The organism is Inquilinus sp. YAF38 (genome assembly GCF_052113205.1).
Taxonomy (GTDB): domain Bacteria; phylum Pseudomonadota; class Alphaproteobacteria; order DSM-16000; family Inquilinaceae; genus Inquilinus.
Window position 1 is genome coordinate 1 of the sequence record NZ_JBFRCU010000065.1, and the last position, 43,295, is coordinate 43,295.

At 69.6% G+C, this 43,295-nt stretch carries 47 protein-coding genes and 2 riboswitches; of the genes, 20 read left to right on the top strand and 27 right to left on the bottom strand.

Annotated features, from left to right (window positions below; genetic code table 11):
- Positions 1 to 322 (bottom strand): hypothetical protein (locus AB4Z01_RS24715; protein ID WP_441698512.1); only part of this gene is annotated, 322 nt, incomplete at its 3' end.
- 111 nt (positions 323 to 433) lie between these two features.
- Between AB4Z01_RS24715 and AB4Z01_RS24720 the strand changes: the two genes are divergently transcribed.
- The 3 genes from AB4Z01_RS24720 (at position 434) to AB4Z01_RS24730 (ending at position 1,761) form a co-directional block, all read left to right on the top strand.
- Complete coding sequence (locus AB4Z01_RS24720; RefSeq protein WP_441698513.1) at positions 434 to 886, top strand: SRPBCC family protein; 453 nt, start codon at positions 434 to 436, stop codon at positions 884 to 886.
- A 33-nt stretch (positions 887 to 919) separates the two neighbouring features.
- Positions 920 to 1,369: an SRPBCC family protein gene (locus AB4Z01_RS24725; RefSeq protein ID WP_441698514.1), complete on the top strand. Its 450-nt coding sequence runs from the start codon at positions 920 to 922 to the stop codon at positions 1,367 to 1,369.
- 65 nt (positions 1,370 to 1,434) lie between these two features.
- The gene (locus AB4Z01_RS24730; RefSeq protein WP_441698515.1) at positions 1,435 to 1,761 is read left to right on the top strand and encodes a hypothetical protein; all 327 of its coding nucleotides are present in this window, start codon (positions 1,435 to 1,437) and stop codon (positions 1,759 to 1,761) included.
- 28 nt (positions 1,762 to 1,789) lie between these two features.
- On the opposite strand, the gene AB4Z01_RS24735 is transcribed toward AB4Z01_RS24730, so the two are convergent.
- Both AB4Z01_RS24735 and AB4Z01_RS24740 read right to left on the bottom strand, forming a co-directional pair.
- Positions 1,790 to 2,527, bottom strand: coding sequence for a class I SAM-dependent methyltransferase (locus tag AB4Z01_RS24735; RefSeq protein WP_441698555.1), 738 nt, complete (start codon positions 2,525 to 2,527; stop codon positions 1,790 to 1,792).
- Positions 2,528 to 2,636: 109 nt separating this feature from the next.
- Positions 2,637 to 3,017, bottom strand: coding sequence for a DUF983 domain-containing protein (locus tag AB4Z01_RS24740; RefSeq protein ID WP_441698516.1), 381 nt, complete (start codon positions 3,015 to 3,017; stop codon positions 2,637 to 2,639).
- Positions 3,018 to 3,138: 121 nt separating this feature from the next.
- On the opposite strand from AB4Z01_RS24740, the gene AB4Z01_RS24745 reads away from it, so the two are divergent.
- Positions 3,139 to 4,479 carry an aminotransferase-like domain-containing protein gene (locus AB4Z01_RS24745; RefSeq protein ID WP_441698517.1) on the top strand — a complete coding sequence of 447 codons (1,341 nt, stop codon included), beginning with the start codon at positions 3,139 to 3,141 and terminating at the stop codon, positions 4,477 to 4,479.
- A gap of 1 nt (position 4,480) precedes the next feature.
- Here the strand turns inward: AB4Z01_RS24745 and AB4Z01_RS24750 are convergent, their stop codons facing one another.
- The 3 genes from AB4Z01_RS24750 to AB4Z01_RS24760 are packed head-to-tail and all read right to left on the bottom strand — an operon-like array spanning position 4,481 to position 6,676.
- The gene (locus AB4Z01_RS24750; protein WP_441698518.1) at positions 4,481 to 5,308 is read right to left on the bottom strand and encodes a metallophosphoesterase family protein; all 828 of its coding nucleotides are present in this window, start codon (positions 5,306 to 5,308) and stop codon (positions 4,481 to 4,483) included.
- Positions 5,305 to 6,246 (bottom strand): diacylglycerol/lipid kinase family protein, encoded by a 942-nt coding sequence (locus AB4Z01_RS24755; protein ID WP_441698519.1) that lies wholly within the window; start codon positions 6,244 to 6,246, stop codon positions 5,305 to 5,307. Before AB4Z01_RS24755 ends, AB4Z01_RS24750 begins: the two co-directional genes overlap by 4 nt.
- 10 nt (positions 6,247 to 6,256) lie before the next feature.
- On the bottom strand, positions 6,257 to 6,676 hold the full coding sequence (locus AB4Z01_RS24760; RefSeq protein ID WP_441698520.1) for a hypothetical protein: 420 nt from the start codon (positions 6,674 to 6,676) through the stop codon (positions 6,257 to 6,259).
- Between the two features lie 239 nt (positions 6,677 to 6,915).
- Here AB4Z01_RS24760 and AB4Z01_RS24765 point away from each other — a divergent pair, with 239 nt between their 5' ends.
- From AB4Z01_RS24765 to AB4Z01_RS24775, 3 genes are all read left to right on the top strand, one after another.
- Entirely contained in the window at positions 6,916 to 7,368 is a 453-nt protein-coding gene (locus AB4Z01_RS24765) for a (2Fe-2S)-binding protein (RefSeq protein WP_441698521.1), read from the top strand.
- Between the two features lie 14 nt (positions 7,369 to 7,382).
- A complete protein-coding gene (locus tag AB4Z01_RS24770) occupies positions 7,383 to 9,548 on the top strand; it encodes a molybdopterin cofactor-binding domain-containing protein (protein WP_441698522.1) in 2,166 nt (721 codons plus the stop codon).
- Between the two features lie 64 nt (positions 9,549 to 9,612).
- Positions 9,613 to 9,987, top strand: coding sequence for a c-type cytochrome (locus AB4Z01_RS24775; protein WP_441698523.1), 375 nt, complete (start codon positions 9,613 to 9,615; stop codon positions 9,985 to 9,987).
- Positions 9,988 to 10,236: 249 nt separating this feature from the next.
- Here the strand turns inward: AB4Z01_RS24775 and AB4Z01_RS24780 are convergent, their stop codons facing one another.
- From AB4Z01_RS24780 to AB4Z01_RS24795, 4 genes are all read right to left on the bottom strand, one after another.
- Entirely contained in the window at positions 10,237 to 10,596 is a 360-nt protein-coding gene (locus AB4Z01_RS24780; RefSeq protein WP_441698524.1) for a VOC family protein, read from the bottom strand.
- Positions 10,597 to 10,624: 28 nt separating this feature from the next.
- Complete coding sequence (locus tag AB4Z01_RS24785; protein ID WP_441698525.1) at positions 10,625 to 11,476, bottom strand: helix-turn-helix domain-containing protein; 852 nt, start codon at positions 11,474 to 11,476, stop codon at positions 10,625 to 10,627.
- A 70-nt stretch (positions 11,477 to 11,546) separates the two neighbouring features.
- Entirely contained in the window at positions 11,547 to 12,089 is a 543-nt protein-coding gene (locus AB4Z01_RS24790; RefSeq protein ID WP_441698526.1) for a methylated-DNA--[protein]-cysteine S-methyltransferase, read from the bottom strand.
- Between the two features lie 56 nt (positions 12,090 to 12,145).
- Complete coding sequence (locus AB4Z01_RS24795; protein ID WP_441698527.1) at positions 12,146 to 13,663, bottom strand: MDR family MFS transporter; 1,518 nt, start codon at positions 13,661 to 13,663, stop codon at positions 12,146 to 12,148.
- 189 nt (positions 13,664 to 13,852) lie between these two features.
- Here AB4Z01_RS24795 and AB4Z01_RS24800 point away from each other — a divergent pair, with 189 nt between their 5' ends.
- Positions 13,853 to 14,200, top strand: a complete 348-nt coding sequence (locus tag AB4Z01_RS24800) for a GFA family protein (protein WP_441698528.1) — start codon at positions 13,853 to 13,855, stop codon at positions 14,198 to 14,200.
- A gap of 27 nt (positions 14,201 to 14,227) precedes the next feature.
- Here the strand turns inward: AB4Z01_RS24800 and AB4Z01_RS24805 are convergent, their stop codons facing one another.
- The gene (locus AB4Z01_RS24805; RefSeq protein ID WP_441698529.1) at positions 14,228 to 15,148 is read right to left on the bottom strand and encodes a DUF4436 family protein; all 921 of its coding nucleotides are present in this window, start codon (positions 15,146 to 15,148) and stop codon (positions 14,228 to 14,230) included.
- An 82-nt stretch (positions 15,149 to 15,230) separates the two neighbouring features.
- On the bottom strand, positions 15,231 to 16,136 hold the full coding sequence (locus tag AB4Z01_RS24810) for a LysR family transcriptional regulator (RefSeq protein ID WP_441698530.1): 906 nt from the start codon (positions 16,134 to 16,136) through the stop codon (positions 15,231 to 15,233).
- 114 nt (positions 16,137 to 16,250) lie between these two features.
- On the opposite strand from AB4Z01_RS24810, the gene AB4Z01_RS24815 reads away from it, so the two are divergent.
- Positions 16,251 to 17,297, top strand: a complete 1,047-nt coding sequence (locus AB4Z01_RS24815) for an SDR family oxidoreductase (protein ID WP_441698531.1) — start codon at positions 16,251 to 16,253, stop codon at positions 17,295 to 17,297.
- 13 nt (positions 17,298 to 17,310) lie between these two features.
- On the opposite strand, the gene AB4Z01_RS24820 is transcribed toward AB4Z01_RS24815, so the two are convergent.
- Together AB4Z01_RS24820 and AB4Z01_RS24825 are read right to left on the bottom strand one after the other, a co-directional pair.
- Entirely contained in the window at positions 17,311 to 18,069 is a 759-nt protein-coding gene (locus AB4Z01_RS24820) for an SDR family NAD(P)-dependent oxidoreductase (RefSeq protein WP_441698532.1), read from the bottom strand.
- Positions 18,070 to 18,092: 23 nt separating this feature from the next.
- On the bottom strand, positions 18,093 to 19,124 hold the full coding sequence (locus AB4Z01_RS24825) for an aldo/keto reductase (RefSeq protein ID WP_441698533.1): 1,032 nt from the start codon (positions 19,122 to 19,124) through the stop codon (positions 18,093 to 18,095).
- A gap of 132 nt (positions 19,125 to 19,256) precedes the next feature.
- On the opposite strand from AB4Z01_RS24825, the gene AB4Z01_RS24830 reads away from it, so the two are divergent.
- Both AB4Z01_RS24830 and AB4Z01_RS24835 read left to right on the top strand, forming a co-directional pair.
- The gene (locus AB4Z01_RS24830) at positions 19,257 to 19,880 is read left to right on the top strand and encodes a TetR/AcrR family transcriptional regulator (protein ID WP_441698534.1); all 624 of its coding nucleotides are present in this window, start codon (positions 19,257 to 19,259) and stop codon (positions 19,878 to 19,880) included.
- Between the two features lie 530 nt (positions 19,881 to 20,410).
- Positions 20,411 to 22,603: a hypothetical protein gene (locus AB4Z01_RS24835; protein WP_441698535.1), complete on the top strand. Its 2,193-nt coding sequence runs from the start codon at positions 20,411 to 20,413 to the stop codon at positions 22,601 to 22,603.
- A gap of 53 nt (positions 22,604 to 22,656) precedes the next feature.
- Here the strand turns inward: AB4Z01_RS24835 and AB4Z01_RS24840 are convergent, their stop codons facing one another.
- Entirely contained in the window at positions 22,657 to 23,295 is a 639-nt protein-coding gene (locus AB4Z01_RS24840) for a TetR/AcrR family transcriptional regulator C-terminal domain-containing protein (RefSeq protein ID WP_441698536.1), read from the bottom strand.
- A gap of 205 nt (positions 23,296 to 23,500) precedes the next feature.
- Between AB4Z01_RS24840 and AB4Z01_RS24845 the strand changes: the two genes are divergently transcribed.
- The 3 genes from AB4Z01_RS24845 (at position 23,501) to AB4Z01_RS24855 (ending at position 25,982) form a co-directional block, all read left to right on the top strand.
- Positions 23,501 to 24,925, top strand: coding sequence for a DHA2 family efflux MFS transporter permease subunit (locus tag AB4Z01_RS24845; RefSeq protein ID WP_441698537.1), 1,425 nt, complete (start codon positions 23,501 to 23,503; stop codon positions 24,923 to 24,925).
- Between the two features lie 506 nt (positions 24,926 to 25,431).
- Positions 25,432 to 25,512, top strand: coding sequence for an HNH endonuclease (locus tag AB4Z01_RS24850; RefSeq protein WP_441698556.1), 81 nt, complete (start codon positions 25,432 to 25,434; stop codon positions 25,510 to 25,512).
- Positions 25,509 to 25,982 carry an SMI1/KNR4 family protein gene (locus AB4Z01_RS24855; protein ID WP_441698538.1) on the top strand — a complete coding sequence of 158 codons (474 nt, stop codon included), beginning with the start codon at positions 25,509 to 25,511 and terminating at the stop codon, positions 25,980 to 25,982. The genes AB4Z01_RS24850 and AB4Z01_RS24855 overlap by 4 nt, the downstream gene beginning before the upstream one ends.
- Before the next feature lie 94 nt (positions 25,983 to 26,076).
- On the opposite strand, the gene AB4Z01_RS24860 is transcribed toward AB4Z01_RS24855, so the two are convergent.
- The 3 genes from AB4Z01_RS24860 to corA all read right to left on the bottom strand — a co-directional run bounded on the left by AB4Z01_RS24860 (position 26,077) and on the right by corA (position 28,236).
- A complete protein-coding gene (locus AB4Z01_RS24860; RefSeq protein WP_441698539.1) occupies positions 26,077 to 26,313 on the bottom strand; it encodes a hypothetical protein in 237 nt (78 codons plus the stop codon).
- A gap of 174 nt (positions 26,314 to 26,487) precedes the next feature.
- On the bottom strand, positions 26,488 to 27,216 hold the full coding sequence (locus AB4Z01_RS24865; protein WP_441698540.1) for a tRNA-uridine aminocarboxypropyltransferase: 729 nt from the start codon (positions 27,214 to 27,216) through the stop codon (positions 26,488 to 26,490).
- 60 nt (positions 27,217 to 27,276) lie between these two features.
- Positions 27,277 to 28,236 carry a magnesium/cobalt transporter CorA gene (gene corA / locus AB4Z01_RS24870; RefSeq protein ID WP_441698557.1) on the bottom strand — a complete coding sequence of 320 codons (960 nt, stop codon included), beginning with the start codon at positions 28,234 to 28,236 and terminating at the stop codon, positions 27,277 to 27,279.
- A 204-nt stretch (positions 28,237 to 28,440) separates the two neighbouring features.
- Between corA and AB4Z01_RS24875 the strand changes: the two genes are divergently transcribed.
- Positions 28,441 to 28,956, top strand: a complete 516-nt coding sequence (locus tag AB4Z01_RS24875; protein ID WP_441698541.1) for a hypothetical protein — start codon at positions 28,441 to 28,443, stop codon at positions 28,954 to 28,956.
- Entirely contained in the window at positions 28,953 to 29,474 is a 522-nt protein-coding gene (locus tag AB4Z01_RS24880) for a hypothetical protein (protein ID WP_441698542.1), read from the top strand. Before AB4Z01_RS24875 ends, AB4Z01_RS24880 begins: the two co-directional genes overlap by 4 nt.
- 118 nt (positions 29,475 to 29,592) lie before the next feature.
- Here AB4Z01_RS24880 and AB4Z01_RS24885 read toward each other — a convergent pair whose 3' ends face one another.
- The 6 genes from AB4Z01_RS24885 to AB4Z01_RS24910 form a co-directional block, all read right to left on the bottom strand.
- Positions 29,593 to 29,982, bottom strand: coding sequence for a Rid family detoxifying hydrolase (locus tag AB4Z01_RS24885; protein ID WP_441698543.1), 390 nt, complete (start codon positions 29,980 to 29,982; stop codon positions 29,593 to 29,595).
- Positions 29,983 to 30,171: 189 nt separating this feature from the next.
- Positions 30,172 to 31,698 (bottom strand): aminomethyl-transferring glycine dehydrogenase subunit GcvPB, encoded by a 1,527-nt coding sequence (gene gcvPB, locus AB4Z01_RS24890; protein WP_441698544.1) that lies wholly within the window; start codon positions 31,696 to 31,698, stop codon positions 30,172 to 30,174.
- Positions 31,698 to 33,044 (bottom strand): aminomethyl-transferring glycine dehydrogenase subunit GcvPA, encoded by a 1,347-nt coding sequence (gcvPA, locus tag AB4Z01_RS24895; protein ID WP_441698558.1) that lies wholly within the window; start codon positions 33,042 to 33,044, stop codon positions 31,698 to 31,700. The genes gcvPB and gcvPA overlap by 1 nt, the downstream gene beginning before the upstream one ends.
- Complete coding sequence (gene gcvH / locus AB4Z01_RS24900) at positions 33,044 to 33,421, bottom strand: glycine cleavage system protein GcvH (protein WP_441698545.1); 378 nt, start codon at positions 33,419 to 33,421, stop codon at positions 33,044 to 33,046. The genes gcvPA and gcvH overlap by 1 nt, the downstream gene beginning before the upstream one ends.
- Before the next feature lie 21 nt (positions 33,422 to 33,442).
- Complete coding sequence (gene gcvT, locus AB4Z01_RS24905; protein WP_441698546.1) at positions 33,443 to 34,561, bottom strand: glycine cleavage system aminomethyltransferase GcvT; 1,119 nt, start codon at positions 34,559 to 34,561, stop codon at positions 33,443 to 33,445.
- A 58-nt stretch (positions 34,562 to 34,619) separates the two neighbouring features.
- Positions 34,620 to 34,715: riboswitch (glycine riboswitch) on the bottom strand.
- A 1-nt stretch (position 34,716) separates the two neighbouring features.
- Positions 34,717 to 34,816: riboswitch (glycine riboswitch) on the bottom strand.
- A 92-nt stretch (positions 34,817 to 34,908) separates the two neighbouring features.
- The gene (locus AB4Z01_RS24910) at positions 34,909 to 35,511 is read right to left on the bottom strand and encodes a hypothetical protein (protein WP_441698547.1); all 603 of its coding nucleotides are present in this window, start codon (positions 35,509 to 35,511) and stop codon (positions 34,909 to 34,911) included.
- A gap of 152 nt (positions 35,512 to 35,663) precedes the next feature.
- Between AB4Z01_RS24910 and ispH the strand changes: the two genes are divergently transcribed.
- From ispH to AB4Z01_RS24930, 4 genes are all read left to right on the top strand, one after another.
- Positions 35,664 to 36,650: a 4-hydroxy-3-methylbut-2-enyl diphosphate reductase gene (gene ispH / locus AB4Z01_RS24915; protein WP_441698548.1), complete on the top strand. Its 987-nt coding sequence runs from the start codon at positions 35,664 to 35,666 to the stop codon at positions 36,648 to 36,650.
- A gap of 2 nt (positions 36,651 to 36,652) precedes the next feature.
- Positions 36,653 to 37,717 carry a lysine-2,3-aminomutase-like protein gene (locus AB4Z01_RS24920; RefSeq protein WP_441698549.1) on the top strand — a complete coding sequence of 355 codons (1,065 nt, stop codon included), beginning with the start codon at positions 36,653 to 36,655 and terminating at the stop codon, positions 37,715 to 37,717.
- A 79-nt stretch (positions 37,718 to 37,796) separates the two neighbouring features.
- Entirely contained in the window at positions 37,797 to 38,057 is a 261-nt protein-coding gene (locus AB4Z01_RS24925; protein WP_441698550.1) for an AbrB/MazE/SpoVT family DNA-binding domain-containing protein, read from the top strand.
- Positions 38,054 to 38,467: a type II toxin-antitoxin system VapC family toxin gene (locus AB4Z01_RS24930; RefSeq protein WP_441698551.1), complete on the top strand. Its 414-nt coding sequence runs from the start codon at positions 38,054 to 38,056 to the stop codon at positions 38,465 to 38,467. Before AB4Z01_RS24925 ends, AB4Z01_RS24930 begins: the two co-directional genes overlap by 4 nt.
- Positions 38,468 to 38,483: 16 nt before the next feature.
- Here AB4Z01_RS24930 and AB4Z01_RS24935 read toward each other — a convergent pair whose 3' ends face one another.
- From AB4Z01_RS24935 to AB4Z01_RS24945, 3 genes are all read right to left on the bottom strand, one after another.
- Positions 38,484 to 39,029 carry a hypothetical protein gene (locus AB4Z01_RS24935; RefSeq protein WP_441698552.1) on the bottom strand — a complete coding sequence of 182 codons (546 nt, stop codon included), beginning with the start codon at positions 39,027 to 39,029 and terminating at the stop codon, positions 38,484 to 38,486.
- A gap of 71 nt (positions 39,030 to 39,100) precedes the next feature.
- Positions 39,101 to 42,235 carry a multidrug efflux RND transporter permease subunit gene (locus AB4Z01_RS24940; RefSeq protein WP_441698553.1) on the bottom strand — a complete coding sequence of 1,045 codons (3,135 nt, stop codon included), beginning with the start codon at positions 42,233 to 42,235 and terminating at the stop codon, positions 39,101 to 39,103.
- 2 nt (positions 42,236 to 42,237) lie between these two features.
- The coding region (locus AB4Z01_RS24945) for an efflux RND transporter periplasmic adaptor subunit (RefSeq protein ID WP_441698554.1) at positions 42,238 to 43,295 on the bottom strand (1,058 nt) is incomplete at its 5' end.

The following is a 43,295-nucleotide window of genomic DNA, read 5'->3' on the forward strand; positions in this document are numbered from 1 at the left end:
CGGCAGGCCCGGCGGTGTGCTCCTGCACCGGGCCCGGCCCCAGCCCCGACAGCCAGTCGCGGCCGCCCCGGCCGGGCGGGCCGGCGGCCGCCAGCGGCATGCCGGCGAAGCCCAGCGCCTCGATCACCGCGCCGGTGCCGGCCCGCCACAGCCAGGTGCGGCGCGCGACGATCGGGTGCGGCACCGCCAGGGTCAGGGCGGCGCCGGCCAGCGGCAGCCCGTCGGCCAGCAGGCGGCCGCCGAGCTCGGCCAGGAAACGGTCGGGTCCGGGCGAGGCGCCGGCTTCGTCCAGCAGCCAGGCGAGGGGCGCGGGCAGATCCATGCCGCGATCATGCCGCCGCGGCCCCGGGCCTGTCACCCGTCGTGGGTGGCGAACTCCGTCCCGGCCGTGTTATTTTGCCGGCCTTGTAGGATTGGATGGCAGGGCAAGCCCATGGACGACCCAACCGTCTTCCGGCGCGAGATGCGGATTCCGGCGCCGCCCGCCACCATCTTCGCCTTCCTGACCGACCCGCAGAAGCTGCTGCGCTGGATGGGCATCTCAGCGACGCTGGAGCCGCAGCCGGGCGGCCTCTACCTGCTCGACGTCAACGGCAAGGACAAGGTGCGCGGCGCCTTCCGCGAGGTGGTGCCGGTGCACCGCCTGGTCTACAGCTTCGGCTGGGAGGGCAATGAAGAGGTCCCGCCGGAGTCGAGCCAGATCGAGATCGACCTGATCGAGCAGCCGGACGGCACCCTGATGCGGATGACCCATAGCGGCCTGCCGCCTTCGGCCGTGCCGGCCCATGCCAAGGGCTGGGCGCATTATCTCGACCGGCTGGCGGCCGTGGTTGCGGACCTCGACCCCGGCCCCGACATGCAGGCCTGCGACGCGCCGAAAGGCTGATCGCCGCGGCCAGCGGCAACCGTGGAGAGACCGATGCCAGACGCCCTCGTCGTCCACCGCGAAACCCATGTTCCGGCGCCGCCCGCCGCGGTGTTCGCACTGCTGACCGATCCGGAGCAGATCCTGCGCTGGATGGGCACCGAGGCGCAGCTCGACCCGCAGCCCGGCGGCCTGTACCTGGTCAACGTCACCGGCGCCCGCTTCGCCCGCGGCGCCTTCCGCGAGGTGGTGCCGGTGCATCGCCTGTCCTACAGCTTCGGCTGGGACGGCAGCGAGGTGGTGCCGCCGGGGTCGAGCCTGGTCGAGATCGACCTGGTCGAGCAGCCGGACGGCACGCTGCTGAAGATGACCCACACCGGCCTGCCCAATGCCGAGCAATGCGCCGGCCATGCCGAGGGCTGGGGCCACTACCTCGACCGTCTGGCCGTTGCCGGCGGCGGACGCGATCCAGGGCCGGATCCCTGGCTCGGCCGGACCGGCTGATCCTCGCCTGTCGGAGTCCGGCTCCCCCGTTCGTCCTTCGGAGAGACCCGTTCCGGAGGTGAGCCATGGATGAGAGACCGGTCATCAAGTCGCGCCGCAAGGGCCGAAACCAGACGCAGAGCATGCTGATCCCGAGCGAGGGCATGGTCGCCGACGCGCTGCGGGCGGCCCCACCCGGCCGGCTGTCGGATCTCACTGAACTGCGGCGGACGCTGGCGGCGCAGCATGGGGCCGATGCCTGCTGCCCGGTCACCACCCAGCGCCACTTGGTGCGGATCAGCCAGGATGGCAGCGCGCCGTTCTGGCGCGTCATCGACCCCGACCGGCCCTTCGCCCGGCGCATGGCCGGCGGGCCGGACGGCATCCGGGAGAAGCTGGCCGCAGAACGCTGACGGCGCGGCTGGGTTCCCGGCCCGGATCCTACCCTTTGGGCACCGCGCGGATGAAGGCTGCGCCCAGGCTGCCCTGATGCGCGGCCTGCAGCAGCCCGCGATACAGCGACAGGACATGGTCGTAGCCCGCCGCACCCGCCAGGGCGAGGATGTCGGATCGCTTCGCCTCGATCTTCGCCACCAGGACGGAGTACCACCTGACGTAGGAGTCATGCGCCTCCTCCACGTCGGTGACCCGCCATCCGGCGGAGTCCAGCACATCGGGAATCCGGGACAGCAGCGGAGGGCTCGGCAGAAACGGTCTTCCCGCGTCCATTAAGGCATGCGGGTCGTAGCTGCCGCGATTGACGTGATCGAAGATCACCATCCGGGTGCCATCCGTTGAGATATTTCTCAGTGTTCGGAGCGCCCGGACCTGGTCCGGAAAGCAGTAATAGGCGTTGAACATGCACAGGATGCCGGCGGTGACGCCGACCGTCCGGTCGGCATCGCAAACATCGCAGACGTGGAATTCCACGCCGGGATAATTCGTCCGGGCGGCGGCGATCGAGGCGGGCTCGATGTCGAAGCCGACCACCTTCCCCCAGCCCCTCGCCTGCAGATAATTCGCCGTGCCGCCCCGTCCGCATCCGGCGTCGACGATGATCTGGCCGGGCTGCTTCTCGAACGGCCGCATGGCGAGCTCGATGGCCTCTTCCTCGCCGGCATGGGCGTAGTCGCCGTCCCGCACCAAGGACAGCACCCGCATCCCCTCGAACGAGTTCATCGAAAACACGTCGCGTCTCCTCCTGCCGAGCGGCGCGCCTGACGTCAGGCCGGAGCCACGGTACAGGAGACGGCCGGGCACGTGCGAGCGCCGGCGGCACCGTCGACCGTCAGTCCTCGTCCTTGCCGGCCAGCCGGGCCTCCCGCGCATCATTGATGTACTGGGCGGCGACCAGCCAGCCCTTCAGTGGCCGCAGCAGGGCAAGACAGCCGCCGATCAGGAGCGGCACCGAGGTCAGGAGGTGCACCCAGATCGGCGGCTCATAGGCCAGTTCCAGCCAGGCGGCGAAGGCGATCACCGGGAAGCTGACGATCGAGATGACGAAGAAGGCCGGTCCGTCCGCCGGATCGGCGAAGCCGTAATCCAGGCCGCAGACATCGCAGCGCGGCGCCAGGGTCAGGAAGCCCTGGAACAGGTGGCCCTGGCCACAGCGCGGGCAGCGCGCCCGGATGCCGACTTGGAAGGGCTTCAGCGTCGGGTAGGTGGCCATGGTGAGTCCCCTGTGGCAGGCCGCGGGGTGGCTGCGGTCGATTGTACGCGCATCATCTAGTATTGCCATACATCTTGTTCAAGTGTATGGATATGCGATGAACCGCCGCAGCCGCTGACCAATGTCGAAATACCGCTCGATCGTCGCCCAATTGGCCGACCGAATCCGCTCCGGCGCGATGCTTCCGGGATCTCGCCTGCCGGCGCAGCGGCAGCTGGCGGCACAGCTCGGCGTCGACCTGACCACGGTGACCCGTGCCTACACCGAGCTGAAGCGTATGGGGCTGGTCGAAGGACGCACCGGCAGCGGCAGCTTCGTCCGTGGCGTTCCTGCCGCCGCGGCGCCGGCGACGACTGCGGATGGCTTCGACCTCAGCATGAACGTGCCGCCGCGGCCACCGGGGCTGGGCGACCGGGTGGCACAGGGCCTAGCGGCGCTGCTGGCGGGGCCGGATGGCGCCGCCAGCCTCGGCTACCAGCCCAGCGGCGGTACGGCCGGCGACCGCGCCGCGGCCGCCGGTTGGCTCGGCCGCCGCCTCGGCGCGGTGGCGGAGGACCGGGTGGTGGTCGCGGCGGGGGCGCAGAGCGCGCTGTTCGGCCTGCTTGACCTGCTGCTCGACCGCGGCGACACCTTGGCCTGCGCCGGCCTGACCTATCCCGGCATGCGGGCGATCGCCGCCCATCTCGGGCTGCGCCTGGCCGGCCTGGTGCAAGATCGCGATGGCCTCGATCCCGGGGCGTTCGAGCATCTGTGCCGGACCGGCCCGCCCAAAGCGCTCTACCTCGTGCCGACCATCGCCAGCCCGACCACGGCGACGCTGCCGCTGGAGCGGCGGCAGGCGATCGCCGCCACCGCCCGTCGGTACGGCGTCGCAGTCATCGAGGACGACGCCTATGGCGCGCTGCCGGAGACGGCGCCGCCGCCGCTGACCGCCCTGGCGCCGGAGATCGCCTGGCACGTCGCCTCGCTGTCGAAATGCGCCACGCCGGCGCTGCGCGTCGCCTATGTCGCGGCGCCCGACGCCCGGGCGGCGCTGCCGCTGACCGCGGGGCTGCGCGCGATCAGCCTGATGGCCTCGCCGCTGACCGCCGGCCTGGCCACGCGCTGGATCGGCGACGGCACGCTCGACGAATTGACGACAGCGATCCGGACGGAGAACCGGGCCCGGCAGCGCCTGGCGGCCGCGATGCTGCCGGCCGGTGCCGTCGCCGCCCATCCGGACGGCAATCATCTCTGGCTGGCTTTGCCGGAAGGCTGGACGGCGGTGGCCTTCACCGCGGCCGCGCGGGAATCGGGTCTGCTGGTGGTGCCAGCCGATGCTTTCGATGTGGCCGGTGCGCCGCCCCCGGCGGTGCGGCTGTCGCTCGGCGGCGTGGCCGACCGGGTGGGGCTGGAGCGGGCTCTGCTGCGCCTGTCCGGACTGCTCGCCTGGCCCAGCGCGCCGGGCCAGGCAATCGTGTGAGTCACTCCGTCGCCGGCAGCGGCGTCCAGCGACCCTTGACCTTTTGAAAGCTGTGAACCGGCATCGGCACGAAGCCGGCTCCGTCCCAGCGCCGCGGCTCCAGCGTCAGCCGGTCGCCATCGACCAGGATGCGGTTATAGGCGTTCGGCTCGTTGCGCCGGCGGCTCGAGGTCGCGGTCGCCGCCTGCGCCACCAGGATCGGCCGCCGCACCCGGCCATGATGGGTGGTGACCTCGCCGTAGAAGCCCCGGTGCAGATGCCCGGTCAGGATCAGGTCGACCCCGGCGGTGGCGAAGAAGCGCAGCGCCGTCTCGGCTCGCCCGATCAGCTTGGTCTCCGGCGCATCGGGCGGCGGCAGGAAAGGGTGGTGCGCCACCACGATCTTCAGCATGCCGCGCGGCAGGGCGCGCAGCGTCTCGCGCACCCGCTCGATCTGCTCCAGGCTGATCGAGCCATGCGACCAGTTCCAATGCGCCACCAGCCGCCGGGCGGTGTTGACCCCGATCAGCACGATCCCGTCCTGGACCAGCAGCGGCGCCGTGTCCGGGGTGATGAAGCGGCGGTAGCGCGAGAACGGCTTGGTGAAGCGCGACAGCAGGTTGTGCCGCGGGATGTCGTGATTGCCCGGCACCACGATGTAGGGCGCCGGCAGCCGGTCCAGGAAATCCCGCGCCGCCGCGAATTCACCGCTGTGGGCATCCTGGGTGAGGTCGCCGGAGACGGCGATCACCGAGGGCTTGAGCGCCTTCAGCTCGGCCAGCAGGGCCTCGACCAGCGCCGGCTCGGTGCGGCCGAAATGCAGGTCGGAGATGTGGGCGACGCTCTTCATAACTCCGGCATGTCGGGCGTATCGGGATCGGTGCGCGGCACCAGCACGGTCAGCGCACGCGGCAGGATGCGATAGCGCAACGGCGTCGCCAAGAAATGGTTCTCCCCATCATTGGCGACCCATAGCCGCGGGCGGCGCGAGATCACGTTGACCCGGCGCGCCGCCAGCGCCGCCGCGGCGGGGTCGTGCTGCCAGGTGCCGGCGACGATGCGGGCGATCAGGCGCCACAGATCGAGCCGGCGGTCGATCCGCGCGGCGTAGATGCCCAGCGTGCCGCCGTCGAGCGCGGTGCGGGTGTGGATCGCGGCGAAACCCTCGGCCAGCGGGTTGTTGGTGACGGCGAGCGTGCGGGTGACCAGCCGCACCGGCCGGCCGTCGGCCTGCAGCACGACATGCAGCCGTGGCCCGCGGTCGAAGCCGCGGAAGAAGGCGCGCAGCAGCCGCAGCCATTTCAGCGGCCCGGGATCGTGCCGCATCCGCTCGCGCTGCTGCACCATGCGCGGGGCGATGCCCGGCAGCGAGCTGTTCAGGAAGATCCGGTCATTGACCAGGGCGACGTCGATCCGCCGGGGGATGCCGGCCAGGAGAGCCGGCAGCGCCGCCTCGGGCGACAGCGGGATGCCGAGATCGCGGGCCAGCAGGTTGGCGGTGCCCATCGGCAGGATGCCGAGCGGCCGGCCGGTTCCGGCCCGGTTCTCGGGCAGCAGGCGCTCGGCCGCGGCGATGATGGTGCCGTCGCCGCCGCCGATCAGGATCGCCTCGGCGTCCGAAGCGATGGCGGCGTCCAAGGCCCGGCACAGCTCCGGGCCCTGACCCACCATCACGCGCGGCTCGTGCCCGGCCTCGGCCAGGATCTGCTGCAGCCGGGCCGCGATGGCCTCGCGCGGCCGGCCCAGCAGGGCGCCGGCGGCGCCGTTCAGCACCAGCGCCACGCGCATCCGGCACTCCTCATCGGGCGGTGCCGGTGGTGCCGCCCTCGCAGGTGCAGGCGGTGCTCGGGATGGTGCCGCCCGGGATCGGGCAACTGCCATACATCGTGACGCAGCGATAGGCTGCGCCGGCCGAGGGCAGCGGCAGCAGCGGGTTGCTTGGCGCCTTGCGGCTCAGGCTCTCCGCCTGCCGCGGCGCTGGCACCGGCTGGGCCCGGAACGGCGCCAGCTGCGGTGCTCTGGTCTGCCCGGGCGGCGTGATTTCCAGGGGGGCCGGTCGCTGGCCGCGGGTGATCGCCGGCGACCCGATGCCGCCGGCGCAGGGACTGCCGATCTGGCCGGGGTCGACGATGCATTGCGCCATGGTGGGCGCCGTGGCGGCGGAGGCCGCCGCGACGACGAGGCCGGCGGCAAGGGCCAGGCGGATCAGCGGGCTCATGCTGATGAGATGTGCGGCGGGCCGGCTACTTCAATGGTCGCAGAGCGCGATGTTTCGCTGCGTTTCCGCCTCGTTTCGTTCTAAGGTGAGGGCGAAACTGGAGTCGGGCGCGGTGCCGGGCCATGCATGGCCGGCCGATCGCGCAGCCGAGCTTCGAAAAACTCACCCTCCCAATCTGGAACGCCAGCCGACCGGCGTGGTCGGCCGCGGCGTCAGCCCCAGCCACCCGAGAGGCAGCCATGGCTTTCACGTTGAAGATCAACGGCACACCCCAAGAGGTCGATGTCGACGGCGACACCCCGCTTCTCTGGGTGTTGCGTGACGTGCTCGGCATGACCGGCACCAAATTCGGCTGCGGCCAGGCCCTGTGCGGCGCCTGCACCGTGCATGTCGACGGTGCGGCGACGCGGTCCTGCGTCACCACGGTCGACAGCATCGGCGACAGCGCCATCACCACCATCGAGGCAGTCGGCGGGACGCCGCAGGGCAAGGCCCTGCAGCAGGCTTGGCTGGAGCTGGAGGTGGTGCAGTGCGGCTACTGCCAGTCCGGCCAGATCATGTCGGCGGCGGCGCTGCTGAAGGACACGCCGAAGCCGACGGATGACGACATCGACGCCGCCATGTCCGGCAATGTCTGCCGCTGCGGCACCTATCAGCGGATCCGCGCCGCGATCCACAAAGCCGCGGCGTGAGGGAGGATCAGACCATGCCTGATGGTTCGTACACCCTCGATCGCCGCGGGTTCCTCAAGGTCGGCGCCGCCGTCGGCGGCGGTCTGGCCCTCACCGTCGCCCTGCCGTCCGCGCTGCGGCCCGCTTTGGCGGCGGCCGAGGCAGCCGGCTTCGTGCCCAACGCCTTCATCCGCATCGACCGCCAAGGGCTGGTGACCCTGGTGATTCCCTCGGCCGAGATGGGGCAGGGCATCTACACCGCCGAGGCCATGCTGCTGGCCGAGGAGCTCGAGGTCGGGCTGGACCAGGTCCGGCTCGAGCATTCGCCGCCCAGCGATGCGCTCTACGCCAATCCGCTGATCGGCGCGCAGCTCACCGGCGGCTCGACCTCGGTCCGCGGCTTCTGGACGCCGCTGCGCCAGGCCGGCGCCACGGCGCGCATCCTGCTGGTCGCCGCCGCGGCCAAGCAATGGGGCGTCGATCCGGCCGGGCTGAAGGCGCAACTCGGCAAGGTCTCGGACGGCAAGCGGTCGCTCGGCTATGGCGAGCTGGCCGACCTGGCCGCGACCCTGCCGGCGCCGGACCCGAAATCGGTGACGCTGAAGGACCCGAAGGACTTCACCATCATCGGCAAGCCGGCCAAGCGCCTGGACACGCCGGACAAGGTGAACGGCAAGGCCGAGTTCGGCATCGACGTGAAGCTGCCGGGCATGAAGGTCGCCGCGATCGCGATCTCGCCGGTCAGCGGCGGCAAGCCGAAATCGGTGGACGAGGCCGCGGCCATGGCGGTCAAGGGTGTCCGCCAGGTGGTGAAGACCGACGAATCGGTGGCCGTGGTCGCCGACCATATGGGGGCGGCCAAGAAAGGGCTCGAGGCCGCGGCGATCCAGTGGGATGACGGCCCGAATGCCGGCGTCAACAGCGCCGACCTGATCCGCCAGCTGGAGGAGGAGTCGAAGAAGCCGGGCGCCGTGGCCCGCAACGAGGGGGATGCCGAGAAGGCCCTGGCCGGCGCGGCGCAGCGGGTCGAGGCGATCTACCAGGTGCCCTTCCTGGCCCATGCGGCGATGGAGCCGATGAACTGCACCGTGCATGTGCGGAAGGACAGCTGCGAGATCTGGGTCGGCACCCAGGTCCCGACCATGGCCCAGGCGGTGGCCGCGCAGGTCGCCGGCCTGCCGAAGGAGAAGGTGCAGGTCCACAACCACCTGATCGGCGGCGGCTTCGGCCGGCGGCTCGAGGTCGACGGCATCGCCCGCGCGGTCGCGGTGGCGAAGCAGGTGGACGGCCCGGTGAAGGTGGTCTACAGCCGCGAGGAGGACATCCAGCACGACATGTACCGGCCGTATTACTACGACCGGTTCTCGGCCGGGCTGGACGTGGAAGGTCGGCCGGTGGCCTGGACCCACCGCATCGCCGGCTCCTCGATCATGGCGCGCTACTTCCCGGCCGGCTTCAAGGACGGGGTCGACGCCGACGCGGTCGAGGCCGCGGCCGAGCCGCCCTATGCCTTCCCGGCGATCCGGGTCGAATATGTCCGGGTCGAGCCTCAGGGCGTGCCGACCTCCTGGTGGCGCGGCGTCGGCCCGACCCACAACGTCTTCGTGGTCGAAGGCTTCGTCGACGAGCTGGCGGCGGCGGCCAAGCAGGACCCGGTCGCCTACCGCAAGTCGCTGCTGGGCCACAATCCGCGGGCCCTCGCGGCGCTGACGCTGGCGGCGGAGAAGGCCGGCTGGGGCACGCCGCTGCCGAAGGGCCATGGCCGCGGCGTGATGGTGCAGTTCGCCTTCGGCAGCTATGTCGCGATGGTGGCGGAGGTCGAGGTGGCGGGCGACGGGTCGATCAAGGTTCACCGCCTGGTCTGCGCCGTGGATTGCGGCCTGGCGGTCAACCCGGACACGATCGAGGCCCAGGTCCAGGGCGGTTCGCTGTTCGGCCTGACCGCGGCGCTGCACGGCAACATCACCTTCGCCAACGGACGGGTGGAGCAGTCGAACTTCGACACCTACCTGCCGATGCGGATCGACGAGGTGCCGGTGGTCGAGACCCATCTGATCAAGAGCGCCGAGGCCCCCGGCGGCATCGGCGAGACCGCGACCGCCGCCGTCTCCCCGGCGGTGGCGAACGCGATCTTCGCCGCCACCGGCAAGCGCCTGCGCAGCCTGCCGTTCGACGCGGATCTGCTGAAATCATCGTCCTGATCGACCGAACCCGGCGGGGGCCAAGGGCTCCCGCCGGCACCATCCCGAAGGGAAGAGGAAGAAGATGAAGCTGACGCAATGGGCCCTCGCGGCCCTGCTGGTGGCCGGCGCGGGCACGCCGGCTTTGGCCGATGGCGATGCGGCGCGGGGCCAGACCCTGTTCTCGCGCTGTAGTGCCTGCCACACGGTGACCGAGCAGAACAAGATGGGCCCGCATCTGTCCGGCGTGTTCGGCCGCACCGCCGGCACGGTGGCCGGCTACACCTACTCCAAGGCCATGGCCGCCTACGGCAAGGCCTGGGACGAGACGACGCTCGACACTTTCCTGACGGCGCCGAACAAGGCCGTGCCGGGTACCAAGATGGCGGCCGGCGCCATCGCCAACCCGCAGGACCGCGCCGACATCATCGCCTATCTGAAGACGCTGGGCGCGTCGTAAGGCTGCGAACCGAATCGTACGACTCCACCCTTCTACTCTCCCCCTCCCCTCGCGGGAGGGGGGTGGAGGGAGGGGGTGTCGATGACAGGATCGGGCATCGGGGGCGGCGATACTCTCGTTGCGACCGTCGACCTCTGCGCTGACGGCGCCAAACCCTCCCCCTGGCCCCCTCCCGCAAGGGGAAGGGGAGGATAAATGGGCGAGGCGGATTCCGATGACCGCCGCCTTCCACCCCGGCCCCTTCGTCCGTCACCCTATCCACACCGCCTCGACATTGTTGCCGTCCGGGTCGATCAGGAAGGCGGCGTAGTAGGTCGGGCTGTAGTCGGCCCGCAGCCCCGGCGCGCCGTTGTCGCGGCCGCCGGCGGCCAAACCCTCAGCATGGAAGCGGTCTACCGCCGCGCGGTCCGGCGCACGGAAGGCGACATGCGTGCCCGTGCCCGCCGTTCCGGATCGGTACAGCCACAGCGCCGGCGCCCCGGTCGGGCCGAGGCCGGCATCGGCATCGCCGCGGGAATAGACCCCGTAGCCGAGCGGGGCCAGCACCGCCTCGTAGAAGCGCAGGCTGGCGTCGAGGTCGCGGACCTTCAGGCCGACATGATCGTACATGGCAGAAACCTCCGTTTTGAGCCGGAGGTCATGCTGCGGCGATCGGGGCCAGCCTTTCTTGGAAGATCTTGCGGTCGCCCCGGGCCGCCTTGCGGAAGCGCTGGGGCGAGACGCCGGCGGCGCGATGGAAGCTGCGCACGAAGTTCGAGAGGTCGCCGAAGCCGACATCATAGGCGATGTCGGTCACTGGCCGGGCGTCCTCCGCCAGCAGCCGGGCGGCGCGGCGCAGCCGCGCGCGGACCAGATACTGGTGCGGGGTGACGCCCAGGCTGCGGGCGAAGATCCGCAGGAAATGGAACGGGCTCAGGCCGACGGTGCGGGCCGCGCCGTCCAGGTCGACCGGCTGGTCGGCATTGGCGTCGATCCACAGCGCCACCTCCACCGCCCGGCGGCGGTCGCGCGCCGCGGGCTCGGCCGGCCGCACCTCGCGCCCGGTCACCAGGGCGACGAAGCGGGCGGCGAAGGCGATGCCGACCTCGTCGAGCCCCAGATCGCTGCGGCCTGTTGCGGCGGCCTGGGCCAGCTCGCCCAGCACCATCAGCCCGGGCAGCGGTGGCATCGCCCCGGCGCGCCAGGCGGCGCGGTCGTCGCCGATCGCCTCGACCAGGGCCGGGGCCAGCTCGAAGGACAGGCACTCGTCGCCGCCATGGTGGTGGTCGTGCATGCAGGTGAACTCGTCGCCCGGATGGCCGACCAACACCGACCCCGCCACCAGCTCGTCCGCCCGGCCCAGCTGGCAGCAACCGAAGCTGCCGCGCCGGACATAGGAGAGGGAATGGCCGGCGTGCAGCTCGGTGAAGGGACGGTCGCCCGGCCCGGCGCTGCACCGGTAGTCATAGACCACCATCGACGGGCGCTGCAGGATCTGTTCGGCGGGCATGCGCCGAGTCTGCGCGCGCCCGCCGCGCCGGGCAAGCCCGGTCGGGCTGCGCCCAGTCGGCCGCACCTGGTCAGTCGAACAGCGAGGCCTGGGCGGCGGCCGCGGCGCCTTCGATCCGCAGCATGCGCAGCTTGGTGTCGACGCCGCCGGGGGCGGAGAAGCCGCCGGGCTTGCCGCCCGCCGCCAGCACCCGGTGGCACGGCACCACGATCGGGAACGGATTGTGCCCCATCGCCTGGCCGACGTCGCGGGCCAAGAGCGGGTCGCCCAGCCGTTTGGCGATCTCGCCATAGGTCATGGTCGACCCAGGCGGGATGGCGCGGGCGATGGCGTAGACCCGGCTTTCGAACTCCGAGACACGGCCGAGGTCGACCGGCACGTCCGACAGGTCATCGCGCTCGCCATGCAGCAGGGCGCCGATGCGCTCGATCACCCGGGCGATCTCGGGCGGGGGCGCGCCTTCCTCGGCGCCGGGGCAGCGCCGGAGCAGGCGCATCCGCGTCCTCTCCGGGCTGGACCCCGGCAGTTGCACGCCGGTGATGCCGCGCGGTCCCCAGGCGATGCCGCAGGGGCCGATGGCGGTCTCGAACAGGGTATAGAGATGCTCGCTCATGGGCCGGATCATACTGCCCATCCTTCGGGCAGTCGGCCCGGTTCTTGCGGTCAAACTCAGTGGCCCGCCGTAACCGGGCCGGGCTCCGCCGCCGTCTCGATCTCTGCTTCCTGCGGCCTGGCGCTTGCCGGGCGCGGGGCGATCGGGATCAGCCAGATGGTGACGAAGGTCAGCACCGCCATCGCCACCACGCCCAGGAAGGTCCAGTGCAACGCCTGGTCGAAGACGCCGCGGACGGACGGGTTGGCGGCCAGCTCGGCCAGGCCCGCCGGCTGGTTCAGCACGTCGTGCACGCTCGCTGCCAGCGCGCCGCTGCCGAAATGGGCGATGCCGATGTTCAGGATGGCGCCCAGCGCGGTGGCGCCGATGGTGCTGCCCAGGTTGCGGGCGAAGATGATCGACGCCGTGGCGCTGCCGCGCATCGACCATTCGACGCTGTCCTGCACCACGGCGATGGTGGTCAGGCTGATCAGCCCCATGCCGAAGCCCATGATGAAGGCGCCGGCGCCGGCCACCACCGGGTGGGTCTGCGGCGTCAGGAACAGCAGGAAGCTGGCGCCGATCGGGAACAGCAGGCTGCCGACCCGCAGGGTGCGGCGGACGCCGAAGGCTCGGTACAGCCGCTGCGACAGCATCACCGCCAGCGGCCAGCCGAACACCAGCATGCTCAGGGTGAAGCCGGCGGTGATCGGCGACCGGCCCAGCACGCCCTGGACATAGACCGGCAGGATGGTGGTCAGGCCGATCAGCGCCATGCCGGCCAGGAGGGTGGCGATGTTGCTGGTCGCGACCAGCCGGCGGCCCCACAGCTCGAGCGAGATGATCGGCTCCGGCGCCCGCCGCTCCTGCCACAGGAATAGCCAGCCCGCGACCAGGAACAGCAGCGCCAGGCCGCCCAGCACCCAGCCATCGGCGTCGGTCTCGGTCAGGATCACCAGCAGCGACACGATGGCGGCCGAGAACAGCGCGGCGCCGGTGTAGTCGATCCGGACCTGGCGCGGCTGGATCGATTCCCGCAGGAACAGCAGGAAGCCCAGGATGGTCAGCACGCCGAAGGGCAGGTTGAGCCAGAAGATCCAGGCCCAGGACAGGTGGTCGACGATGACGCCGCCGGCCAGCGGCCCGATGACGGCGGAGGTGGCCCAGACGCTGGCCATCATGCCCTGTGCCCGGCCGCGCTCCTCCAGCTTGTACAGGTCGCCGATCACCGTCATCGTCACCGGCGTGATCGCGCCGGCGCCCAGGCCCTGCAGCAGCCGGAACAGGATCAGCGATCCCATCGACCAGGCGAAGCCGCACAGCACCGACCCGGCCAGGAACAGCGCCGTGCCGCCGACCAGGACCGGCTTGCGGCCGAACACATCCGACATCTTGCCGTAGATGACCGTGGTGGTGGACTGCGCCAGCAGGAAGGCCGAGAACACCCAGCTGTAATAGGTGAAGCCGCCGAGCTCGCCGACGATGCGGGGCATGGCGGTGGCGACGATCGTCGCCTCGATGGCGACCATGAAGGTCGCCAGCATGATCGAGGCGATGATGAACGGTCGCTTCGACCGGTCGACAGCGGTGGACATCGGCGTTCCTCGGGGACATTTCTCCAGGCCCTGGGTGGGCCTGGTGCGGCGGACAGGGCAGGGGATCTGTTCTACATTTGTCACCATGCCTGGCCGGGCAAGCTTGGCCGGGTGCCGGCTGCCATGCCGTTTTACCGCTTCGGGGCTTCGACTCGGAACCGGCGTCGGCCCGATCAATGGGGAGGGATCATGCTGTACAAGGGAAGCTGCCATTGCGGCCGCGTCGCCTTCGAGGTCGAGGGCGAGCTGGACGGCGCCGTGGCCTGCAACTGCTCGATCTGCGCCCGCAAGGGCGCGCTGCTCTGGGCGGTGCCGCATCTCGGCCTGCATGTGCAGGCGGCGCCCGTGGATCTCGGCACCTACCTGTTCAACCGCCACGCGATCCAGCACCGCTTCTGCCGGAACTGCGGCATCCACGTCTTCGCCGAGGATTCCGCGCCGGGGACGGAGCGGTCGGCCTACATCAACATCCGCTGCCTCGAGGGTATCGACCTGGCGGCGGTGCCGGTGCATCAGTTCGACGGCCGGTCGATGTAGCGACCCTGCGTCGCCGAGATCGACGGTTCAGGGCCGGGCGCCGCGGCGCGCCCAGGCCGCGACGAACAGGCAAAGCGCGATGACGGCGCCGAGCTCGGCCCAGAAGAAGACGAGGACGTCGAGCCGGACACCCAGCGGTGGCGCGCCCGGCAACGCCATGCGCAGCGCGGGCAGGGCAAAGATCACGGCGCCGAGCGCGCCGACGAGCGTGACCTCGATCCTCCGCACACCGATGAACACCAGGCTGCCGATGACCAGGGCGCAGAGCGCCATGACGATGATGGCGCCATAGATCGCGATGCCGAAGAACGCGACCGCCCCCGTGCGGCGGACCGCGAATTGGAGCTGCAGTTCATCGGCGGTCTGCGCCGCCGCCTGCTGCGCCTTCACGGTGTAGCCAAGGAGACCCTCCCAGACCGTGACACGGATCGGCAGCGGCGCCTCGGTGCCGTCCGGGCTTCGTTCGCTCGCCGCCAGCGTCATGGCCGATACATACCGGTCGAGGGGATAATCGCGAACGGTTCCATCATCGAGATCGAATTCGAAGGTGACTTCGGGGAGAGGCTGACCAGCCCCGATATGCACATGCTCGATCTGCTTGCCACGCGTGATCCGGATCAGGAAATCGCGATCAGCGGTCGTCGACGCCGTATCCGCCAGGGACGAATCAGGTGTCATGCTGATCCGCATCTGGAGAGAATCATTGACCGGATCGACCTGAACCGGCTGCAGGTAGAGCCTGACCCTGGCGTCGCCGGCCGAGGCGCCGAATTCGGTTTCGACCGGCGCGGTCGACACATCGATCCAGGCAAGCGTGAGAGCGTAGACGATCACACACCCGGCCAGCAGCGCGGCCAGCACCATCGCCCGGCGCGGCAGCGAGGCGGGCCGTCCCGGTGAGGCTTGTTCTCCGGCTGCATCGGCTGCCGATTTGTCAGGGACGTCCATGGCCTCGCGCCGCGGTTTTCCGGATCATTTCAAAGCCGAGGCAGGGGCGGCAAGGCCAGATCGGCCGGCTACCCCCTAAGCCTTAGTCCCGGTCCAGCCCCGGAATGCCCGGCAGCGCGGTGGCGAGGTGGTCGACGAAGGCGCGGACCCGGCGCGGCACGAAGCGCCCGGAGGGGTAGACCGCATGTACCTCCAATGGAGCGTAGGCATAGTCCGGCATCACCCGCACCAGCACGCTCTGGTCGAGCAGCGGCTGCACCAGCGGCAGCTGGGCGCCGCCGATGCCGATGCCGGCGCGGATCGCCTCGATCAGCACGAAGGCATTGTTGGCCAGGAAGCGCGACCGCACCCGCACCTCCAGCGGCCCGTCCGGGCCGACCAGCGGCACCGCCTCGCCGGACGTGGCCCAGCTGAAGCGCACATGCGGATGGCCGGCCAGCTCCTCCGGCGTTTCCGGGCCGCCGTGGGCGGCGACGTAGGCGGGCGAGGCCACCAGGATCCGGCGCAACGTCGCCAGGCGCCGCGCCACCAGGCCGGGCGAGGCCAGGGCGCCGAGGCGAATGGCGAGATCGACGCCCTCGCCGATCAGGTCGGCATAGCGGTCATCGGCGATCAGCTCGACCGCCAGTTCCGGGTGGTGCTGCTGGAAGCCGATCAGGATCGGCGCCAGATGCGCCTGACCCAGCCCGGCCGGCGCATGCACCCGCAGGCTTCCCGTCAGAGCGTCCGACGCCTCGGCCAGCCCGTCCTCGGCATCGGCCACCGCCTCGAGGATGCGGCGGGCCTGGGCGAGGTAGCGCTCGCCCGCCTCGGTCGGGGCCAGGCGGCGGGTGCTGCGGTTGAGCAGGCGCACGCCCAGCCGCCGCTCCAGTGCCGTCACCTGCTGGCTGACTGCCGGCTGGGTCAGGCCGAGATCCCGCGCCGCCGCCGAGAGGCTGCCGAGCTGCGCCACCCGCACGAAGGTGGCCATGGTTGTGAAGCGGTCCATCGCCGATCTCAAAGTGTTGCTTATGGATGATAGTCGATCCGATCATCTACTCAATCCATGATGAATGAATGATCTCTAGGCCGGAGCCTGCGGGCGATCGGAATGGAGAGAGAGATGGACCGGAAGACGGCGCTGGTGGTCGGGGCCCAGGGGGTGATCGGCCGCAACCTGGTGGAGCATCTGGCGACGCTGGAGGATTGGCAGGTGATCGGCCTGTCGCGCCGCGGCGGCGAGGCGGCGGGCCGGGTCCGGCACATCGCGGTCGACCTGCTCGACCCCGCCGATGCGCGGGACAAGCTGGGGGACCTGCGCGAGGTCACCCACATCTTCTACGCCGCCTTCCAGGACCGGCCGAGCTGGGCCGAGCTGGTGGCGCCGAACCTGGCCATGCTGGTCAATGCGGTGGAGGCGGCGGAGGCGCCGGGGCTGCGCCATGTCAGCCTGATGCAGGGCTACAAGGTCTATGGCGGCCATCTCGGCCCGTTCAAGACTCCGGCGCGGGAGGACGACCCCGGCCCGATGCCGCCGGAATTCATGATCGACCAGCTGGCTTGGCTGCGGGAGCGGGCAGAGACCCGTGGCTGGGGCTGGTCGGCGATCCGCCCGGCGGTGGTCGGCGGCACCGCGCTCGGCAACCCGATGAACCTGGCGGTCGCTATCGCCGTCTACGCCGCCATGGCGAAGGAACTCGGCCTGCCGTTCCGGTTCCCGGGCAAGCCGGGCGCCTACGACAAGCTGCTGCAGATGACCGATTCCGGCCTGCTGGCCCGGGCCACGGTCTGGGCCGCGACCGACCCGCGGGCCGCCGGCCAGGCCTTCAACATCGCCAATGGCGACCTGTTCCGCTGGACCGATCTGTGGCCGCGCCTGGCCCGGTTCTTCGAGCTCGAGGTGGCGCCGCCACTGCCGATGCCGCTCGACACCATGATGGCGGACAAGGAGCTGCTGTGGCGGTCGATGATCGCGAAGCACGGGCTGGCACCGACCCCATATCGCGACGTGTCGTCCTGGCGCTTCGCCGATTTCATCTTCGGCCTCGACTACGACATGTTCGGCGACACCACCAAGTCGCGCCTCTTCGGCTTCCATGACACAGTCGACACCGAGGCCATGTTTCTCGCCATCTTCCGCGACCTGCGCCGACGCCGGATCATTCCGTGAGTGGGCCTACCGATCACCACGGGATCGTCGCGCTCTCCCAGCGCGTGAACGTGCCCGACTGGCCGTCCGGACCGAGCAGCGCAACGCGCACCACCTCGCGGGAGCCCGCCTCGACGGATTCCGTGCCCGCATATCCGTTGAGGTTCGTCCTGGTGAAGGCGGGGGAGACCAGGTTGACCTTGATCCCGGTCCCCTCCAGCTCGATCATCATGGCCAGGCTGATGGCGTTGAGTGCGGTCTTGGACGCCGGGTACACGGGGCCGAAGATCGCGCGATAGGGGAAGGCCGGGTCCGCGTTCATCGCCAGCGAGCCGACGCCGCTCGACACGTTGACGATGCGGGCGTCCGGGGATTCCCGCAACAGTGGCAGCATCGCCTGATAGACGGCGAGGACGCCGAACACGTTGGTCTCCCACACCGCACGCATTTCATCGAGCGACACGGTGCTCGGCCGGGTCGACCTTGCGTATTCCTCGACGGACTGGCCGGGCCGCTTGTTCGTGTTCGAGATCGCCGCGTTCTGGACCAGCAGGTCGAGGCGGCCAAGCTCCTGGCGGATGCGCTCCGCCGCGGCGGCGATCGAAGCCGGATCCGTCACGTCGAGCTGGAGCGCGATGGCGCCCGGCCCGATCTCCCGGGCCGCGACCTCGCCGCGCGCGAAATCGCGCGACCCGACCAGCACCGTGACGCCGTTGGCCACGAGCTCCCTGGTGACCTGGAGACCGACTCCCTGATTGGCCCCGGTGACCAGGGCCACGCGCTTGTCGTGCATGATCATCTCCTTCGATGGTTCACTCATGCGGCGGCGCGTTCGGTGGCGGGCCGGCGACGCAGATCGGCCTTCAGGATCGATGGCGGAACATAGGCGGCGCCGTTCGGCCCGACATCGGTCCCGGGCGGGACGATCTCGTCGATCCGGTCGAGGATGTCGTCGCCGAGACGAACTTCGGCGCCGGCGAGCAGGTCGTCGATCTGCGGCATCGTCCGCGGCCCGAGAATGGCCGAGGTCACGCCCCGATGGGCCATGACGAAGGCCATCGCCATGTGGGTGAGGGACAGGCCGGCCTCTGCCGCCAGCGGCAGCAGCAATTCGACCGCATCGAGGTTGCGCTCGTCGGACATCTGCTGGGGGAAGACCCTGGCGCGCAGGCTGTCCGGCATCGGCTGCCCCTTGCGGTAGCGCCCGGTGAGCATGCCTTTCGACAGCGGGCTCCAGACCATCACGCCCATGCCATGGCGTTCGCAGGTGGGGAGCACGTCGCGCTCGATGCCCCGGTCGAGGATCGAGTAAGGCGGCTGCTCCGTGCGGAAGCGGGCGAGACCGCGGCGTTCGGCGACCCACTGGGCCTCGACGATCTCCGAGACCGGGAAGGTTGAGGATCCGATGGCACGCACCTTGCCGGCCCGCATCAGATCGGTGAGCGCCGAGAGGGTCTCCTCGATGTCGGTATCGGGCGCCGGGCGATGGATCTGGTAGAGGTCGATGTGGTCGGTCTGGAGGCGGCGCAGCGAGTGCTCCACCGCCTCGATGATCCAGCGGCGTGAGTTGCCCTGCTGGTTCGGATCGTCGCCCATGGGCCCATGGACCTTGGTGGCGAGCACGATGCGGTCGCGTCGGCCCTTGAGCGCCTTGCCGACGATCTCCTCGGAGTCACCGGCGCTGTAGCGGTCGGCGGTGTCGATGAAGTTGATGCCGAAATCCAGGGCCCTGTGGATGATGCGGACGCAGTCGTCGTGATCGCGGTTGCCGATGCCTCCGAACATCATCGCGCCGAGGCAGTATGGGCTGACCTTGATGCCGGTTCGTCCCAGCGGGCGATACTGCATGGCAATCTCCTGTCTGTATCGATGAATGGCCAATGCCGCCAGGTTGCGCTATGAAGCGTAAGCGGAACAGCCGTCCGCTTTATACGGAGGGATGTTCCGTTTATCAAGAGGCCATTTCTCGAAGAGGGTGTGGTGCGCGACAAGGCGGAAGACGATCGGGAAGGCCGGGAGCGCCCGGATCGGCGCGTGCGCGCCGACGCCCGGCGCAACATCGATACCTTGCTCCAGACGGCCCTGGCGGTGTTCGCGACCTCCGGCGTGGACGCTCCGATCCGGGAGATCGCCGAGAAGGCCGGCGTCGGCGTCGGCACGGTCTACCGCCACTTTCCGCAGCGAGCCGACCTGATCGCAGCCGTCTTCCGTCGCGAAATCGACGCCTGCGCCGATGCGGCGCCGATCCTGTCGGCCGAGCGCGGGCCCTTCGGAGCCCTGGCCGGCTGGATGCAGCGATATGCGGCCTTCATCGCCGCCAAACGCGGGCTCGCCAAGGCTCTGCACTCGGGAGATCCGGCGTTCGACACTTTGCCGGGCTACTTCGACCAGCGGCTCCGGCCCGTCCTGCGCACCCTTCTCGAGGCTGCCGCCACCGCCGGCGAGGTTCGCGCCGATGTCGATGCGGACGATCTTCTGGGCGCGGTGGCGAGCCTGTGCATGTCGGCCCACAATGCCGGGCCCGGGCGCGCGGAGCGCATGGTCGCTCTCCTCGTCGACGGGCTTCGCCACGGTGCGAGCCGATCGGCGAACATGCCAGCCTGAGCCGCAAGCCGCGCCGCCATCGAGCAGCAGGCCGAGGCCGTAATCGAACGCCGCCGCATCCGGTTTCTTCCACGACACGGTCGACACCGGGGCCATGCTCATCGACATCTTCCTCGACCTGCGCCGGCGCCGGATCATCCCGTGACGCCTCTCAGACTCCTGCCATTCTCCTGGATGGGGATCGCCATTTCGGCACAACAAAGCCGCAATTGAATGGTAGAAAAGGAATGCTCTGATATTCAGAGAACGCAAGAAATCGGACTACATAATTTGATATGTTGTTGATGCACTAGTCGGCAGAGGCGCCTGCGCTCTCCGACTGCGCCGATTGACTGAAAGTCATAAGAAAACGCGTGGCGGCGAAGGATCTGCCGCCACGATATCTCCTGGGCAATGCGAGACCGAATTGCGGGCCGGACATCCACGCCGCTGGCGGCGGGGCGACACCGGCTTTGCGCGCAGTCAGACGCAGTTCCGCACCTGCCTCCCCCAATCGCGGAGGCTGGCTCTCCGCACCCAGGAGGCCTTTTATGGCAAAGAGACCCGAACCCTCGAAGGAGCAGGGCGTCACCGTCCGCGTGGCCCTGCCCGACGATGAGCGTGCCCGCCAGGCGTCGCTCGCCGTCTATGCCTTTTCCCAGGGCGGCAAGCTGATGGATGTGAAGCCGCTGGACGGGAAGGGCGAGGTCGCCCTGCGCGTGCCGATCGGCGCCGAGGGCACCAATCTCCGGCTGCTGGTCGGCCCGCGGCTGGAGGACCAGGACCGCTCGGTCGCCGAGCTGATGCGCCGCGGCGCGGTCGAGCGCCACCTGCGGGTCGATCGCGGCGCCGAGCGCCTGGCAATCGACATCCCGGTCCGCCTCGAGACCATCCTGTGCTGGCTGCGCGGCCTGTGCGTGGTCCGCGGCACGGTGCTGAAGCGCACCTCGCTGGGCGGGCAAAGCATCGACCTGCCGGTCTGCAACGCCACGGTCGAAGTCTATGAGGTCGACCGCTTCCCGTTGATCCTGCCGAAGCTGCCGAAGCTGGTGTTCGACCGGCTGCGCGACATCATCCTGCACCCGGTGCCGCTGCCCGATCCGATCCCGGATCCGCTGCCGGGCCCGTTCCCCGGGCCGTTCCCGCCCGGCCCGGACCCGGCGCCGTTCCAGGGTGCCGCCATGCTGCGCCGGCTGAGCCCGGAGATCGCGCCGCAGATGGCCCACAGCCATGCCGAGGCGGCCACCGCCCTGGCCGGGCTGGACCAGGCCAGCGCCCTGCGCTTTGCCGCGCGGACGGCCAGCGACCTCGACTTCCAGCGCGTCCTGCTGGATCACGAACTGCTGCTGCGGCCGATCTTCTGCATCCTGTTCCCCGGCTTCTTCACCAAGCAGCTGGTGGCCACGGCGCACACCGACGACTGCGGCCACTTCCGTACCCTGTTCTTCCAGGGCTGCCACAACCACGACACGCCGGACCTGTACTTCAAGGTCAAGCAGCGCTTCCTGTGGTGGGACATCGTCATCTACGGGCCGACGCCGGTGCCCTGCTACACGCGGTGGAACTACGCTTGCGGCAGCGAGGTCACGCTGATCACGCACCATCCGCTGGCGCGCACCTGCCCGCCCTGCGAGCCGGTGGTGGCCGGCGACAACTGGGTGCTGTTCACCGCGATCGGCCAGACCTCGATGAACGCGATCTTCGGCAATTCGCAGGCGCTGCAGGGCGGCACGACCGCGGCCAATCGCGGCCTGACCGGCGGCGGCGCGCCGTTCGGCGGCACGCTCAGGCCGCAGCTGCTGTTCGACAACAGCCTGCGCGAGACCCTGGGGGTTAAGTACTACCGCCTGTTCTGGCGCCGCGCCGGCACCGTGCCCTGGATCCAGATGATCGGCGACGTCGGCCGCCACTACACCTATGACGGCGGCGGCGGGCAGCCGGTCAGCTCGCTCTACAAGCTGGGGCCGCTGTCGCCGCCGGACGCGCCGGTGGCGAACCTGTTCGAGATCCCGCCCTCCCTGCCGCCTCAGGGCGTCTGGGGTCCGGTGATCGCGCCGATCGACTACCAGAACGGCGTGTTCGATACCACGCTGCCGTCGCCGGGCATCACCTACAATGCGAATGGCGCGGAGGTCGGCATCGACCAGTCCGGCAAGTTCGAGATCCGGCTCGAGCTGTTCGACACTGCCGGCAACCCGGTCGACATCGCGGCACTCGGCATTCGCTACTTCGTGCCGGATGTCGACAACCTGGCCGGCACGATCACCACGGTCGATGCTGCGCCGCTCGGCCTGGTCGACGGCAACGCCATGGTCGTGACGGTGCATGTCGACAACAACCCGACCTATGCCGAGATCGACGCCCCGACCATCGGCGCGGCCTCGGCCGACCCGTGCTGCGGCGTGCTCGGCTTCACCCCGGGCGACATGGTCACGCTGCCATGGCGGGCGAAGCACAAGAACGGCTTCGCCAGCTACAGCGTCGTCACCAAGCGGGTCGACGAGGTGGTGTTCTCGACCTCCGGGCCGGTCGGGCTGGTCGGCAACCACAGCACGGTGCAGAGCGCGCAGGGGCTGATGGACGCCAACCTGCCGCCCGGCTGCCTGCCCGGCGGCTGCAACGTCGCCGCCTTCGCCTCGGCCGAATACGTCGCGGCGATGGCGACCGACGGCTGGAGCCGGCTGCAGTATCTCGACAGCGCCGATTTCGAGGCCTTCACCCTGAGCCGGGGCGGCGTGGCCTAGGATCTGAGCTTGGCCAGGGGCTCTCCGCTTCGGCGGGGAGCCCTTCCGGCGCATCACGCCGCGCTGCCGCGAACAAGCGCCAGTTTCGCCGCGATGCCGTCGAGCAGCAGGCCGAGGCCATAGTCGAACGCCGCATCCGGGTCGGCGTCGCGCACCGCCGCCATGCCCTCGGCCAGCAGCGGATAGGCGGCCAGCTCCGCGGCGGCCATGCGCTCGCCTTCGCGCTCGCCGGCGTCGGCGGCATCGGCCTGCTCCTCCAGCACCCAGCCCACCACGTAGCGGCCGATCGCGATCTCGGCGCGCAGCGCATCGGCCGGGCTGAGGCCCGCCGCGCACAGCAAGGCCGTCTCGGATTCGACCACGGCGAATTCTTCCGGCTCCGGCCGGGTGCCGGCGTGCAGCCGGGCGCCGTCGCGGCGCGCCAGCAACCCCCGCCGGAATCGGCGCGCATCTTCGGCGATCCAGTCCCGCCATTCGGTGCCGGGGTCGACCGGCTGATCCATCCCGGCCTCGACCATCATCGCTTTGGCCATGGTGTCCAGGAGGGCGCGCTTGTTCCTGAAGTGCCAGTACAGGGCGGGGGACTGCACGCCCAGCCGCTCGGCCAGGCGGCGGGTGCTCAGCCCGTCGATGCCGACCTCGTCCAGCAGATCCAGCGCCGTCCGGATCACCACGTCCCGCTGCAGCTTCATCGCCCGCGTCCCACTGCCGTCCCTTCCCCTTTTCGTCATTCCCGCGAAAGCGGGAATCTCTTGTTGGTCTGCCCTTGACGAGATCCCCGCTTTCGCGGGGATGACGGCAGAGGAGAAGCGGAACCGCCTCCCTGCCCACTTGACATCCTAGCTACGATTAGCTCCTTATCGGTGATAAATTTATCACCGATAAGGACTCGCAATCATGGTCTCCATCGCCCCGGCCGTGGCGGAAAAGCTGGAGCGGATCCCGGCCGCGCTGTGGCGCCAGGCCGCCATCCTGGTCGGCGGCGGCTTCCTGTCGCGGCTCACCACCTCGATCGTGAACATCGGCCTGACGCCGATGGGCGAGGGCTTCGGCGTGTCGCTCGACACCATGCAATGGGTGGCGACCGGCTATCTGCTGGCCCTGGCCGCCTCGATCCCGGTCAGCGCCTGGGCGGCGCGGCGGATCGGGCCGACCCGGCTGTGGTTCGCCAGCCTGGCCCTGTTCATCCTGGCCTCGGTCGCCTGCGCCCTGTCGGCCACGGCCGGGCGGCTGATCGCGGCGCGGGTGCTGCTGGGGCTGTGCGGCGGCCTCCTGGTGCCGGTCGGGCAGATGCTGCTCGGCATGGCGGCCGGGCCTGGGCGGATGGGCCGGATGATGGGCACGATGGGCCTCGTCGTGGTGCTGGCCCCGGCGATCGGCTCCACCGTCGGCAGTGCGCTGCTGGCTTGGCAGGGCTGGCCCTGGCTGTTCTGGATCAACGTGCCGGTCGGCTTCGCGGCGCTGCTGGCCGGCTGGCTATGGCTGCCGCACGTGGAGGCAGGCGCCGCGGGCGAAGCCGGCCGGCTCGACATCCCCGGCCTGATGCTGATGACCCTCGGCCTGCCGCTGATGACCTGGGGCGTCGTCGCCATCGCCCAGGCTGGCGGCTTCGGCGCCGCGGCGGCGGATGGCGCACTGCTGCTCGGCCTCGCCCTGATCGCCGGCTTCGTGCTGCGGGCGCGGCGGATGGAGGCGCCGCTGATCCGCATCGGCCTGCTGCGCGAGCGCATCTTCGGCTCGGCCGGGCTGATCCTGCTGTGCGGCGGCTTCACCGTGTACGGGGCGCAGATCGCGCTGCCGCTGTACTACCTGCTGGTGCGGCACGAGACGGTGCTCATGACCGGCCTCCTGATCCTGCCGCAGGATCTCGGCATCGCCCTGGCCATGCCGCTCAGCGGGCGGCTGGCCGACCGCTTCGGCGGCGGCCGGCTGGTGGTGGCCGGCGTCGTCCTGACCGTGCTCGGCACCGTGCCGCTGGCGTTCCTGGGGGCCCACACCAGCTATCTCTGGCTCTCCGCCGTGCTGGCGGTGCGCGGCTTCGGCATGGTGCTCTCGGGCATGCCGGCGATGACGGTGGCCCTGGCCTCGCTGCCGAAGGAGCGGGTGCCGGACGGGGTGCCGCTGCTGAACATCCTCGACCGCACCGGCGCCTCGATCGGCGCGGCGCTGGCGGTGGCGCTGTTCGGCCTGTTCCTGCCGCTGGGGCCGGCCTATCMGATGGGCGCGCTGGCCGCCTTCGACGCCACGCACGCCCTCCTGGCGCTGGTCGCGGCGCTGCCGCTGCTGCCTGCCCTGGCCCTGTTGCGGGCCGAACGGCGCTAACCCGGTTGGTCTGAGGCGTCCGCAGGGGGTGAATGCGGAGGTATTTCCGGTTGGTCGGCCGATTTGCGGCGGAGTTCAGGGATTTCGGTCACGGCTGGTCGCCGCCGTCTGTGTCGGTGGTGTCGGATAAGATGTGGCCTATGCGCTGTCTGGTTCGTCAGCGCCGAGCGGCGTCCAGGAAGGCATGGGCGAGCCCGAACTCGTGTTTGTAGGGGCACCCTCCGGAAGCACTGAGCGAACCGGTCGACCAGCCGGATCGCCCGATCCGCCGCTCCCAGCAACAACGCCCCGGCATCCGACGTGATCGCCCCGCCATCGAATGAGGCCACCACTGCACGCCCTTCAACGGGTGCAAATCCAAACCGATCTGAACTACACTCTGTCGGCATCGGGGGCCCCCTTTGATCCAAGATAAGTCGTTCTCGCAAAACAACTTTCTTAAATCCAAAGCCCCGATGCACCCTCTCAATGTGAGAAATGCGGACTAGGGACAGGTCAGGTTGATGATGCAGCTTGTTCCGCGCGACATCCACAACCAATTCACCCATGCGGGCGGTATCGCCGGCACGCACGGAGGGCCGCAGTGAATTACCTGCCGCTTATGCAGACGCATGCCGAGCCGATCCCGGCTGGCGACCTGTCAAAGCTTGAACAACTGGTCGGTGCGCCAGTCCCGCAGAGCTATGCCGACTTCCTGTCGCAAAGTAACGGCGGAAGCTTTCAGGCAGACATCGTCGCGCTACCCGAGCTCGGCACCGAGACCGTGTTGAATTATATGTTTTCGACTGTCGATGGCAGTTACGACATCGTCAGGGAATATGCCAATCTGCGCAGCATGGACCGGATACCGGTACAGACCCTGCCGATCGCGGATGATCCCGGCGGTAACCTGTTCCTGCTTAGCGTCGAGCAGGACAGAAACGGGGCCATATTCTTCTGGGACCACGAACGCGAGCCGCCGGACGGCGGGTCCGCCATCGCCGACTTCCCTAATATGACACGCGTCGCCGATGACTTCGCTACCTTCATCCGGGCGCTCAAGGAAGCTGAGGCGTGAGTGGCGCGACGCTCGAGATGCTTGGCAAGGTCCGACGAGGAATGACCGCGGCGCAATATGAGCAAGCGATCGGCACCGGCCAACGACCCATGGACTATGATCGCGCCTTTAAGGACACCCTATTCCATTTCAGGAGTTCGCTGGTCTGGGCATCGCCGTCATTTTCAGCCGCGATGGCACGATGGTCGATAGCGTGGAGTTCGACAGCGCGTTCGAGGGCGAGGTCAATGGCATCAGAATCGGTATGACCGGCGACGAGGTCGAGAGACAATTGGGGGGACGCCGCCATCGCGCGCTGCCATCTGTTGGATGCTCTTGCGATCGCCAGCACCGATCAGCCTTGCCACATAGGCTGGGCACATTCGTGCCCGCACCTTGTGGCGCAGAGCATCGAGAAAGGGCGTAAGCTAGCGCCCCAGATCGGCTTTCCAGTTCTCGTCCATGGCCGGCCCTCCACGACGCCGACCACCCCTGAATCACGCAAATCGGATCTCGGGAAGCCCTACTAACGAGCCCGGCCGCGGCGGTCGGGCCGCGGACCATCCGCCCGGGGCGGCCGCGCTGGCTGGGTGGCGCGGTAGCGGTCGAGCATCCGGGCGAAGCTGGCGAGGAGGGCGGTCTCGATCTCCGGCCGCCCCTCCAGCCGGCTCAGCAGGAAGGCCGAGGATTCCAGCGTCGACAGCGCCTCGTGCCGCGGCTCGCGCCGCAGCTTGCCGTACAGCGACGGGCGCTGCGGCTTCAGCGCGATGCGCCGTCCCTTCAGCATCCAGGCGTTGCGCCACCACAGCGTCTTGGCCTGGCTCCAGGTGCCGTCCAGCACCACCACGCCTTCGATCTCGTCCAGCGCCGCCTCCTGCTCGGGCAGCGGCGCGCCCTTCCTGTCCAGCACCACCAGCTCGCGGCCCGGCGGGAAATCCTCCGGGCGCATCGAGCCGAGATACAGCACGGCCCAGCGCTTCGGATCGGCTGGCCGGCCCAGCGCCGCGGTCAGGCTGGGCCAGGACAGCCCGATCTTGAACACGGCGTCGGTCAGGTGCAGCGCGGTCAGCCGGGCGGTGCCCAGCTCCTTCGCCTGCTCCTGCGGGTGCTGCAGGATCAGCAGGCCGATCCGGTTCTTGATCGGCACCACCGTGTCGCAGACGCACAGCGCCACCGGCTTCAGGCAGCGCGGGCACTCGGCATCCGGCGCCGCGGGCTCGGGGGCGGTGTCGTCGGTCTCGATGGGATCGGTCATCCCGGTGTTGAACCGCAGTCCCGGGGCGCTGGCAAGCGGGGATCGATCGCGCCGGGCCGGCTACAGCCAGCCCCAGCGTTTGAAGCGCCAGTACAGGAAGCCGCAGAGGCAGACGATCCCGCCCAGCACGATGTAATAACCGTAGGGCAGGCGCAGCTCCGGCATGTTGTCGAAATTCATGCCGTAGATGCCGGCGATCGCGGTGGGCACTGCCAGGATCGCGGCCCAGGCGGCGAATTTCCGCTGCACCTGGTTCTGGCGCGAGGATTCCAGCAGCAGCCCGGCCTCGAAGGTGTGGGTGACGATCTCGCGCAGCGCGTCGATGTGGTCGCTGACCCGCTTCACATGGTCGGCGACGTCGCGGAAATAGGGGTGCATCGCCTCGTCGATGCATTCCGAGCCGGTGTGCTCCAACTGCTTGCACACCTCGGCGGTGGGGGTGACGGTGCGGCGGATCACCATCAGCTCGCGGCGCAGCGCGTGGATGCGTTCGATGTCGGACGCGGTCAGCGGCACCCTCAGCACCCGCTGCTCCAGCGCCGTCACCTCGGCCTCGATCGCCTCCACCACCGGGGTGTAGTTGTCGACCACGAAGTCCAGGATCGAATAGAGGATGAAATCCTCGCCGTGCTTCAGCAGCGCGGGGTTGGCCTCCGCCCGTTCCCGCACCTTGATGTAGGAGGAGGGGCCGTGCCGCACCGCGATGACGTAGCCGGGGCCGACGAAGAGATGGGTCTCGCCGAACTCGGTATGGTCCTTCACCCGGTGGGCGGTGCGCAGCACCACGAACAGGGCGTCACCATAGGTCTCCAGCTTCGGCCGCTGATGCGCGTTCAGCGCGTCCTCGATCGCCAGCGGATGCAGTCCGAACTGTTGCGCCACGTCGCGCAACTCGGCCTCCTCCGGCTCGTGGATGCCGATCCAGACGACATGGCCGGGCTTCTGCGACCAACTCTTGCCCTCCGACAGGGCGATCTCGGCGACCCGTCGGCCCTCGGCATAGGCGACGGCGGCAATCACACGACCCAAGGCGTTCCTCCGATGTCCGGCGCCGGCCGCACGATAGCACGGCGCCGCGGCGCCGCCAGCCGGGCCGCGGCTGGCCATGCTCCCGAATCTGGAAGCAATTGAGATTCCACCTTCATCGACATTTGTAACAGGTTGATGTTACGGTGATTCGCAATTCGGCCCGACCTGCCGAAGACCGTGGCTCAAGACGATGCAATGCCTGCCAGACTGTGCAGACAGTCGATCGCGGCTCTCCTTCTGGTTTCAGCGCTGGGGCTCGGCGGCTGCAGCTCTCTGCTGCATGAGGGCACGGCGGATCTTGCCGGCGTCGGTGGCGCGGCGGCGGCCACGGCGGTCACCAAGAACGCCCTGGTGGCGACCAGCATCGGCCTCGGCGTGCGCTCCGTCGCCAGCGCCGGGCTGCAGTATGGCGAGCGCAAGGTGCATCAGGCCGAACAGGACCGGATCGCCGCGGCCGCCGGCCCGCTGGCGGTCGGCCAGGTGGTGCGCTGGGACGTTGCGCACGACGTGCCGATCGAGGCGGACGCCCAGGGCGAGGTCACCGTCAGCCGGCTGATCGGCGCGCCGCCTCTTGCCTGCAAGGAGATCGTGTTCTCGGTCGAGGACGGGAAAGACAAGGCTTTCTACGTCGCCGTCATCTGCCAGAACGGCGAGACCTGGAAATGGGCCTCGGCCGAGCCGGCGACGGAGCGGTGGGGAGCGTTGCAGTGACGGGGGCAGTGAGGGGGCGGCGGCGCCGTCTCCCCTGGGGCCTGCTCCCCGTGCTGCTGCCGCTGGCCGGCTGCAGCATGGTGGCGGATGTCAGCGGCATCGCCACCGGCGGCACGGTCGGCGCCATCACCGCCAATCCGGTGGTCGGCTACAGCGTCGGCATGGGCACCCGGGCCGCGGTCGCCGCGGGGGTGAAATATGTGATGCGCGACCTGCACAAGGACGAGCAGGACGTGATCGCCGGCGTCGCCGGCGGGATGGGGGAAGGCGAGACCCGGCTGTGGCGGGTCGAGCACGACCTGCCCTTCGGCTATGCCGACGAGAACGGCGCGGTCCAGGTCACCCGTCTGATCGAGACGCCGCTGGCCAGCTGCAAGGAGATCCTGGTCACGATCGAGGAGGGCGAGGGCGCCAAGGCGACGCGAGGGATCTATGTCGGCAGCATCTGCCGCCAGGGGGAGACCTGGAAATGGGCCTCGGCCGAGCCGGCGGTCGAGCGCTGGGGGTCTCTGCAATAGAGCTCTGGCCAGGCAAGAGTTGTCATGGCGAGCCCCGGAGGGGCGTGGCCATCCAGAGATCGAGCCGCTGGATCGCCATCGCGACGACGGCAAATGGCGACGGAGCTGAAAGGCCGCCTCATTCCCGCGGCATGGCCGCGATCATCTCGATCTCGACTTGGGCGCCGAGCGGCAGGGCGGCGACGCCGATGGTCGAGCGGGCCGGGTAGGGGGCCCGGAAATGGCGCTCATAGACCGCGTTCATGGCGGCGAAATCGGCCATGTCGGTCAGGAACACATTGACCTTCACCACTGCGTCGAAATCCAGGTCCGCCGCTTCAAGCACATGGCCCAGATTGGCCAGGCACTGCTCGGTCTGGGCGGCGGCGTCTCCCTCGATCAGGCGGCCGGTGGCGGGATCGATCGGGGTCTGGCCGGAGAGGAAGAGCAGGTCGCTGCGTCCCACCACGCCGTGCGAATAGGGGCCGATGGCCTGCGCCTGCGCACTCGTCACAGCCTTGCGTGCCATCGCACCCCCATCTCGCCCCCTCAGGCGTGTGCCGCGCCAAGCGGCGCGAGGCGATGATGCCGCGACGGGCCGGTGGTTGGAAGAGGGATTGCGATGCCGGCAAGATTTCGCGACGGCGGCCGGCCGGAACCTTGCCCGGCCGCGCAGAAGCCCGGCCCCCCGCCGAAGCGAAGGGCCGGGTTCCGGTTCCTACTCCGCCGCCTGGGCCAGCGGCGCTTCGGGCTTCCAGCGCAGCACCGGCTTGCGGGCCGCGCCGGTCTCGTCCAGGCGCCGGCGCGGGGCATGGTAAGGCGCACCCTTGAACCACTCCGCCTGGCCGGACTTGGCCTTCTCCACCAGCGACCGCATCATGCCGATGAACTGGTCCAGCGTCGCCTTGCTTTCGGTTTCGGTCGGCTCGATCAGCATGGCGCCGTGCACCACCAGCGGGAAATACATGGTCATCGGGTGGAACCCCTCGTCGATCATCGCCTTGGCGATGTCGAGCGTGGTCACGCCGGTGTCCTTCAGCGCCCGGTCGTCGAACAGCGCCTCGTGCATGCAATAGCCGTTGGCGAAGGCCGGGGTCAGCACGTCCTTCAACCGGGCCTGCACGTAGTTGGCGTTCAGCACGGCGTCGCTGGCCACCTGCCACAGCCCGTCGGCGCCATGGCTCATCATGTAGGCGAGGGCGCGGACGAACATGCCCATCTGGCCGTGGAACGCCTTCAGCCGGCCGAAGCTGTGCTGCGGTGCGCCCGGGCGGCCGACATGCTCGGCGACGCGGAAGCCGTCGGCGTCGTGCACCACGGCCGAGATCGGGGCGTAGGGTGCCAGCGCCGCCGACAGCACCACCGGGCCGGAGCCCGGGCCGCCGCCGCCATGCGGGGTGGAGAAGGTCTTGTGCAGGTTGATGTGCATGGCGTCGACGCCCAGGTCGCCCGGACGCACCCGGCCGACGATGGCGTTGAAGTTGGCGCCGTCGCAGTAGAAGAAGGCGCCGGCCTCGTGCACCACCCGGGCGATCTCGACGATGTCGCGCTCGAACAGGCCGCAGGTGTTCGGATTGGTCAGCATGATCGCCGCCACGTCCGGTCCCAGCTTGGCCTTCAGCGCGGCGAGGTCGACATGGCCGTCCGCCGTCGCCGGGATGGCGTCGACCGTGTAGCCGATCGCCGCCGCCGTCGCCGGGTTGGTGCCATGTGCCGATTCCGGCACCAGCACCCGCCGGCGATGGCCCTCGCCGCGGGCCTCCTGGGCGGCGTGGATCGCCATCATGCCGCACAGCTCGCCATGCGCGCCCGCGGCCGGGGACAGGGCCACGGCCGGCATGTTGGTCAGCGTCTTCAGCCAATGCGCCAGGGTGTCGATCAGCTCCAGCGCGCCCTGCACGGTCGCGACCGGCTGCAGCGGGTGGATGTCGGCGAAGCCGGGCAGCCGGGCCATCCGCTCGTTCAGCCGCGGATTGTGCTTCATGGTGCAGGAGCCGAGCGGGTACAGCGCGGTGTCGATCGCCATGTTCATCCGCGACAGGCGGGTGTAGTGGCGCATCACCGTCGGCTCGGCCAAGCCGGGCAGGCCGACCCCGGCGCGCGGCTTCACCCCGCCCAGCCGCAGCTCGGCGGCCGCAGGCTCCGGCAGGTCGACGCCGCAATGGCCGGGGCTGTCCTGCTCGAAGATCAGCGCTTCCTCGATGTCGAGGCCGCGGTTGCCGGTGAAGGTGTCGGCTACAGTCATCACAGCACCTCCGACAGGCCGGCGCACAGCGCGTCGATATCGGCCTCGGTGTTGGTCTCGGTCGCCGCCACCAGAAGGAGGTCGGCCAGGGCCGGGCGGTTGGCGTAGATCCGGCTGACCGGCACGCCGCCCAGGATGCGCCGCTTGGCCAGCGCGTCGATCACCGGCTCGGCCGGCTTCGGCAGGCGGATGGTGATCTCGTTGAAGAAGCTGTCGTTCAGCACCGCCACGCCCGGCACCTTGGCCAGCTTGGCCGCCAGGGTCACGGCCTTGGCGTGGTTGATCCGCGCCAGCCTGGTGAACCCGGCCTCGCCCAGCAGCGACAGGTGGATGGTGAAGGCCAGGGCGCACAATCCGCTGTTGGTGCAGATGTTGCTGGTCGCCTTCTCGCGCTTGATGTGCTGCTCGCGGGTCGACAGGGTCAGCACATAGCCGCGCTTGCCCTCGGCGTCGACGGTCTGGCCGCACAGCCGGCCCGGCATCTGGCGCAGGAACTTCTCGCGGGTGGCGAACAGGCCGACATAGGGGCCGCCGAAGTTCAGCGAATTGCCGATCGACTGGCCCTCGCAGACCACGATGTCGGCGCCCATCTCGCCCGGCGGGGTCATCAGGCCCAGCGACACCACCTCGGTGACCGCCACGACCAGCAGCGCGCCCTTGGCGTGGCAGGCCTCGGCCAGGGCCGACAGGTCGTGGACATGGCCGAACACCGACGGGTTCTGGACCACGACGCAGGAGGTCGTGTCGTCGATCCGGCTGGCCAGGTCCTCGACCCCGTCGGGGCAGGGCACAGCCTCGTCCAAGGTGAAGCCGGTGAAGTCGGCATGGGTGCGGCAGACGTCGCGATACTGCGGGTGCAGACCGCCGGAGATCACCGCACGGCGGCGCCGGGTGACCCGGTTCGCCATCATGATGGCCTCGGCGCAGGCGGTGGACCCGTCATACATCGAGGCGTTGGCGACCTCCATCCCGGTCAGCAGGGCGACCTGGGTCTGGAACTCGAACAGGTACTGCAGCGTGCCCTGGGTGACCTCGGGCTGGTACGGTGTGTAGCTGGTCAGGAACTCGCCGCGCTGGATCAGATAGTCGACCGTGGCCGGGACGTGGTGGCGATAGGCGCCGGCGCCACAGAAGAAGGGCACCGACCCGGCCGGCACGTTCTTCGCCGCCATGGCGCCGAGCGCGCGCTCGACCTCCAGCTCGCCCTGGTGCGGCGGCAGCTCGGTCAGGGGCCCTGGCAGCCGCGCGCTCTGCGGCACGTCGCGGAACAGCTCGTCGACCGAACCGGCGCCGACAGCCGCGATCATCTCGCGGCGGTTGGAATCGGTCAGGGGCAGGTAACGCATCATTCGGCATCCTTGAGGAAGGCGTCGTAGGCGGCCTGGTCCATCAGCTCGCCAAGAGCGCTGGAATCGAACGGCTTCAGCTTGATGAACCAGCCCTCGCCGGTCGGATCCTCGTTGACCAGCTCCGGGTTTGAGCTGAGCTCCTCGTTGACCGCGGCCACCGTGCCGGCTGCCGGGGCGTAGAGCTCGCTTACCGCCTTGACCGATTCGACCGTTCCGAACGCCTCGCTGCGCTCGAACGTCCGGCCAACCTCGGGCAGCTCGACGAAGACGACGTCGCCCAGCTGCTTCGCCGCAAATTCGGTGATGCCGACGGTGGCGGTGTCGCCCTCGACGCGGATCCATTCGTGGTCCTGGGTGAATCGAAGCGTGCTCATGATGCTGGTCTCCCTGTTCGATCAGCGGTGGAAGTTGGGGGCGACGAAGGGCAGGGCGACGACCGTCGCCGGATGCGCCTTGTCGCGGATCAGGAGGGTGAGTGGGGTGCCGGGCGCGGCGAAGCCGGCCTCGACGTATCCCATGGCGACCGGGCCGGCGATCGAGGGACCGTAGCCGCCCGAGGTGACCCGGCCGATCTCGCGGCCGTCGGCCGCCAGGATCGGCGTGCCCTCCCGCGCCGGCGCACGGCCGTCCGGCTTGACGCCGACCCGCTTCCGCGCCGGGCCTTCGGCCAACTGCTTCAGGATGCGCTCGGCACCGGGGAAGTTGGCCTCGGCGCGGCGGCGCTTGCCGAGGGTCCAGGACAGGCCGGCCTCGACCGGAGTCGTTGTGGTGTCGATGTCGTGGCCGTAGAGGCACAGGCCCGCCTCGAGCCGCAGCGAATCGCGGGCGCCCAGGCCGATCGGCGCCACCTCGGGCTCCGAGAGCAGCAGGCGGGCGATGCGCTCCGCCTCCTCGGCCGGGACCGAGATCTCGAACCCGTCCTCGCCGGTGTAGCCGGATCGGCTGATCATGCATTCGACCCGGTCGAGGGCGAAGGTGCCGGTTTCCATGAAGGCCAGGTCATCGGCGCCGAAGGCGTGGCGGGCCAGCACCGCGGCCGCCTTCGGCCCCTGCAGCGCGATCAGGGCACGGTCGTCCAGCCGGGTAAGCTTGGCGCGGCCGGCCAGCTTTGCCGCGATATGGGCGAAATCGGCGTCCTTGCAGGCGGCATTGACCACCAGGAACAGCCGTGCCGGGTCGGGCGTGCGGGTGACCATCAGGTCGTCGAGGATGCCGCCGTCGTCGTTCAGCAGCAGGGAGTAGCGGATGCGGCCCGGCGCCAGGGCGGCGATGTCGCCCGGCAGCAGCGTCTCGATCAGCGCCGCCGCGTCCTCGCCCGGCGCGGCCTCCAGCCAGGCCTGGCCCATATGGCTGACGTCGAACAGCCCGGCCTCGGCGCGGGTGTGCAGATGTTCCTTGAGGACGCCGGCCGGGTACTGCACCGGCATCTCGTAGCCGGCGAAGGGGACCATCTTGCCGCCGAGCTCCACGTGAAGGTCGTAGAGCGGCGTGCGCAGCAGGGGGGTATCGGTCACGGTGTCCCGGTCCTCGCAGACAAAAGGTGGGCGTGCGGGACGATTCCCGCGCGCCACCCCCTCTGTCTGGGACCTGAGAGAATCGCCGGGAACCCTGTCCGGCTTACCCCATCGGTGAGACAGCGGCGGACGCCACTGCCTGCTCTCCAGAGTGCCTCACCCTGACGGTCCTTTGGCCTGAGAGTTTCCGGGGCGTTTGCTCCTTCGGCGCCGGTTCCGCGGTCACGCGGTTCCAGTCTCTCCCGCCAGGGTCGTAGGCCGTATCAATGCGCTGGCCGGACACTCGTCCGGCGCGCCGAAAAAGTCAATCCGCGACCTTTATCGTTCCGTCATCGTCACCGGCGCCGTCACTGCGGCGGGCCGCTCGTGCTCGGATCGCGCGGGTCGGGCACCACCGGGGCGATGGTGCGGCGGCCGGCGGCCTGGGCGGCGGCGCCGGGCGTCCGCGGATCGTTGCGGTGCTTGTTGAACTCGAGCTGCTGCGGCGTCAGCTGGAAGCCGATCATCACCTTGTACGAGCCGCCCTCGGCCGGGCTGGAGACCGGGATCACCTGCTCCAGCGGCTCCTGGATCGTCTCGCGCGGGGTGACCTGCAGCCGGGGCACCGGGATCTTCACGTCGAAGGTGGCCTTGTTCAGGATCCGGTCCTGGGCGTCGGTGACCGCGACGAAATACTGCACCGGGACGTCCTTCTCCAGCCAGGCGGCCGGGCCGCGCCAGGCGGTGAACTCGACGTTCACGTCCATGGTCACGGCGTTGTCGCCATAGGTGCAGTCGCCGCGGGTGTTGGTGATCCGGGCCTCGACCAGCACGTCCTTCGGATTGGTGCTGTTGTTGCGCACCAGGTCGTAGACCGCGGCCTCCTGCGGGATCACAATCTGCGGGCAGCGCAGCCCGGCCCGCTGCGCCGCATTCTCGCCACCACAGGCTGATAGTCCTGCCAGCAGCAAGAGGGAGGTGCCGGCCCAGAGTCGTCTCGACCCGAGACCCCCTGAGACGCCGTACCGCGCTTTTCTTGGGAGAGCACCTATATTAGGGTCGCGACGCAACAGTTCGGCGGGCATCGCCCTCTCCTTCAACAACGGGTTCAGGACCATAGGAAATGGCACAGGCTGGCACAAGCGCAGGCGCGGATGCGCGGGACGCGCTGCCGTCCTTGACGGTGATGCTGGCCTCGCCGCGCGGGTTCTGCGCCGGCGTCGACCGCGCCATCCAGATCGTCGAGCGGGCGATCGAGAAATACGGCGCCCCGGTCTATGTCCGGCACGAGATCGTGCACAACCGCTTCGTGGTCGAGACGCTGGAGGCCAAGGGCGCGATCTTCGTCGAGGAGCTGGACGAGGTGCCGAACGACGCGCCGGTCGTGTTCTCCGCCCATGGCGTGCCGAAATCGGTGCCGGCGGAGGCGGAGCGGCGCAAGCTCCTCTATCTCGACGCCACCTGCCCGCTGGTCAGCAAGGTGCATCGCGAGGCCGAGCGGCACTACCGCACCGGCCACACCGTGATCCTGATCGGCCATGCCGGCCACCCGGAGGTGATCGGCACCATGGGCCAGCTGCCGCCCGGCGCGGTGCGGCTGGTCGAATCGGTCGACGACGTGGCGACGCTGGAGGTCGACGATGCCGAGAACCTCGCCTTCGCCACCCAGACCACGCTGTCGCTGGACGACACGGTCGCGATCGTCGACGCGCTGAAGGCCAGGTTCCCGACCATCTCGGCACCGAACAAGCAGGACATCTGCTACGCCACCACCAATCGGCAGGAGGCGATCAAGGTGATCGCCCCGCATTGCGACGCGGTGCTGGTGATCGGAGCGCCGAACTCCTCCAACTCGGTGCGGCTGGTCGAGGTGGCGCGCCGGGCCGGCTGCGACAAAGCGATGCTGGTGCAGCGCGCGGCGGATCTCGACTGGTCCTGGTTCGACGGCATCGCGACGCTCGGCATCACCGCCGGCGCCTCGGCGCCCGAGGTGCTGGTCGAGGAGGTGATGGGCGAGCTGCACAAGCGCTACGCCGTCACCATCCAGTCCGAGCCGACCACGGTCGAGACCATCACCTTCAAGCTGCCGCGCGAGCTCAGCCCCGCCTGATCATGCCGAAAGATGGACATCTGAGTCCGCAACGTCTGCGGACGCCCGAGGCGTTGGTCGAGGCCGGTCTGGCCGGGCATGAGCGGCTCCCGGAGCTGCACGCCGTGGCGGCGCGCTACGCCATCGCGGTGACGCCGGCGATGGCGGATCTGGTCGACCCCGCCGATCCGCACGACCCGATCGCGCGGCAATTCGTGCCCGACGCGGCCGAGCTGGAGACCCGGCCCGAGGAACTGGCCGACCCGATCGGCGACGGCGCCCACAGCCCGATCCCGGGGCTGGTCCACCGCTATCCGGACCGGGTGCTGCTGAAGCTGCTGCACGCCTGCCCGGTCTATTGCCGCTTCTGCTTCCGGCGCGAGATGGTCGGGCCGGGCGGCGAGGCGATGGGCGAGGCCGATGTCGCGGCCGCGATCGACTACATCCGCGCCCGGCCACAGGTGTGGGAGGCGATCCTGACCGGCGGCGACCCGTTGATGCTGGCGCCGCGCCGCCTGGCCGATGTGGTGGCGCGGCTCGACGCCATCCCGCATCTTGGCGTGGTCCGGCTGCACAGCCGGGTGCCGGTGGTGGAGCCGGAGCGGGTGACGCCCGAGCTGGTGGCGGCGCTCAAGGCGCAGGACAGCGCCGTCTGGCTCGCCATCCACAGCAACCATCCGCGCGAGCTGACCCCGGCGGCGCGCGATGCGATCCGCCGCCTGGCCGATGCCGGCGTGGCCCTGGTGTCGCAGACCGTGCTGCTGCGCGGCGTCAACGACGACCCGGCGGTGCTGGAGCAGCTGTTCCGCGATTTCGTGCGGCTGCGGATCAAGCCCTACTACCTGCATCACGGCGACCTCGCCCCCGGCACGGCGCAGTTCCGCACCGGCATCGAGGATGGCCGCCGGGTGATGAAGGCGCTGCGCGGCCGGCTGTCCGGCCTGGCCCAGCCGACCTATGTGCTCGACATCCCGGGCGGCCGCGGCAAGGTGCCGGTCGGGCCGGGCTACCTCGACGGCTCCGACGCCGAAGGCTGGACCGTCGAGGACCCGACCGGCAACCGCCACGCCTATCCGCCGAAGGGCTGACGCCGAAGCGCCGGGGGTTGCGTGCAAGTTCTCCTGATCTGAGATATCCTGGGATATCTTCGGTGATGGATGGATTGACATGGCGCGGGCAACGGTCGGGAAATGGGGATGGAATCTTGCGATTCGGGTTCCCCATGACGTCGCGAAGGCTACCGGTCTGAGTGACGGAGAACGGGTCGAGATCGAGGCGCATGACGGCGATATCCTGATCCGCCGCCCCGCCGCGCATGCCCTGGCCGACGCCGAGGCGGCGGCCGAGGAAATCATCGCCGAGAGCGGGCATCATTCACTCGGCGACGCCACCATCCGGGAGCTGATCGAAGACGGTCGCCGCGGATGAGCATCGTCCTCGACGCGTCGATGGCTGTCGGCTGGCTGTTCGCCGATGAGCGGGCGGCTGAGTCCCGGCTGGTGCTGCGCCGCGTCGTCGCCGAAGGGGCTTTGGTGCCCTCGTTGTGGCGGCTGGAGGTGGCGAATGTGCTGCGCAACGCCGTTCGCCGTGGCCGATGCGATCCCGGCTACGCCGATCGCTGCCTGTCTCGCCTCTCCCGGCTTCCCATCTCCATCGATGGTGACACGGATGCACAGGCCTGGAGTGGGACGCGCCATCTGGCGATCGCTCATGACCTGACGCTGTACGATGCGGCCTATCTCGAGCTGGCCGTGCGTCGGGTACGACCGCTGGCAACCCGCGACAGGGATCTGGTCAAGGCTGCAACTGCGATCGGGCTGCAACTCCTGACCTGCTGACGCGGGGCAATCCCGGTCACTCCTGGCCGGTGATGGGGCGGAGCGACAGCAGCCGCCGGCGGACCGCCACGATGCCGCGGCTGAGCAGGACCAGCACCACGCCGATCGCCAGCCGCGCGGCGGTGGAGACGAAGCCGGCGAAATCGTCCGGCGTGATCGGTGGAATGGGGTAACCGTTCTCGGTCACGACGCGGTAGTACAGCGCGGCCTTGCCCCAATAGTAGAAGGCATCGGCGATCGCGGTCGCCACGAAGTACAGGCCGAGCGCCGCGATCGCGATCTCCTCGATGGCCCTGAGGTCGAGGCCGGTGCCCTGGCCGGGCGCGGCCGGTTCGACCAGCAGGCGATCGACGATCCGTCCCGCGCCCCAGAACATGACGATGCCGATCAGGGCCGCGATGGCCGGCGGCACGAGCGCCATGGTGACGACGTCGCGGGCGGTCATCGGCTCCTGGACGGGCAGGGAACGCGCCAGCAGGACCGGCAGATCGATCACGGCGGAGACGATGACGACCAGCCCGGCGATCTTGACCAGAAGGCGGGCGATGTCTCGCAGCGGCATGGCATGACCCCCCGGTTCAGCCCCGCAGGCAGCGTATCAGGAAGGCGCGGCCGTACTCCAGCCCGCCGGCCTCACTCCCCCGCCGACGGCGCGGCCTCGGGGGCCAAATGCGGCGCCATGGTGTTGGCCTGCGACCGGCGGCTGGCCAGCCACACCCGCAGCTTGTCGAGATACAGGTACACCACCGGCGTCGTGTACAGGGTCAGGGCCTGACTCAGGATCAGGCCGCCGACCATGGCGTAGCCCAGCGGCTGGCGCAGCTCCGACCCGGTGCCGGAGCCCAGCATCAGCGGCAGGCCGCCCAGCAGCGCCGCCATCGTCGTCATCATGATCGGGCGGAAGCGCATGAGGCAGGCTTGGCGGATCGCGTCGTACGGGGTGAGCCCCTGGTCGCGCTCGGCCTGGATGGCGAAGTCGACCATCATGATGCCGTTCTTCTTGACGATGCCGATCAAGAGGATGACGCCGATCAGCGCGATGACGCTGAAGTCGAAGCCGAACAGCATCAGCATCACCAGCGCGCCGGCGCCGGCCGAAGGCAGGGTCGACAGGATCGTCAGCGGGTGGATGTAGCTCTCATACAGCACGCCGAGGATGATGTAGATCACAATCAAGGCCGCGGCGACCAGGTAGGGCTCGCTGGCCAGCGAGGACTGGAAGGCCTGGGCGTTGCCCTGGAAGGCGCCGGTCAGCGAGGCGGGCACCCCCATCTCCTGCTCGGCCTGCTGGATCACCGTGACCGCATCGCCCAACGCGATGCCCGGCGCCAGATTGAAGCTCAGCGTCACCGCCGGGAACTGGCCCTGGTGGTTGATCGACAGGAAGGCCGTCGGCCGCGTGGTCCAATGCGCCAGCGCGCTGATCGGCACCTGCTCCCCGGTCAGCGGCGACTTGATGTAGATCCGGTCGATCGCCGAGGGCTTGTCCTGCAGCTGCGGCAGCACCTCCAGCACCACATGGTAGCTGTTGACCTGGGTGAAGTACTGCGCCGCCTGGCGCTGGCCGAAGGCGTCGTAGAGCGTGTCGTCGATCAGCTGCGGCTGGATGCCGTAGCGGGCGGCGGCGTCGCGGTCGATGTCCAGAGTCAGGGTGGTGCCGCCGGTCTGCTCGTCGGTGGCGACGTCGCGCAGCTGCGGCAGGGTCTTCAGCTTGTCGTAGATCCTGGGCGCCCACTGGTTCAGCTCGTCGATGTTGGCGTCCTGCAGCGTGTATTGGTACAGCGTGCGGGTCGCCCGGCCGCCGATGTTGATGTCCTGGGCCGGCTGCAGGAACAGCGCCGCGCCCTCGACCTTGGCCAGTTGCGGCCGCAGCCGGTCGATGATCTGACTGGCCGAGGCCTGGCGCTGGTCGCGCGGCTTCAGGGTGATGAACAGACGGCCGTTGTTCAGCGTCTGGCCGCCACTGGAGCCGAGCGCCATGGCGAGGGTGGCGACGTCCGGGTCGGCGGCGACGATCTTGCCGAGCTCCACCTGCTTGCGGCTCATCTCGGCGAAGGAGATGTCCTGCGCCGCCTCCGAGGTGCCGAGGATCAAGCCGGTGTCCTGCTGCGGGAAAAAGCCCTTGGGGATGATGACGAAGAGGTAGGCGGTGGCGGCGATGGTCGCCAGGAACACCATCAGCGTGATGCGGCGGTGCTTGAGTGCTGCGTCGAGTGACCGGCGGTAGCCCGCCAGCAGCAGGTCGAAGCCCCGCTCCGACAGCCGGTACAGGCGGCCGTGCTTGCCGGTGTCGTGCTTCATGAACTTCGCGCACATCACGGGGGTCAGCGTCAGTGACACGATCGCCGAGACCAGGATGGTCATGGACACGGTGACGGCGAATTCCCGGAACACCCGGCCGACGATGCCGCCCATCAGCAAGAGCGGGATGAACACGGCGACCAGCGACAGGCTGATCGAGAAGATGGTGAAGCCGATCTCGCCGGCGCCCTTCAGCGCCGCCTGCACCGGCGACAGCCCCGCCTCGATGTGGCGGTGGATGTTCTCCAGCATGACGATGGCGTCGTCGACGACGAAGCCGACCGCGATGCTGAGGCCCATCAGCGACAGGTTGTCCAGGCTGTAGCCGAAGGCGTACATCAGCGCCAGCGTGCCGACCAGCGCCAGCGGCACGGTCACGCTTGGGATCGCCGTGGCCCAGAAGTTGCGCAGGAACACGAAGATCACCATCACCACCAGGCAGATGGTCAGCAGCAGGGTGAACTGCACGTCGCTGACCGAGGCGCGGATGGTGGTGGTGCGGTCGCTGAGGATATCGACCTTGACCGCGGGCGGGATCGCCGCCTGCAGCTGCGGCAGCAGCGCCTTCACATGGTCGACCACGTCGATGACGTTGGCGCCGGGCTGCTTGAACACGATCAGCAGCACCGCGCGCTGGCCGCCGGACCAGGCCGCCAGCTTGGTGTTCTCCGGCCCCTCGACCGCCTGGCCGATGTCGCGGATGCGGACCGGCGCGCCGTTCTTGTAGGCGATGATGACGTCGTTCCAGGGCTCGGCCTTCAGCTCCTGGTCGTTGTCGTAGATGGTGAAGGTCCGCGTCGCGCCGTCGATGCTGCCCTTCGGGCTGTCGGCGGTGGCGTCGGCGATGACGCCACGCACATCCTCCAGCCCGATGCCCAGCGCCGCCAGCTTCTGCGGGTCGACCTGCACCCGCACCGATGGCTTCTGCTGGCCGCCGATGCTGACCTGGGCGACGCCCGGCACCTGGCTGATGTTCTGGCTCAGCACGTTCTCGGCGTAATCGTCGACCGCGGTCAGCGGCAGCGTGTCGGACCGGGCCGCGATCACCAGAATGGGCGCGTCGGCCGGGTTGACCTTGCGGTAGGTCGGCGGCGACGGCAGGTCCTTCGGCAGCTGGCCGCCGGCGGCGTTGATCGCGGTCTGCACGTCGCCCGCCGCCGCGTCAATGTTGCGGTCGAGGTCGAATTGCAGCGTGATCGAGCTGTTGCCGAGCGTGCTGCTGGAGGTCATCTGCGACACGCCGGGGATTTCGGCGAACTGCCGCTCCAGTGGTGCCGTCACCGACGAGGCCATGGTGGTCGGGTCGGCGCCGGGCAGCTGGGCCGAGATCTGGATGGTCGGAAAGTCCACCTGCGGCAGCGGCGCCACCGGCAGCAGCGGATAGGCGACCAGGCCGACCAGCAGCACCCCGGCCATGAGCAGCGAGGTGGCGATCGGCTTGCGGATGAAGGGGGCCGAGATGCTCATGGTCAGGCGCTCGGCTGGCTGGGGGTGGCGCCGGTTTGACGAGTCTGCACCCGGCTGCCCGGCTGCAGCCGGTACTGGCCGGCGGTGACGACGCTGGCGCCGGCGTCGAGCCCGGTCTCGACCACGGCGGTGCCGTCGGTGATCTGGCCGATGCCGACCGGCCGCAGCTCGACCGTGCCGTCCGGCTTCACGGCGTAGACATAGAGCCCGTCCGGTCCGCGCTGGATCGCGGTGGAGGGCACGGTGACCACGTTCTGCTCGGTGCGCAGCAGCAGCCGGACATCGACGAACTGGCCGGGCCACAGCTGGTCGGTCTTGTTCGGGAAGGTCGCCTTCAGCCGGATCGTGCCGGTGGCCTGGTCGATCTGGTTGTCGACCAGTTGCAGCGTGCCCTGGTCCAGCGGCTTGTCGTCGCCGCGGGTGTCGGCGAAGACCGTGAGCGGGCCCTTGGCCATCGCCGCCGAGATCTCCGGCAGGTTCTCCTCCGGCAGGGTGAAGATCGCCGTGATCGGGTGCAGCTGGGTGATCACCACCAGGCCAGTCGTGTCGGTGGCGTGGACGATGTTGCCCTGGTCGAGCAGGCGGATGCCGGTGCGGCCGTTCAGCGGCGAGGTGATGGTGGTGTAGCTGAGCTGGGTGGCGGCGTTGTCGATCGTCGCCTGGTCGCCCTCGATCTGCGCCTGCAACTGCGCGATCAGCGCCTTCTGGGTGTCGACGCTCTGCGCCGTCGCGTATTGATGCAGGTTCTGGAAGCGCGTCAGGTCGAGCTGGGCGTTGGCCAGCTGGGCCTCGTCCTTGGCCTTGGTCGCCTTGGCCTGGTCAAGCGCCGCCTGGAACGGCCGCGGGTCGATCTGCGCCAGCACCTGGCCGGCATTCACATGCTGGCCTTCCTGGAAGGACACGGTCTGCAGCTCGCCGTCGACCCGGCTCTTCACCGTCACCGTGTTCAGCGCCTGAATGGTGCCGAGGCCGGTGAGATAGACCGGGACGTCGCGACGCTGCGCCGCCGCCGCCTCGACCGGCACCGCCGGCGGCGCGGCGGCTTCGGGCGCGGCCGAGG

Excerpts from the sequence above, each read along its gene's own strand:
- gcvPA (WP_441698558.1), bottom strand. The coding sequence starts at position 33,044 with ATGCGTTACCTGCCCCTGACCGATTCCAACCGCCGCGAGATGATCGCG.
- AB4Z01_RS24755 (WP_441698519.1), bottom strand. The coding sequence starts at position 6,246 with ATGCGCGTGGCGCTGGTGCTGAACGGCGCCGCCGGCGCCCTGCTGGGC.
- AB4Z01_RS24750 (WP_441698518.1), bottom strand. The coding sequence starts at position 5,308 with ATGAAGAGCGTCGCCCACATCTCCGACCTGCATTTCGGCCGCACCGAG.
- AB4Z01_RS24820 (WP_441698532.1), bottom strand. The coding sequence starts at position 18,069 with ATGCACGACAAGCGCGTGGCCCTGGTCACCGGGGCCAATCAGGGAGTC.
- AB4Z01_RS24925 (WP_441698550.1), top strand. The coding sequence starts at position 37,797 with ATGGCGCGGGCAACGGTCGGGAAATGGGGATGGAATCTTGCGATTCGG.
- AB4Z01_RS24790 (WP_441698526.1), bottom strand. The coding sequence starts at position 12,089 with ATGAGCGAGCATCTCTATACCCTGTTCGAGACCGCCATCGGCCCCTGC.
- AB4Z01_RS24795 (WP_441698527.1), bottom strand. The coding sequence starts at position 13,663 with ATGTCCACCGCTGTCGACCGGTCGAAGCGACCGTTCATCATCGCCTCG.
- AB4Z01_RS24850 (WP_441698556.1), top strand. The coding sequence starts at position 25,432 with ATGCAGCTTGTTCCGCGCGACATCCACAACCAATTCACCCATGCGGGC.
- AB4Z01_RS24765 (WP_441698521.1), top strand. The coding sequence starts at position 6,916 with ATGGCTTTCACGTTGAAGATCAACGGCACACCCCAAGAGGTCGATGTC.
- AB4Z01_RS24875 (WP_441698541.1), top strand. The coding sequence starts at position 28,441 with ATGCCTGCCAGACTGTGCAGACAGTCGATCGCGGCTCTCCTTCTGGTT.
- AB4Z01_RS24940 (WP_441698553.1), bottom strand. The coding sequence starts at position 42,235 with ATGAGCATCTCGGCCCCCTTCATCCGCAAGCCGATCGCCACCTCGCTG.
- AB4Z01_RS24800 (WP_441698528.1), top strand. The coding sequence starts at position 13,853 with ATGCTGTACAAGGGAAGCTGCCATTGCGGCCGCGTCGCCTTCGAGGTC.
- AB4Z01_RS24865 (WP_441698540.1), bottom strand. The coding sequence starts at position 27,216 with ATGACCGATCCCATCGAGACCGACGACACCGCCCCCGAGCCCGCGGCG.
- AB4Z01_RS24835 (WP_441698535.1), top strand. The coding sequence starts at position 20,411 with ATGGCAAAGAGACCCGAACCCTCGAAGGAGCAGGGCGTCACCGTCCGC.
- AB4Z01_RS24730 (WP_441698515.1), top strand. The coding sequence starts at position 1,435 with ATGGATGAGAGACCGGTCATCAAGTCGCGCCGCAAGGGCCGAAACCAG.
- AB4Z01_RS24840 (WP_441698536.1), bottom strand. The coding sequence starts at position 23,295 with ATGAAGCTGCAGCGGGACGTGGTGATCCGGACGGCGCTGGATCTGCTG.
- gcvPB (WP_441698544.1), bottom strand. The coding sequence starts at position 31,698 with ATGACTGTAGCCGACACCTTCACCGGCAACCGCGGCCTCGACATCGAG.
- AB4Z01_RS24815 (WP_441698531.1), top strand. The coding sequence starts at position 16,251 with ATGGACCGGAAGACGGCGCTGGTGGTCGGGGCCCAGGGGGTGATCGGC.
- AB4Z01_RS24930 (WP_441698551.1), top strand. The coding sequence starts at position 38,054 with ATGAGCATCGTCCTCGACGCGTCGATGGCTGTCGGCTGGCTGTTCGCC.
- AB4Z01_RS24805 (WP_441698529.1), bottom strand. The coding sequence starts at position 15,148 with ATGGACGTCCCTGACAAATCGGCAGCCGATGCAGCCGGAGAACAAGCC.
- AB4Z01_RS24885 (WP_441698543.1), bottom strand. The coding sequence starts at position 29,982 with ATGGCACGCAAGGCTGTGACGAGTGCGCAGGCGCAGGCCATCGGCCCC.
- ispH (WP_441698548.1), top strand. The coding sequence starts at position 35,664 with ATGGCACAGGCTGGCACAAGCGCAGGCGCGGATGCGCGGGACGCGCTG.
- AB4Z01_RS24775 (WP_441698523.1), top strand. The coding sequence starts at position 9,613 with ATGAAGCTGACGCAATGGGCCCTCGCGGCCCTGCTGGTGGCCGGCGCG.
- AB4Z01_RS24740 (WP_441698516.1), bottom strand. The coding sequence starts at position 3,017 with ATGGCCACCTACCCGACGCTGAAGCCCTTCCAAGTCGGCATCCGGGCG.
- AB4Z01_RS24780 (WP_441698524.1), bottom strand. The coding sequence starts at position 10,596 with ATGTACGATCATGTCGGCCTGAAGGTCCGCGACCTCGACGCCAGCCTG.
- AB4Z01_RS24785 (WP_441698525.1), bottom strand. The coding sequence starts at position 11,476 with ATGCCCGCCGAACAGATCCTGCAGCGCCCGTCGATGGTGGTCTATGAC.
- AB4Z01_RS24735 (WP_441698555.1), bottom strand. The coding sequence starts at position 2,527 with ATGAACTCGTTCGAGGGGATGCGGGTGCTGTCCTTGGTGCGGGACGGC.
- AB4Z01_RS24920 (WP_441698549.1), top strand. The coding sequence starts at position 36,653 with ATGCCGAAAGATGGACATCTGAGTCCGCAACGTCTGCGGACGCCCGAG.
- AB4Z01_RS24760 (WP_441698520.1), bottom strand. The coding sequence starts at position 6,676 with ATGAGCCCGCTGATCCGCCTGGCCCTTGCCGCCGGCCTCGTCGTCGCG.
- AB4Z01_RS24745 (WP_441698517.1), top strand. The coding sequence starts at position 3,139 with ATGTCGAAATACCGCTCGATCGTCGCCCAATTGGCCGACCGAATCCGC.
- gcvH (WP_441698545.1), bottom strand. The coding sequence starts at position 33,421 with ATGAGCACGCTTCGATTCACCCAGGACCACGAATGGATCCGCGTCGAG.
- AB4Z01_RS24810 (WP_441698530.1), bottom strand. The coding sequence starts at position 16,136 with ATGGACCGCTTCACAACCATGGCCACCTTCGTGCGGGTGGCGCAGCTC.
- AB4Z01_RS24725 (WP_441698514.1), top strand. The coding sequence starts at position 920 with ATGCCAGACGCCCTCGTCGTCCACCGCGAAACCCATGTTCCGGCGCCG.
- AB4Z01_RS24720 (WP_441698513.1), top strand. The coding sequence starts at position 434 with ATGGACGACCCAACCGTCTTCCGGCGCGAGATGCGGATTCCGGCGCCG.
- AB4Z01_RS24935 (WP_441698552.1), bottom strand. The coding sequence starts at position 39,029 with ATGCCGCTGCGAGACATCGCCCGCCTTCTGGTCAAGATCGCCGGGCTG.
- AB4Z01_RS24825 (WP_441698533.1), bottom strand. The coding sequence starts at position 19,124 with ATGCAGTATCGCCCGCTGGGACGAACCGGCATCAAGGTCAGCCCATAC.
- AB4Z01_RS24770 (WP_441698522.1), top strand. The coding sequence starts at position 7,383 with ATGCCTGATGGTTCGTACACCCTCGATCGCCGCGGGTTCCTCAAGGTC.